Source organism: Coprococcus sp. BIOML-A2, assembly GCF_009875795.1.
Taxonomy (GTDB): domain Bacteria; phylum Bacillota; class Clostridia; order Lachnospirales; family Lachnospiraceae; genus Coprococcus; species Coprococcus aceti.
In genome coordinates this window covers 1-40,387 of sequence record NZ_WWSI01000010.1, presented here as the reverse complement: position 1 = coordinate 40,387, position 40,387 = coordinate 1, and the positions used below count along the sequence as shown (strand labels likewise).

Below are 40,387 nucleotides of genomic sequence, written 5' to 3'. Positions count from 1 at the left end.
CCCTCAAGATAAGATATCCCATCTTCGGAGTAAGACCCCTTGAAGACTACAAGGTTGATAGGCTTCAGGTGTAAGTGCGGTAACGCACTCAGCTGAGAAGTACTAATAGGTCGAGGACTTATCCTTAGAGGTTTCTAAGAGATAAGCTTTAGAAGATACCTCTTTCTGTGTGAAATTCTGAAGGTACATACCTTTGAATATGGCCTGGTGGCTCAGCTGGTTAGAGCGCCGCCCTGTCACGGCGGAGGTCGTGGGTTCGAACCCCATCCGGGTCGCTGTATTCACAATAGAATACTTTTTATGAATGGGATCTTAGCTCAGCTGGGAGAGCATCTGCCTTACAAGCAGAGGGTCATAGGTTCGAGCCCTATAGGTCCCACTTAAATGAGGACGTTTAGCTCAGTTGGTTAGAGCAATCGGCTCATAACCGATCGGTCCTGGGTTCGAGTCCCCGAACGTCCACTCTTACTAATAATAAGAAACAATGAATATGGCCTGGTGGCTCAGCTGGTTAGAGCGCCGCCCTGTCACGGCGGAGGTCGTGGGTTCGAACCCCATCCGGGTCGCTGTATTCATAACAGAATACTTTTTAACAATGGGATCTTAGCTCAGCTGGGAGAGCATCTGCCTTACAAGCAGAGGGTCATAGGTTCGAGCCCTATAGGTCCCATTTTCTAAACCTTTTAATAAGGTGCAGAATGCCGGCGTGGCGGAACTGGCAGACGCACAGGACTTAAAATCCTGCGGGACTAATCTCCCGTACCGGTTCGATTCCGGTCGCCGGCATTAAATTAAAAGCCTGAAACCTAAGGAAAATCAAGGGGTTCAGGCTTTTTTCTTTACCTTAAAATATTAAGCAAAAATGGCATAAACATAAGATATTAAGGTAAAGTCCTTAAAAAAAATAAAAATATAACAAGAGAGGTTATGAGTATTGACCATTTGACGGGATAGTGCTAAGATACGAGCCATCAGGAACCAAAAGTTTTATCTGTTTTCCTTAACACCAAAACAGATAGCTGTATGGTTCTTTTTTTGTTTATACCGCGGAAAATGAAAATGTAATTCAGAAGATTTAGAACAGGACAAAGGAGTCTTTTCAAAAGTAGTTTGTGTGGAACATTTTAACACATACTGCCGGGGAAAGACTCCTTTTTTAGTGGATATTCAAAGTCAGGAGGAATGAGCTATGAAGAGTTATGATCTGATAATCAAAAATGCGCAGATACACACAATGGATGAGGACAGAAAAGTGTATGCGAAGGGAATCATAGGAATAGAGGGAGAGAAGATAACTCTGATAAAGGAAATGAATGAGCTGACACCGGAGGAGCTTCAGGAATGTGAGGGCGCCGGACGTGTGATAGATGCCGAGGGCAAGGTGGTATTTCCGGGATTTATAGATACACATATACATATATTCCAGTCTTTCCTGAAAGGTCTTGGAGCTGATCACAGATTGATAGATTGGTTGAATCTTTCAGCACTCCCATATGGACAGTACATGACACCACATCAGCATGAGCTGGCAGCACAGCTTGCATGTATGGAGGCAATAAAGAGTGGATGTACGACCATGAGTGAGTTCTTCTACACCAATCAGGATCCTGAACTGGCTCATTCCTGTATAGAGGGAATGGTATCAACGGGTATCCGTAGTGTATTTATCAGAACATTTCAGGATACCGGAGAGGAATACGGAATGCCGAAGTGCTTTCTTGAGCCTGCTGGCAAGGCCATGAAGGAAGTGGATGCTCTGAAGAAAGCATATAAAGAAAATGACATGCTTTCGATCTGGACCGGCCCGGATGTTACATGGTCGACCACGAAGGAAGGCTATCAGGAGATGCTTGAGTATTGTCTCAGCGAGAACGTGAGATATTCAATGCATATTAAGGAGACTGAGGTCGACAATGAGATGTGTGGAAGATATTACGGCAAGGATATAGTAGACTTGCTTGAGGAGATAGGTTTCCTAACAGACAAATTCCTGGCAGTCCACTGCGTAAACCTCACACCTCATGACATAGAGAGATTTGCAAAATATGGAGTGTCGATAAGCCACAATCCTGCACCTAACCTTTATCTTGGTTCAGGAATACCACCTATTCCTGAAAGCCTTGCTACAGGGGTAAATGTATCTATAGGAACGGATGGTGCGGCATCCAACAATAGTACGGACATGCTGGAGAGTATGAAGCTGGCAGCTCTCATACAGAAGGGAATACACAGAGATGCAGCGGTCATCAGTGCAGACGATATCATACACATGGCAACGGCAGGCGGTGCAAAGGCTATAGGAATGGCTGACAAGCTGGGAACATTGGAGTCTGGCAAGAATGCTGATGTTATAATATTTGACCCTAATCATCTGAAGTCGGCACCTATGCATGATGCAAAGGCGACGGTCGTATATGCGTCATCCGAGGAGAATATTGACACAACGATAGTAAATGGAAAGGTTGTATATCAGGGCGGAAAGTTCACATGTGGAATAGATGAGAGAAGCCTGATCGATGAGATAAACAGCGAGCTTGTGGTTCTGAAAAAGCAGATTGCAGATAAATAAGATGGATGAGGATAAACAAAGAGGACCATCAGACCATAATAAATATATTTGAAAAATCTGTATTGAAACAAATATAAGATAGGGAGGCGCATTCATATGGAAGATAAGAAGATAATAGAAAATGACAGCCAGTTAATAGTTGGCGTAAATGAAAAGATAAGCTGTGGCAAAGCGGCATTTCTCGGAATGCAGCACGTGTTGTCAATGGATCTGTATATCATGCCGCTGATACTTGGAGCGGCGATAGGACTTGTCGGAGGAGAGTTATCATTTTTCCTTCAGATGAGTTTCTTTGCATGTGGAATTGCAACTATATTGCAGGCGGGATTCTTCATGAAGTACCCTATCATACAGGGACCATCGTATGTACCGCTTGGAGCTATGTGTACGATAGGCGCGACCATGGGAGTCAGTGCAATGATAGGAAGTCTGATACCCGGAGCAATCATGATCGTATTGCTGGGTATATTTAAGGGCTTCTCGAAATTCGTTAGAAAGGCAATACCTCCATTTATCGGTGGTATCATCATACTTATAGTTGGAATATCGCTGACACCTACAGCGGCCAAGGGAATAGCAAGCTCAGATGGAAACTTAAGTGCAAATGTAGCATCAGGGCTTACTGCTGCAGGAGTGCTCATCGTATGTATGATACTCCAGTACAAGCTTAAGCATAACAGGATACTTCACATGGTATCCGTAATACTTGCACTGGTTGCTGGAACAGTGGTTGCAGCAGCGATGGGAGCTGCGGACTTTAGTTCAGTACACGATGCAGCATGGTTCAAGCTGCCTGAGTTTTTCCACTTTGGACTTCCAAAGTTTGAGATTAAGTCCTGTATACTCATGATGTTCATTTACCTTATCGTGCTCCTCGATACAACAGGAACATGGGTGACGATCAGCGCCATCACAGGTGAGGATCTCAGCGATAAGAGAATAGATCGTGCTACCATAGGTGAAGGTGTTGGATGTCTTGTTGGTTCACTGTTCGGCGGAACTCCAATGACAGGTTATTCTTCAAATGCCGGCGTGCTTGCCATCACAAAGGTTGGAAGCCGCATGGCTATCATTGCAGGTGGTATGATCCTCATGGTACTCGGTGTATGTCCAAAGCTTATGACCGTCATATCATGTATACCGACACCTGTCGTAAATGGTGTATTTGCGGTTGTATGTATCCTGCTCATATCAAATGGAATTAAGATCATACAGAGTGAGCCACTTGATGAGAGATCGTCACTTATCGTGGGAATCTCAGTCGTGGCAGCTGTGGCAACTATAGTCATTCCTACAGATGTGGTGAATGCAATGCCTCAGTTCCTGAACTACTTCATGTCATCAGGAACTGCAGTTGGTGCAACCATAGCGGTGGTGCTTCAGCTCTGTCTTCCCAGAAAGAAAAAGGCTGTAAAGGTCGCGCTTGAGGGATGAATTTGTAATTCTATATATAATTAGACATTTACGAGACGACTTTGGTCGTCTCGTTTTTATTTTATGCAGCGGGAAGATGAAGCCTGTATTGAACAGGATTTGATAATGATTGTGATAACTCGAAAACTAGCAAAGAATGTGACCGCAGTGTTCATTTTACACCACAGGGAGAATGTAAATGACAGAGGTAAATATCATAATATGGGTATGGTATATAGTAGAGTGACTGACGAGTGGTAATATTAGTGTCAATCATCGTGTATAAAAGGCATTATATGGGAGATAAAAGGAGCAATATGAAAGAAGATATAATAAGACAAATAACAGGCAAATATTCAGTGGCACATTTGTTCCTGACAGATGGTGATGCGGCGATAGAGGACTACGCGGTGGCGCAGATTCAGGCACTTTGCGATAATCCGGTGACGGAAGGCTGCAGGATCGCCGTTATGCCGGATGTGCATCCGGGCGTTGTCGGAACCATCGGTTACACCCAGACTGTTGGCAGGGCTATTATGCCAAGTGTGGTGGGACAGGATCTGGGATGCGGGATGCTGCTGGCAAATGTAAAGGGCAGGATAAAGGACTGGCAGAGACTTGACACCGTTATAAGAGACAAAGTCCCATCAGGGTATGATATAAGGACTGGAGTCCATCACATGGCGGAGACCATGGATCTTGAGGCACTTCATTGTTGCAGGCATATACAGGAGGATAAAGCTCTTAGAAGTATAGGCACCCTTGGTGGTGGCAACCACTTCATAGAGGTGGATGTGGATGATGAGGGACAGGCGTATCTGATAATTCATTCGGGAAGCAGACATCTTGGCAAGGAGGTGACTGATCACTATCTGGCTGAAGGACGTAGAAGACTTGCAGACAGAGGGATCGATGTACCATATGAACTTACATATCTGGATGGTGGGCTGATGCAGGAGTATCTTGATGATATTCAGATAGTTCAGGCATTTGCAGAGCTGAACAGGCGGGTCATATGTCAGGAGATCGTGCGGAATATGAAGTGGAAGATACTGGATGAATACAGCTGCATACACAATTACGTGGAGTCTGCGGAGACATCATACTGTGGTCTGCCGATCATCAGAAAGGGTGCAATATCTGCGGCTTCTGGAGAAAGAGTGATCATACCGGTCAACATGAGGGATGGTGTGATACTTGGAACCGGGCTTGGAAATGATGAGTGGAATCAGTCAGCACCACACGGCGCAGGCAGGATCATGAGCCGGGAAAATGTAAAGGAGTCATTTACCGTATCGCAGTTCAGGAAGGCGATGAAAGGGATCTACACCTCATGCGTGGGTGCGGACACTCTGGACGAGGCGCCATTTGCATACAGGGGATTAGATGACATACAGCAGGCCATCGGCGAGACGGTGAGGATAGATAAGGTGATACGTCCGGTATATAACTTCAAGGCGGGCAGGTAGTTTTGTGAACTACAGGTTCATTGATTTGACGATTATGGTTTGATATATTGGGTTCATAAGTTATTGAGGCCCTGAATACAGGATCATAAGAGGCTATGGTGGTGGTTCCTTCTTAATTGGGATGATAAATGTAAAAGCATACCGCCACCGGTTTCCTCATTAATAAGGAGAAAAGTTATGAATGAGATATTGCTCAGGCGTAAAAACAAAGTGATACTTGGCACTGGTACTGCAAGGGTGGCAAATGATCGCTACATAACGGCCATTATGAAGAACATCGAAGAACTTGGATATACATTTTCCAGGGAGGTATTTGACGTTCTCAGAACATACAGTGTCAACGAACTGTCAGATTTTTACTTTGAACTCAAAGCTACGCTTATGAAGCTGAAAGGTGCAAATGTTGTGTATATGCCTATGTATGCCGATTTCCCTAAGGGCGTTATGGATGCACATTTTTCTGAGTTGTATATAAATGCGATGGTGCATTACTGGTCGGATGGTATCCTGTATCCAAAGAATCACAGAAAGCGTGTAAATGACAGACTGCCACTTTTTGACGAGACGAAGGTCAAAGTTCTGCAGCTTGGAAGTGAGGCTGATGTGAGACAGATATTTGACAATATCTGTACGTCGAGAACATCCATATCAAGAACTGACAGGGAGGATATAGCATATTTATTCGAGACTGATAATATGAAGCTGCCTGATAACATACCACACAAGGAGAATGCTGCATACATCGCCGCGCTCTATCTGCAGAAGAAGCCTCTGGCAAATGTCAGTGAGCTCAGGAAGTATGTAAAGACTGCAACGGATGTGCTGAGACTTGTGACTGCCATGAGTGATGGTGATGTGAGTCTTGCGGAGAATACTAGATACAGAAGCTTTTCACGCAGACAGAGAAGGATGATCATGGAGCTTCTGTCTGGCTGTCCGAATATAGAGGAGGATATGCTCAGATATAAGGAGAGATGGATCAGAATTGGGGAGAGGATCCATCCTTCTGAGTTTGACTGCAGCAGATACACTCTGGAGTATGACAGGGCGATAAATGCATTTGACAAGCTGAGAAATAACAGAAAAATAGAGACATTTGCAGGAAAGATTGAGTTTGACCTTGCCTATGGTGAGTATGAAAGTGCGCTTGCCGAGCTGGTGAAGAGACCGGGTGAACTGGCAAGGAGACTGGATCAGCTGCTCAGAGAGACATATAAAGAGCCTGTTATAAGAAGCTTTGCGTCTGTGGCGGAGAAGGTGTCAACACCAGTACTGCTTCAGGTGAGAGAGCACTTTCTGCACAGATCTGAGCATGCAGATGTGAGAGTGTTCTTCCCAAAGGGGAGCCTTGCAAAGTGCCACAGCGAGCGAAACGATCTGCCAGATATAGATGAGAGGTACTGTCAGGAAGTTGTTCGGATCTGCGAAAATGCCCTTGTGAAGATCTATGGACAGAGGGAGCCTATGGGCAAGGTGTATCTGTCTGATGATTACAGGAATTATGTGGTTCCATTCAGCCAGAGAAGTGCCAGCAAGGCGTTTAAGACTATAGTCAGAGGCTCGAGACTCCCTATGGCTTCGCAGACAAATGCTGTGAGGGCATTTATATGGTGGACGAATATGGACAAATGTGATTTGGAGTCGTATGACGATGGAAGAGTCGACATAGACCTGTCGGCGGCTATATTTGACGAGAACTGGAACTACATGGAGCATGTGTCATATACCAATCTGAAATCTGAGAAGTATAAGGCATGTCATTCGGGGGACATTGTAAATGGCGGTCCTGTGGATGGTGATGGTGTCAGTGAGTTTCTTGATGTGGACGTAGATTCCGTTGTGAGATATGGTGCAAGATATGTGGTGTACCAGGTGTACAGTTATACAGGCCAGACTTATGCGGACATGCCTCACGCAATGTTTGGATGGATGGAGAGAGCTGATGTGAATTCGGGCGAGATATATGAGCCAAAGATGGTGGAGCAGAAGCTGGATCTAACGGCGGGCAGCATGGTGTGCATCCCTGTAATATTTGACTGTGTTAAGCGGGAGTTTATCTGGTGTGATATGAATATGTCGCTCAGTGGAGTACACATGAATACCGGTGGTAATAATCTGGAGAGCAATCTTTCAGGAGTCACAGCGGTATGCTATTCCATGGTTAATGTGAAGAAGCCGCATCTCTATGATCTTATCGCACTCAATGTCATGGGCAGAGGAGTGCTGGTGGACAACAGGGAGGACGCTGACATTGTGTTTGACACTGCGTTGTATCTGAATAATGACACAGTGGAGAATGAGCGTGATAAAATGGTGATAACCCCATACGACACGGAGCTGTTCATGAGTGAGTATCTGTAATTACATTTTTAGAGAACAGAATGAGCTGCGGCAAAATGGTTATTTTATCATGAGCTGCAGCTCAATTATGTACTCACTGTCATCGTTGGTCTCATAATCATCTATATGACACATTTCAACAGGGTCACTGGCAATCTCAAGCTGATGATCCTGTGCGTATGTATAGAGTTGTGGCAGCAGTTCCTTTGTCTTGGTCAGGGCGCCCTTGTATGTCATGGAGAGATATCTTCCTGCTTGAAGTACATAATTGCAATCGGCGTTCTCAAGGTATGGTGCGAAGAAGAATACGTTCTTTGTACGGTAATACTTGGACTTCGGATTGCTCCCGGGGATGTCAAGGGTATAGCAGTCGCAGGCACCTATTGTGTCAATCCTGGTGTTGTGGCTCTGCATGTATTTGACCACATAATAGGAGACATAATCATCAGGAAGATTGTCGTCAGTGACCATGACGCACTTCCGGTCTGGAAGCTCTTTTATCACAATAGTCTCAAATTCATCCTGTATATCCGGGCTGCAAAGGGATGTGATGGTGTCAAGGCGGTTTTGGATGCTGTCCCTTGTGGCTCTGTGCTTGGCAATCTCAGAGTCGACCACATCAAGCTCGGCTCTGAGCAGGGATGTCGTACTATCGACATTTCTGTCCTCGTCATATTCACGTATCTGGTCAGTAGAGAAACTGAGTCCCAGAAGTTCACGGATAAGTGCAAGACGGCGCACGTCATCTATGGTGTACATTCTGTAATTGTTCTCATCATTTCTCACAGGGTGCAGTATCCCAACCTTCTCATAATATCTGATAGAATCCACGCCGATATCAAACAGCTTAGACAATTCCCCAATCTTGAAAGTATCCTTTTTCTTCATAATATAATCTCCAATTCCTGATCTCATATAACTGTATCGTAACACACCACCTAATCAAATTCTATTTTCTATAAAAATACTTAATAAAATTAAGCTGACATATGGAGAAATCTTCACATCTTCCGAAATTTGCAAAAACAAATCAAGTGCATTGACTCTGGCATGATACAAGGGTTTACCATTTCACCAAGTTAATTGAACACACAAAAAGGAGGAATGGTTATGGATAGGATATTAACTCACCCGATACTGGGGGACACCCCGGAGGGCAGACTGGTGAATTTTACATATGATGGACAGACACTTCAGGGAATAGAGGGCGAGCCGATCGCGGCGGCGCTCAGAGTGGCGGGCGTCATGACACACAGATACACCAAGAAGAGACATGAGCCGCGGGGGGTGTTCTGTGCCATAGGGAGGTGTACGGACTGTGTCATGGTCGTAAATGGCAAGCCAAATATAAGAACGTGCATCACTCCTCTGGAAGAGGGAATGGACGTGAGAACGCAGTATGGTGCGTCGGCAGAGAAGGATTTTTAGGAGGTGACCGCTATGATAGAGAGATATGATCTGATAGTGATAGGTGCAGGTCCGGCAGGACTTTCAGCTGCGATAGAGGCTGCGAAGAACGGAATGAAGCCGATAGTATTTGATGAGAATGCAAAGCCGGGCGGTCAGCTCTTCAAGCAGATACACAAGTTCTTCGGTTCAAAGGAACACAAGGCGAAGATAAGAGGATTCAACATAGGTTACGAACTTCTTGAGGAGGCAAATAAACTGGGTGTGGATGTAAGGCTTAATGCAACAGTTGTGGGTCTCTATGACGAGAAAGAAGTGACAGTCAGGATTGGTGATGAGATAAAGCATTTCAAGGGCGACAGTGTGCTTGTGGCGACAGGAGCCAGTGAGAACATGGTTACCTTCAAAGGCTGGACACTTCCGGGAGTCATCGGCGCAGGTGCCGCCCAGACTATGATGAATCTTCATCACATAAAGCCGGGTAACAGGATATTGATGCTCGGTTCAGGAAATGTAGGACTTGTCGTCAGCTATCAGCTCATGCAGGCAGGGTGTGAGGTCGTGGCTTTAGTTGATGCAGCACCGAGGATTGGAGGATACGGAGTACACGCTGCGAAGATATCGAGATGTGGAGTTCCATTTTACCTGTCACATACGATCGTTGAAGCGAGTGGAACGGACAGGGTAACAGGAGTGACGATCGCACAGGTAGACAGCCATTTTAATTTCATAGAGGGAACCGAAAAGACATTTGACGTTGATACGATATGCGTTGCCGTTGGACTTTCACCTATGTCACAGCTTTTAAAGCAGGCGGGCGTAAAGATGAAGGATACTCCGGGGGGATACGTTCCTGAGTGTGACGAATGGGGCAGAACCTCAGTGCCGGGAATATTTGCAGCCGGCGATGTGTCCGGAATCGAGGAGGCAAGCTCAGCCATGATCGAGGGCAGGATAGCGGGATCTGTCATATCGCAGGATCTCGGGTTTATAGATAAATCAGAGATGGAAGCACGTGCATCGGAGCTTGAGGATGCACTTGGAAGCCTCCGTGAGGGAATGTTTGCACCGAAGAACAGGGGCAAGCTGATCGAGAAAACAGAGGAAGGCATAGATGTATCGATGAATCTGCTGGAGCACGGCTTTGTGGCAGATGACGAGATAGAGAGATATCCGGGAGTGACTCACAGGAAGGGAATACATCCGGTTATAGAGTGCACCCAGAACATCCCGTGCAACCCGTGCCAGGATGCGTGTCCAAAGGGGTGCATAAGCATAGGGGCAAATATAACCTCTCTTCCGACAGTGACGGAAAATCCATGTATAGGATGTGGCATGTGCGTTGCAAGCTGTTCAGGACAGGCCATATTCCTGGTGGACGAGGACACCGGGGATGGCTATGGAACGGTGACATTACCATATGAGTTCCTGCCTATTCCAGAGAAAGGAACAAAGGGCGTGGCACTTGGCCGTGATGGCCATGAGGTGTGCGAGGCGGAGGTCGTAAGTGTCAGAAGCGCAAAAGCATTTGACCATACCAATCTGCTGACCATGAAAGTGCCGAAGAACATGGTGATGAAGGCAAGATTTTTCAAGGAGGTGCGGTTATGATAGATATCAGAGAAAAACTTGACGCCATAGGACCTTATGTTCCGGCACCGGATGACGACATGCTGGTGTGCAGGTGTGAGGAGGTCACAAAGGGCGAGATAAGGCAGGCAGTCCATGCGGGAATGCTGACGATAGAAGAGATAAGAAGATTCCTCCGGTGTGGGATGGGATTGTGTCAGGGACAGACTTGTGGCAAGCTGGTGAAGGGCATTGTGGCAAGGGAACTTCATGTGTCACCTCTTGACATAGAGCCTGCCACGTCAAGGGCACCTATGAGACCTACAGAGATGCGGATACTTGCGAGAGATGGAGGTGAGGCTCATGAGTAAACATACAGCAGAGGTTATAATCATCGGCGGCGGTGTAAATGGATGTGCTGCGGCATACTATCTGGCAAAAGCAGGAATGAAGGATGTAATAGTGCTAGAGGGTAGTCCGAGCATAGGACACGGAGGCTCCTCGCGAAACGGAGGCGGAGTCAGACAGTCGGGAAGAGATGTCAGGGAGCTGCCATACGCTATGTATGCAGTGCAGAATATGTGGCCGACACTTTCCGAGGAGCTTGGAGTTGACGTGGAATACTATCAGAAGGGCAACCTTAGACTTGGCAAGACTGATGCCCATATGGAAAAGCTCAGGGATCTTGCGGCAAATGCTAACTCTCTCGGACTTGATATGAAGATCATAGATGGCAAAGAGGTGAAGGAGATATGCCCATACCTCTCTGACGAGATAATCGGCGCCAGCTGGTGTCCTACAGATGGACATGCAAATCCTATGCTGACGACTCTGGCGTACTACAAGAGGGCAACGGAGCTTGGGGTAAATTTCTTTACTGACGCAAAGGTTGTTGCACTTGAGAAAGTAAAGGGAAAACTCAGAAAGGTCATATTGGAATCAGGTGAGGTGTTCGAGGCGGACAAGGTTATCCTGGCTGCCGGATATGAGAGCAGATTCATCGCAAGGACAGTTGGAATAGATGTGCCGATGACAAAGTATTTTGAGGAGGCATTGGTTACGGAGGTGCAGCCGCACATGTTCGACATCATGCTTGGTGTTGCATCCGCTGACTTTTACGGACATCAGTCACAGCACGGATCATTTGTATTTGGCTCAGATTCGGGACTTGAGGAGACAACGGATATGGGACTTGATGAGCTCAGGACTTCACCGCTTACCGTATCTGCCGGATGCAGGGCGATCATGGGATACATACCGATGCTGGCTGATGCCAAGATCGTAAGGACCTGGGGCGGATGGCTTGATCTCTGCTATGATGGTGTTCCAGTCATAAGCGAGGTCGACGAGGTGCCGGGACTTATACTGGCATGTGGATTTACAGGGCATGGATTTGGAACGGCACCGGCTGTTGGACTGATGCTCTCACAGATGGTGCTCGGCGAGAAGACTGTGGTGGATATATCATCTCTACGGTATGACAGATTCAAGGCTGTCAGGTAGACAGCATATGGATCAAAGGCGTATATTATTGATGAAGCAATTCTGTTGAGCAATATAATAGGTACTCCACAGAGCAAAAGTATCAATAATAACAATAAGCTAAAGGAGAGATATAACATGGAGAATTTTTTTTATAATATTCCGACAAAGGTATCATTTGGCAAGGGCGCCATTGATGATCTGCCAGGGTACATCAGCGAATACGGAGACAGTGTTCTGCTGGTGTACGGAGGCGGAAGTATAAAGAGGACAGGGCTGTACGACAGGATAATCGAGTTACTTGACTGTAGTCACATTTCCCACATTGAGCTTTCTGGTGTGGAACCCAACCCGAGACTCACAACGGTGAAGAAAGGTGTGCAGATGTGTCTGGATCATGATGTGAAGGTGATACTTCCTGTGGGAGGCGGCAGTACAATAGACTGTTCCAAAGCTATAGCAGCCGGAGCGTGCTATGACGGTGATCCATGGGATCTGGTCGGACACCCGGAGAAGATAGAGAATGCTATGCCGATCATAGCTGTCGCGACTATGGCTGCGACGGGTTCTGAGATGGATCCATTTGCAGTTATCACAAATGAGGAGACAAAGCAGAAGAAGGATATCGCATCCGATCTGCTCTATCCTGCTTATGCGATACTTGACCCTGAGTATACATTTTCCGTTCCTGCATACCAGACGGCAGCAGGTGTGGCGGATATCATGAACCATATATTTGAGGTTTATTTTGCAGATAACGGAGACACATACATGCAGGACCGCATGATGGAGGCTCTTCTTAAAACCCTTATAAAGTACGGTCCGGTGGCAGTCTCAGAGCCGGACAACTATGACGCCAGAGCAAATATCCTCTGGGCATCTGAGTGGGCGATAAACGGATTCATAGCGTGTGGCAAGGATGGCCCATGGCCGGCGCACTCCATAGAGCATCAGCTGAGTGCTTACTATGATATAACACATGGACACGGACTTGCGATCATCACGCCGGTTCTGATGGATTACATTCTTAACGAGAAGAGCCTTCCGGTTCTGGTAAATTACGGAGTGAATGTGTGGGATATAGACAGGACAAAGGATCCTTATGATATAGCCCGAGAAGCAATATCAAAGACACAGAAGTTATATGAGGATATGGGTCTGACCTCGGATCTCGGCGAGCTGGGCGTGCCTTATGAGAAGGACTTTGACGAGATGGCTGAGAAGGCGGCATCAGAGGACCTTGAGCATTGCAGGGTGCCTCTGACGAAGTCTGATGTAGTGGAGATTTATAGAAGATGCTTTAAAAACGTAAAGTAACAACATCGCAAAATGCATGATTTGATATATATACAGTTGGACTGTGGTAATGGCTAACAAAGATCAGATATTTTGTGGATGACAGGAATTACAGCAGGAGGTGGCAGTATGGACAGCAAGGTTGAATTCTTATTTCTGAATGAAGAGGACATGATAAAGGCGGGCGTACTAGATGCGGACAGAGCTGTAGATACCATAGGAGAGGTCATAACACTCCTCAGCGAGGGAGACTATCTCATGGGCGGCAGAGCGCATAACGACCACGGTGTACAGCTCATATTCCCGGAGAAGTCGGACATTCCGAATTTTCCTCTGGCGGACTCGGCGGACAGGAGATTCATGGCGATGCCGGCATATCTTGGAGGAAGATTTCATATGTGCGGTGAGAAGTGGTATGGCTCAAATGGCAGAAATTCGCACAAGGGACTGCCGAGATCCATACTCATGGCGACACTGAATGACGTGGAGACAGGACAGCCGCTTGCGTACATGTCAGCCAATCTCCTGAGTGCCATGAGAACCGGAGCGATGCCCGGGCTTACTGCCATGTATCTTGCAAGAAAGGATAGCAGGGTACTGACTACCCTTGGCGCAGGAGTCATAGGAAGGACAAGCCTCATGGCTATCATGGCAAAGTTCCCGGACCTGGAGGAGCTGAAGATCAAGGGCAGCTCAAAGACTTCGCACACCGCCCATGAACTGGCGGATTACGCCAGGGAGAACTATAAGAGTCTCAAGGAGATAATCATCTGCGATACTCTGGAGGAGGCCGTGAGGGATGCAGATATCATAGCGGAGGCGGTATCTGTTGAACCGAGAAAATGGCCTGTCATAGATCCGGCATGGGTGAAGCCTGGATGCACGATCATATCATCTGGAACCATGGATATGGATCTGGAGTTTGTCAGGGACCACGTGACGAAGGTTGTAGACAACATACAGATGTATGAGGAATATGTAAATGTGTATCAGGAGTGGGACGAGGATGGCAACAGGATATCACTTGGAACACCAGGAATACACTTTGTAAATATGGTGACGGATGGCTGGATAGAGAAGAGTGAGATCAGACATCTGGGAAACATAATGCGTGGCCTCGAGCCGGGACGAACGAGTGATGACGAGATCTTTCTCGTGAGCCTTGGCGGCATGCCGATCCTTGATGTAGGCTGGGGCTATGAGTGCTACCAGAGAGCTCTGAGGGAAGGCATCGGAACAAAGCTTAAGCTGTGGGATGCGCCATATATGAGATAAAGAAGAAAACAGCAGCCGGATATGTAAATATCCTGGCTGCTGTCATGTTATCTGGTCTGAAGCTTAGCTAATTCTGCCTTGAGACGTTCAATCTCAGCATCCTTGTCGGCGATTTCAGCGTTCTTGTCGGCAATCTCAGCAAGCTTATCAGCCATTTTTACATCCATGTCCTTGATGGTATTTTCCATAGCTTCCATCTTAAGAATCAGTGCATCGGATTCGAGTTCTAAAGACTGATCAATCATATTCCAGACCTCCTCTGTCTCAGTATAAGCATCATACAGATAGGTATATAACTTTTTCGTCAGCGATATCAACTGATGTGCATCAGAAGGCGTGATATTACCTAACTGCTGATTGATTTCTATACTTTGAAGTATATCAGTCTCAACTAGATTTTTCAACGAATTGATAGTGGTTTTATCTGGACCGTTTTTTCTGTTCATAAGTTTTCTCAACTTGAGGAGATGAAAAGGAATAAGGATTATCATCTTGCGGTCGTTGAGTTCCTGGGCACTCAACTGAGCCAGCTTTACGGTTGGTACAGAGTAAATATATGGGGAGTTGTTCTGAAAATCAAGTTTAAGCTGTAGTTCATCAGGAACAGACGATGATACATCACCAAGATAAATGATTCGTGGTTCGGGAAAGTGTAAGGTGTAAACAGGTTTGTTGTCAAATTCTGTCGTATGTATTTCCTTGTTTACATCAGCATAGCCGTAGCCATAGGAGAATACCCTGAAAACTATTTCGTTATCTTCTGTGATCTGTGCTTCCATGTGGTAGGCATATTTGTCATTGAGAATGAGTATTGAATCCGCAAGTGTGGTTTTTAGAGTTCCATCAGCCTGGTGTTCAGTCCAGTGATAGGTTATGGTGGTAGTGGACGGATTGTGATCCGTGCCAAAAAGACCGTTTATCATGTTGGTTACAGCTTTGGATGATAAAGTCAGCATTTTCTTAAATGCATGGTCGAATATCTGGTCAGCAGATTTCTTAGTGGTGTAGGTATCACCACGGTAATTTCCCTGTTTTGTATTTTTCAAATAGAGTCCTCCAATAAAATTTGTATTCCAGCTGGTAGGCATACATTAAATCAATCTTCAGATAAAGTCAATAAAATGGCAAACATTCCTCAATAAAGCGAATTTTGGGGCTTTTTTAGGGGTCATTCTCCAAATTGTATAGTAATTTACAGATTTAAACATCGATTTTTGATGGCATCGAAACGAAAAGCTTTCGACTGTAATATGACCAGCCGAAAGCTTTTTAATGAAAAATGTTAGTGTAAGTTAATCAGATTGTTTTATTCTGAAAGTTACTCTCTGTACCTTGCCGTTCTTGGACCAGATGATGAGCTTGTGTGTTCCCTTCTTAAGAACAGCCTTGCCCGGTTTTACAGCCTTACCGTCCAGCTTCATTTTCGCAAGACTCTTAGGATTAGATACTGTAAGTTTCTTGCCAGGTTTGTAAGTCTTGCCATTTACGACGGACTTGCTTCTGGCGGTTTTGTTCACCTTGGTTGTGGAAGCGCAGAGCCTTGTTGCCTTGTCTGCATCTTTGATGATCCATGATACGGTTTTACCGTCTTTGGATACTGTGCCGTTTGTGAAGTTGACCTTGGACTTGAAGGTTATCTTCATATTTAAGTAGAAGGATGATAAATCCATAGCTTCGTCAGATAATCAGGATGTTGATACAGTTAAGGCAGAAGGGTTAAAAGTGGCAAAGAAATAATTTTTGCTTATGCATACGTTTGAAAATCCAGAGGTACTATTAAGATTGTCTTCGATATCTTTAAAACTTGAGTTTTTTATAGTTGAGATAAACATATGATAAATAGTACCATTTATTCTCTTTTTGGAGTATTTAAGTCCAGATTTTTTTGCATCTTTTATTATAGCTTGTTTTGTTGTGTTAGATAAGCGTGCCATAGATTCAATCATTTCATCATCAAACCCAATAGAAACAGTACAGCTCGCCTTTGTAGCAGATGAGATCTTCACGCTTGTGGTTGTGGCTACTCCACATCCCGTCAGGGCAAATCCGAATACGAAGATGCACATGGTGAGCAGCAGATGTTTTAAATGCTTGTTCATAATAATTGTAACCTCCCTTTTCAAAAACGTTATATAACTCCATACATTTCAAATATATTGTGGCAGACAGAAAAATGTCAATAGCAGAAAAGGAAAAATCAACCAATATTCCATACTTTTGTAACAGAAAAATCACAAAGCTAAATTTATGATTACAGTAGAACATCTTACGAAATGCTATGGAGATTTCATAGCGGTGAGAGACCTGTCATGGCAAAGAGGACAGAGATGCATCAGCAGCGAAGCCCAAGATGAGACATTTGCACTTAATAAAATAAAGTGATGGACCGGTACGGTTGCCAAAATAAACCGTATACTCTGAATAAAATAAACAATTAAAGAATTGGCAAAAAACATTGACCTTGGTATTATACCAGACTCTACAATGAGTGAAAATTAAAAGCAAGAACACATGGAAGAGAGCAAAGGAGCTCATAGGAATATGACTCCGCTGCTCTCTTTTTTATTTGTAAGGAGGAATGGATATGAAGAAGATAGAACTTATCATCAGACCGGAGAAGCTTGAACCACTCAAGAAGATACTCAGCAAGAATGAATACAGCGGACTCACCGTCATGTCGGCCATGGGCTGCGGACACCAGAAGGGCTACAGCGAAGAATTCAAGAAGCTTGGGATGGAGATCAATCTCCTGCCAAAGCTCTACGTCATGACCGTGATACTTGACGAGGATCTGGATGACATACTCACAGAGATATGTGAGAAACTCTCCACCGGTCAGGTTGGAGATGGAAAGATATTTATAACAAATGTTGACGATGTCATGAGGATAAGGACAGGAGAACACGGAGAATCAATACTTTGATTACTACTTTAGAAAAGAGTGAGGTGAGTTGCTGATGGAAGAGAGAAAAGCAATAGTACAGCTTAAAAACATAACAAAGTCATTTGGCGACAATCAGGTGCTGAAGCCCATCAGCCTTGACATATACGAGGGAGAGTTCCTGACATTGCTTGGTTCATCAGGCTGTGGCAAGACGACCACACTTCGTATCATTGCAGGTTTTGAAACACCCACGGAGGGAAATGTATACATAGAAGATAAGGATGTCACAGAGCTGGCGCCGTACAACAGGGATGTTAACACGGTGTTTCAGAGTTACGCTCTTTTCCCTCACATGACAGTCTTTGACAACATAGCATTTGGCCTTGTTGAGAAGAAGATGGACAAGAAGGAGATAAAGAAAAAGGTTCTGGAAATGCTGGATCTGGTACAGCTCCATGGATTTGAGAAGAGAAAGCCATCGCAGATGTCAGGTGGACAGAAACAGAGAGTTGCAATTGCCAGGGCACTGGTAAACTCACCGAAGGTACTGCTTCTTGATGAGCCACTCGGAGCACTTGATCTGAAACTCAGAAAGCAGATGCAGGTGGAGCTCAAGAGGCTGCAGAAGAAGCTGGGAATCACATTTGTGTATGTAACCCATGATCAGGAGGAGGCGCTTACCATGAGCGACAGGATAGCTGTCATGCATCAGGGACACTTCGAGCAGATCGGTACGGCAAAAGAGATATACGAGAATCCACAGACCAAATTTGTTGCAAGCTTCATAGGAGAGTCCAATATATTTGAGGCAAATGTGGACACCATAGAAGGCACTGATCTTGGGCTTACGATGGAGAATGGAAAGGTCAGAGCGAAGGGCGAGGGATTTGTTAAGGAAGAGATCGTGTACATATCGGTACGTCCCGAAAATACGCATCTGTCAGACAAGCCGGTGGATGGATTTACACTGAAAGGAATCGTCAAGGATCAGATCTATGTTGGTTCGGTCCTTAAGACTATAGTGGAACTGCCAAATGGCAAGGAAGTCAAGGTCAACAATCATCCTGATGCCACGGTATATCCTGATGGCACGGCAGTGTCAGTGTACTGGGAGCCGGACAAGGCGGTTGTCATACACACCAAGGAGAATAAGATGTACGACGCCATAGAGGATGCAGTTCTTAAATAAGAAATATCTGCGTGTAATGATAACCGGATTTAGTTTCGGCTATGCAAGGAGGCTTTGCTATGAAAGAAAAAAAGAAAAAGGAGAAAAAGAACACTCTGCCGATATTATGTATGGTTGGTCCAACATCCCTGTGGCTGTTGTTTTTCCTTCTCATCCCACTTATATATGTTGTGGTCATAAGTTTTATGACGAAGGGTGCATATGGCGGAGTTGTCGGCAAGTTCTCAATTGACAGTTATAAGAAGATATTTGATCCGCTGTATCTGACGGTCATGTGGAAGTCGGTTGTCATGGCATTTGAGACAAGCGTGATATGCCTCATCATATCTTATCCATTTGCTTATATGCTGTGCAAGGTGCCGGACAAGATACGCGGAATGCTCACACTTCTCATCATGCTGCCATTCTGGGTAAATGGTCTCATCAGACTGAATGGATGGTCAAATATACTGAGAGACAGCGGCTTTGTAAATACATTGTTGATGAAGATAGGAATCATAGACCAGCCGATACAGATGATGTACTCGGAGGGGGCAGTCCTCTTCGGAATGGTGTATACCTTCTTCCCATTTATGGTACTGCCGCTTACAAGCAGCATATCAAAGCTCGATCATTCGCTGGTTGAGGCGTCATACGATCTGGGGGCAAGAAAGATAAAAACATTTATCAGAGTCATACTCCCGATGACGCTCCCGGGAATATTTGCAGGAACGATACAGGTATTCATACCGAGCCTTGGAGCATTCTTCATATCGGATGTCATGGGCGGCGGCAGCGCGGCATATCTTGGCAATCTGATACAGAACCAGTTCCTTGTGGCACGTAACTGGCCACTGGGCGCAGCGTTCTCGGTACTTCTGATCATCTTCACTCTGGTTGTGCTGAAGGCGTACAGCAGGGTTGGAGATCTGGATGATCTGGCATAAGGAGGGATGGATATGAAGCGAAAAGAAAAGAAGAAGATGGGCGCGGGATCGATCATATTCATGGCACTTGTATATCTGTTCCTGTACATGCCGGTATTTGTCATCATCCTGTTCTCGTTCAACAAGAACAATACAAATATGGTGTTTGACGGATTCACACTCAAGTGGTATCTGGAGGTGTTCCAGGGGGACTCACTTCTGAAGAACTTCTGGCTGTCCATAGAGCTGGCGTTAGTGTCCATGGTCATATCGGTGGTTCTAGGAACTCTGGCAACCATAGGACTTTACAGGTACGAGTTCAAGCTCAAGAAGTTTATCAACGGACTTCTGTACGTGCCGATAGTCATCCCGGAGCTGGTTATAGGTCTTGCCTCACTGGCATCGTTTTCCAAGATGGGCATGACCATGGGATTTGCGACCATGGTGTTCGCACACGTTACATTCTGTCTGCCATTTGTCATCATCACACTGAGATCACGAATTGCGAATTTTGACAGCTCTATAGAGGAGGCTGCCATGGATCTCGGGGCAAATCAGTGGCATACGTTAGAGCGTGTCACCATCCCGATGCTGACACCTGGAATCATATCCGGAGCGCTGCTATCCATAACTCTCTCGATAGATGATGTAATAATCAGCTACTTCGTATCCGGAGCCGGGGATATCACGTTCCCTATCAAGGTATACGGAATGGTCAGAGGCAAGATCACTACAAATGTATATGTCATATCAACTTTGATGATAGTCGGAATAGTTGTGATCTACCTCCTTGCGGGGGCACTTGGAAGGTTTATATCAAAGCGCAGAGAGATAAGAGACATCCGCAAGATAGATGCACAGTAATTCCGTAAGATAGATGCACAGTAATTCCGTAAGATAGATGCGCAGTAATTCGGGAATACAGAATATGTTCCGAAGACATATATGGCAAGGAGGCGTAACAAATGGATGAAACGACAAAGATGACAGCAGACCTTATAGTGTATGGAAAAATCTATACGGCGGACAGCAAACGCAGTCTGGCGCAGGCTATGGCGGTCGCCGATGGAAAGATCATATACGTGGGTGACAGAGCCGGTGCAGAACGCTATGCAGGCGAAAATACTCAGGTTATAGAACATGACAAAGGACTTGTGATACCGGGAATGACAGAGGGACATGCACACATATCAAGCACCACTGAGATAGTGTATGGTGTCAGCCTTGCAAATAAGGAGAGCATAGACGATTATGTGACGGCGATAAAAGATTATATGGCGAGCCACCCTGACGAGAAGGTTGTGAGCGGTTCCGGTTTTGAAAATGGAGTATTTGGATCCTTGGGACCGACCGCTGACATACTGGATGACATATCGACGGATGTGCCGATGGTCATGATAAGTGAGGATCACCACTCATATTGGGTGAACAGCAAAGCTATGGAACTTGTCGGGATTGATGAAACTACCGCTGAGGTTCCCAATGGTGTGATAGTGAGGTATCCGGGAACAAGCAGACCAACGGGATGGTTCAAGGAGATGGCGGGCAATCTGTTCAGTGCGGTGCTGCCTGAGATGACTGCTGACAACTTTGCACATGCCATAGAATGTTATCAGGATATAGCCTTGTCAAATGGCGTCACAATAGCATTTGAGCCAATGTTTGACAAGAAACAGAACTATGACAGAAGATTTGCCGGATATGCAAAGCTTAACAGCGAGGGAAAACTAAAGGTGACATTCAGGGTAGGTTACACGCTAGAGCCTGTTGATGATGAGGACTATGTGTTTGCTGAACTTGCAAAGTATCATGAGAAGTTCCGGTATGTTCCTAAGATACAGGTGAACACGTTAAAGATATTTGCAGATGGAGTAGTGGAAGGTCATACAGCTTTTCTCAGAGATGATTACGCGGATGCCCCAGGAGATAAGGGTGAGCCGATGCTCAGCCAGGAGAGGACAAATGCGGCGGTGAAACGTGCTCTTGATGCGGGATACGATGTACATGCACACGCGATCGGCGATGCTGCGATAGACGAGGTGCTGAATGCATATGAGTACGGACAGACAGAAACAGACAGGGATTACAGAAATGCCATAACACATCTTCAGGTCATGGTGCCGGAGCATGTGGACAGGATGAAGAGCCTTGGTGTGGTAGCGGTCACCAATCCATACTGGCACTTCAGGAACAGCGTGTATTATGACACTTTGGAGAAGCCATTTCTCGGAGAAGAAAGAGCCTCCAAGGAATACTATATGAGATCCATCACAGATGCTGGAATCGTCACAAGCTGTGCCAGCGACTTCCCTGTAACGGTTCCACCGAGAACTATGGATGCACTTCATCTCATGGTGAACAGAAAACAGCCCGGACATCCGGAGATGGAAGAGATGGGTGCCGGCGAGACGATAAGTGTTGAGGATGGTCTTCAGGTCCTCACATATGGCGGAGCATACCAGAACAGGCTTGAGAAGACAAAGGGATCCCTTGAAGCAGGCAAGGATGCCGACTTCGTATTGCTGGATTCGGATGTCCTTACTATCCCGAAGGAAGACATCTACAAGACACAGGTTACAGCCACTTATATATGTGGTGAGAAAGTCTGGGCGTAAGAATAAACAACCAGACTGGTGTTCAATAAAAGGAGGAAATGACTATGATAAGAGGAAAAATCAAAAAAATGATGGCTGCAGCACTTGCAGCGACAATGGTATTTACGATGACAGCATGTGGCAGCGATTCAGAAGAGAAAACTGCAGACGGATACGCAAAGGAGATATATCTGTACAACTGGTCAGAGTATATGAGTGAAGATGTTCTCAATAAATTTGAGGAGGAATATGGCATAAAGGTAGTGGAGACTACATTTGAGTCGAATGACGAGATGCTGGCAAAGCTCATGGCGGGAGGCGGATCAGAATATGACATTGCAGTACCTTCAAACTTCTACATAGAATCTATGAAGGCAAATGATCTGCTTGAGCCTCTGGACAAGGATGTGATCACCAATTATGACAATATCGATGAGACTTACAGGACAATGCAGTGTGATCCGGATGGAGAGTACTGTGTTCCATATATGGGAACATCCTGTGTATGGATAGCAAATAAAAAGATGCTGGACGACTATGGTATAGAGATCCATAAGATGGACGACTTGAAGAATGATAATCTGAAGAATAATATTTTGCTTGTGGATGATTCCCAGGCTATTATGAGTGTAGGTCTGCTGGGATGCGACCTTGATCCTACATCGGGCAACCTCGATGATATTGCAAAGGCAAAGGATTATATAAGTGGGCTGAATCCATATATCAAGGCATTTGCAGCGTCAACAGACACGAGAGACAGTATGGCAAAGGGAGAGGTAGCAGTTGCTCTCATGTACAGCGGCGAGGCACTTCAGGCGATGAAGGAGAATCCGGATCTTGAGGTAGTCATGGATGGTGAGCAGTGTTCACTCTCAATGGATACAATGGTCCTGCTCAAAGGCTCAAAGCACAAAGAGGAGGCAGAGCTGTTCCTTAACTTTATATTGAGACCTGACATATCCGCAGAACTCACAAATGAATTTCAGTTCATCTGTGCCAATAAGGCAGCAGTAGAATATCTGGATGATGACCTGAAAAACAGTCCACTGTGTGTGCTCACAGATGATATGAAGAAGAGAATATTTATGATAAATACATTTGATGCAGATGCGATATCAGCTGAGACAGATGCGGTCATGGAGATCAAATCATCCAGATAGGAACAGCCTATGGGATTGCAGAAGAAGATACGCGTAGACACATCTATAAAAAAGAAAAACGCGAAGCTCAATATAAAATATGCAATATTACAGATGATGTTCTGGACCTGTGCGGCATCTGCGTACGCATACCTCACGCAGATGCTGCAGTACAAAGGTTTTACGGACGGACAGATAGGAGTAATAAATGCGGTAAAATTATTTTCAACTGTAGTGTTTCAGATAATCATAGGTGTATTTTCCGACCGGCATGCAGAACGTATCCAGTTAAAATATATCATCTCAGTGCTGACTGTTGTGGCGCTGCTGTTGACATCTGTTTTTTATGAGTATAAATTATCGTTTGTACAGACAGTGATGCTGTTCATCGGATTTGGTGCAACATTTACATGCATATCACCGCTTATAGATTCCCTGTCCATAAAGTATATGAACGGCGGTAGAAATATCAACTACCCTATATGCAGGGCAGCAGGTTCCTGCGCGTGGGCTGTGGCATGTGTGCTGTTTGGGGTGTTCTGTGACAGGTATGATGCGAACAGGCTTCTGATACTACAGATGCTGTTCACCGCCATGATGCTGGCGGTGCTGCTAGTCATGGATGATACATCATCCTGCAGCGATTGCAGGGCTTTGGGCGCAAGAGAGAGAATAGCTGCAGCAAACATTACGGAGACCCGGAAAACAGAGGTACACACCGCAGGATATCTGCTCACAACATACCCGAAGTACAGGTGGTTTCTCATAGGTTCAGCGGTTATGTTCATGGGATATAATGTTGGAACGACATTCCTGATAAATGTGTTTGAACGCCTGGGTGGCAATAATTTTCATTATGGACTGGCTGAGTTCGTGATGGCGGTCAGTGAAGTCCCGTCGGCATTCCTGCTCATAAAATTCAGGAAGCGGATATCTCTTGACAAGATAATGCTGTGCTGTGCGGTGTTCATGACATTCAAGAACATGTTCGCGGCATTCTCGGACAATGTGTGGGTGATCGTCATATCCCAGGGATGCGAGATGCTGGGCTTTGGGTTATTCTATTCCGGAAGTGTGTATCTTATAGAAGAGATGCTGTCACCCGCTGATGTGGTGAAGGGAATGTCATTGATAAACGCGTTTACGGTGGGAGCCGGAGAGGGGATAGGAGCTCTGCTGTGTGGATGGATAAATTCCAGATACGGACTTACAGTGCTCATGGATTCCAGCGTAGTGATAAGTGCAGTGTCCATTGTATGTATAGTGATCATGTGTCGTGCGTCAAAAGAGATTCACGGCAAAATAATAAAAAACAGCTGATATATGACGAGAGAAAGGTTTGGTAAGGATTATGAAGAACCGAGATGTAGAATCAGAAGCGGCAGGAAGAAAGAGCAATATAGAAACAGACAAGCAGAATATAAGCTTCCTCTACCTCAGCGAGGAGGATATGATAGATGCGGGTGTTCTCAACCCGGGAAGATGTGTGGATGTTATGGAGGAGACCATGGGACTCATGGAGGACGGAGATTTCCTCATGGGTGGTCCGTACAATGACGCACATGGCCTTATGTTGTACTTCCCAAAGAAGTCACCGATAGAGAATTTCCCGGTCAACAATGCCAGAGACAGGAGATTCATCGCCATGCCGGCATATCTTGGCGGCAGATTCCATGTGGCAGGAGAGAAGTGGTACGGTTCAAATGGCAACAACAGAGCCATAGGGCTCCCTCGTTCCATACTGATGATGATGCTCAACGATGTGGAGACAGGAAAACCTCTGGCATATATGTCCGGAAATCTTCTGAGTTCCATGAGAACAGGTGCCATGCCGGGACTTGCGGCAAAGCTTCTGGCAAGGAATGACTCAAAGGTGCTCACACTGGTCGGCCCTGGAGTCATATGCAGATCAAGTCTCAGAGCCATCATGTCACAGAGATTTGACATAGACACCATCAAGATAAAGGGCAGCTCACCGACATCGGCAAATGCGATTAAGATGAAAGAGTACATAGAGGAAAATTATCCTCAGGTAAAAAATATAGTTCTGTGCAAGGATATGGAGGAGGCACTTAAGGATGCCGACATCATAACTGAGGCAGTCTCATGCAAGGAGGGCGAGTGGCCAGAGTACAAGCGAGAGTGGCTCAAGCCCGGAGCGCTGGTCATCTCTACAAGTACCTTCAATATGGAGCATAAGAGCATTGTTGACCTGAAAAAAGTCATAGACAACTACGGAATGTACGAGAACTACGCAGAGGAAGATAATGTTGGATATGATGAAAATGGCAACAGACTCCACACAGGCTGCATGGGAGAGGACTTCGTCTATATGGTGCAGGATGGATTGATCGAGAGGAATTCTCTTACTACATTTGGAGAGATAATCCGCGGCAAGAAGCCCGGCCGTGAATCTGACGACGAGATCATCCTCGTATCCATAGAGGGCATGCCGACAGAGGACGTCGCCTGGGCATATGAATGTTACACCTATGCCCTTGTCCATGATATCGGCACGAAACTCAAAGTCTGGGATCGCCCATATGCATTTTGACGGACGGTTACAGTCATATTTACCCAAATAAAGTCCATGTAGGTACATGTTCAATCACGTTCTACATCTGTCACTTCAACAGTTTCTATATGCATGCGGCTCTGCACGCGATAAGAGCGTTTGCGTGCGACGCCTTAGCACAGAAACTGCCGAAGTTCGGATGTATTCACTACCGATTGCCCATGTACCTACATGGACTTATATTTTTAGGTAAATATGCCTGTAACCTGTTATGCATTTTGAGTGATTGTGGCATAGATATATATTTTCACGCTTCAAACAATTGGTGACAAAGTTTAATGGTTTCAGGGTTTGTACTGCTGCTGTAGAACTCCACAGTGCCCTTCTCTATGGAAGGCGTGAGAAGCTCAGCGATGCGCAGTCTCCTCTGAAGCTCCAGGGCGGTGCCGTGGGCTCCATTGAAGATCTTCACGTCAGGTCCGGCAATACGCTGTATAACCTTCTCCACAAATGGATAATGAGTGCAACCGAGAACGATGGCATCCACATGCTTCTCCAGAGATGGGGCGAGCAGTCCTTTCAGAAATTCAGTGATCTCCTCACCATCGAAAATTCCCTTTTCCACATAATCCGCAAGGCCCGGACATGGAACCGGGTAAATATCGGACTCCTTTGAATAATGTTTCATGAGTTCATGAAATTTAGGTAGAGCCAGTGTGGCAGGGGTGGCCATGACAGCTACCTTGTCGTGCTCCTTCCACAGAACCGCAGGCTTCAGAGCCGGTTCAATACCGATGATCGGTATGGAAGGATACTGCTGTCTCAGTGTCGAGGCTGCAACACTTGTGGCGGTGTTGCAGGCGATGACGATCGCCTTCACATCCTTTGCGAGAAGAAAATTGGTACACTGCTCCGATCTCTCAAGAATAGCCTCTCTGGTCTTTGTTCCGTAAGGTGCGTGTGCCGAATCGCCAAAATATATATAATTTTCACAGGGCATGAGCTCCACGATGTCGCGGAGAACGCTTATTCCGCCGAGCCCTGAGTCGAATACTCCAATTGAACGTGTGTCCATAATAAAATCTCCAATGTTTTGTATCACTTGTGTTGATAGTTTATCTCCAACCTAAAATTATACTATTATAGTCAATAAAAAACAACTTACGGAAGTATATATTATAGAAGTAACAGAAAATCCGGGCGTAAGGAAGATTAAATGTTTATAAACTGTATAGACTATTCACAAATAGTGGTGTTAGAATGATACGAGTCATAAAGAAAGGCGGATGATGACATGGCACGAAATTTGGTTTCTATAGTAAAAGAGAAAATGATTGAATACTATGCCGGGGATTCCAGACGGGTACATCACTTCCTGAAGGTTCATTCATTTGCGAAGCTGATAGCTGAGATGGAGGGCATGGAGCCCGACGAGATGCAGGTCCTGGAGATCGCAGCACTTGCCCACGATATAGGCATAAAGAACGCAGAACTGAAATATGGATATAATAATGGCAAGCTGCAGGAACAGGAGGGACCTCCTGAGGCAAGACGGCTGCTCAGAGAGGCAGGTGCAGAAGATGCCGCAGTGGAGAGGGCATGTTATCTGGTGGCACATCACCACACCTACAGGAATATAGACGGTTTGGATTATCTGATACTGGTGGAGGCCGATTTCCTCGTCAACATGTATGAGGATAAGGCGGACGCAGATACTATAAGGACGGCATACGATAATATATTTGCCACGGAATCCGGCAAAATGCTGTGCAGACAGCTCTTTTCGCTGGAATATTGAAAAAAAGATGAATTATGTTATACTTAACAGGTCAGAGATGGCGGCAGGGATAGACGCCGCTGTTAGATTTGGAGGAGAAAGATGAAGCTTTATATATCAAAGTTACTGTCTACAGCTTTGCCAATAGTAGGAGTGCTGTGTATATTTGGATTTGCATTTGCAGGAAATATAAGCATGGGCTGGATTCTGTTCGTAGTGCTTGCGCTTATATCAGGCATTATAAACACCATATTCTTCAGATGTCCGCACTGCGGCAAATCAATACCGGCAAACTGTACGGTCAACCAGAAGTATTGTCCTCTGTGTGGAGAGGATCTCGGTATGAAGCCTTCAAGAATAAGCTACTACGGAAAATGCCGCAAGAATAAGAACGGAGTTATGAGAGGTTATTCCACAGTTGGACCTATGGTATTCATAGTAAGCCTGCTCATACTGTTTCTCATTGTGATGGCTGTATTTGGAGTGGACAGTCTCAATAAAGGTATGGGAAGGATTGCAGTCATACTTGCATTCTGTGTGAGCGTTATACTTGCGATATTCTGTAGGATAGCGGTATCATCGGCGGTGAAGATGGATGACAAGGCGATATATTTCAGTAAGATACCATTTATGTGGAGAAAATACGAGATAGATGATATAGTAGAGAATGAGCGCGTTGTAGAGCCGTTCTATCACGTGAACAGAGGATACATATTTGCAACCTCAAAGGGAATGGTGGCTATACCGATGGCATCATATGCAGGTGGCCAGGAGTTCTTTACGGAATTTACCTCAAGGATAGGCCAGAGCATGCCGGATGTGAGACCGGATCTTGTGTTGTCCAAGAGATCAGATCAGGCAAAGGCTGATGAAGAGCACTATGAGGAAGCGGTGAAGCTTTACAACGAGCATTACGGTGAGAAGAGATAATACACAATTAATTAATGAAAGGATAACGAGATGGACGTAAAAGACATTGGAAAAAAGATTGAGAACGTGGAGCTTGTTGAGGCTATGCACGCAGTTAGAGAAAATGAGAACAAGGATACACTTAAGCAGCTCTTTGAGTCAGTGGTCCATGCAGTATTTATAGTTCCTGCAAAGTTCGACCAGGAGCCAAAGCCTGATGAGAATGGAAAGGTTACATTCCAGGACGGAGTGAAGATCAACTTCTCACTTCTGACAAATGAGCAGGGAGACAAGGTACTTCCGTGCTTCACAGATTATGAGTCGATGGCTTCATCGCAGTTTAACGATGGCTTCCAGAGAATAATACTTCCATATAAGCAGCTTGAGGATCTTGTGTTCAATTCAAATGGAAACATAAGCGGAATAGCTATGAATCCTTTCACTGAGAACTGCTTTATATCAGGAGAGTTTATCCGTCAGTACAGAGAGCGCTCACGTACAGGACTTGTACAGAGCAAGATCAAGCCAGGCGCAACAGTCAAGCTCAGAACACCAAAGTATCAGCCGATACAGATGCTTGATGCTGCAAGAGAGTATCTGGCAGACAAAGAGAATGTTGACAGAGCGTATATACAGATGATGGAGGAGCAGGGACAGGAGGATAAGTATCTTGTTGCTCTTGAGGTAAACGGAGACGAGAAGCCTGTATTTGCCGGACTCATACCTCTTATGAAGCCTCATTCATTTGGCATCGAGGTGGCACTGGTCAGAGCAGACAACATGCTTGGTAAGAAAGTGACAGAGGTGACAGAGCCGTTCTATGTTAGAGCCGGACTTGAAAATTAAATGAGAGGATCGTTATGTTAAAAAAATATCTGACTATATTTCTTATATCCATGGTACCAATACTTGAGCTTCGAGGCGCCATACCGTATTCGGTGGGCTTTGGACTTCCGAGTATACCGTCATTTATAGTGTGCGTCATAGGCAATATGATACCGGTTCCATTTATATACTGGTTTGCAAGACGTGTGCTTGAGTGGGGAAAAGACAAGAGATTCATAGGCAAATTCTTCACATGGTGTCTTGTGAAGGGAGAGCACGGCGGACAGAAGCTCATGGCAAAGTCCGGCACTGGAGTGTATATCGCACTTCTGCTGTTCGTGGGAATACCACTTCCGGGAACCGGGGCGTGGACAGGAACACTGGCAGCCAGCTTCCTTGAGCTTGACTGGAAGAAAAGCGTTATCATGGTCATGCTGGGAGTGATCATGGCAGGAGTGATCATGTACCTTGGAAGTATAGGATTGTTCGGAGCGATAGGTCTTTTGAAATAATACTGATATAAGTAAGATTTACAGAGAGGTTGATAAATATGGCATTTAATCCGGGAATGATGTTTAAGATCAAAGGAGCCTGGGAGCGGTTCGTCCAGAATCATCCAAAGTTCCCTATGTTCCTCAGGGCAGCCGCTGCCACAGGAATAAAGGAAGGCTATATAATAGAAGTGAAGATCACAGATACAGAGGGCAAGACCATTTGTACCAATGTGAAGCTCACAGATTCCGACATGGATCTCATAGATGTCATAAAAGACATGAGTACAAACGGAAGATAGACGGACAGGATCAAATATACTAGAAATTATATAAAAGACTTCTTGACTTGCATAGGTCGATTGTGTTATTGTAGACTTTGCGATGAAAGAGGTCTTTTTTTTGTGCCTTAAAATAACAATGGAGGTAAGTGGAAATGCGCGTTAAAATAACATTGGCATGTCAGGATTGTAAACAGCGTAATTACAATATGACAAAGGATAAGAAAACGCATCCAGACAGAATGGAAACAAAGAAGTACTGTAGATTCTGCAAGGCTCATACAGTACACAAGGAGACAAAATAGTCTGAACCAGTAAGGAGGAATAGAGTTATGTCTAAATCTAGTAAAGAAGAAAAGTCAAATACTCTCAAGAGAAGCTGGTTTCAGGAATTAAAGGGAGAGTTCAGGAAGATTACATGGCTTGACAAGAGCTCCCTTGCAAGACAGTCATTTGCGGTAGTTGTTTCCTCAGTCGTACTCGGCTGTATCATAGCTATCGTAGATTGGTTGATCCAGATTGGTTTGAATTTCATAGTTGGGTAAAGGATGGTGGAGAATATGTCAGAGGCAGAGAATGCAAGATGGTATGTTGTTCATACCTACTCAGGATATGAAAACAAAGTAAAGGCTGATATTGAGAAAACAAAAGAAAACAGAAATTTACAAGACCAGATTTTAGAGGTAGTCGTTCCGGTTGAAGATGCCACAGAGATTAAGAATGGTAAGCCAAAGTCGATCGAGAGAAAGATACTTCCTGGTTACGTTCTCATCAACATGATCATGAACGATGTTACATGGTATGTTGTACGTAATACCAGAGGAGTTACAGGATTTGTCGGATCAGATCCAAGAAAGCCTGTACCACTCACTGATGAGGAGCTGAGCAATCTGTATCAGACCTCAGAGGAGGTTGTCATCGATGTTGAAGTGGGAGACTCAATAACGGTTACTTCAGGTGCCTGGGAAGGCACAGTAGCAACAATTAAGGCAATTAATACTGCAAAACAGACCGTAGCCATCGAAGTAGAAATGTTTGGTCGTGTGAATACTGTTGATATTGCGTTTGCTGATATCAAGAAGTTGTAATTATCAAGTGGATTGTACCACAGTATTTTGGAGGAATGCTAAAATGGCAAAGAAAGTAGAAGGATACATCAAATTACAGATACCTGCAGGAAAGGCAACTCCTGCACCACCTGTTGGACCAGCTCTTGGTCAGCACGGTGTAAATATCGTTGCTTTCACAAAGGAATTCAATGCAAGAACAGCTAATGAGGGTGACATGATCATTCCTGTTGTTATCACAGTATACCAGGATAAGAGCTTCAGCTTCATTACAAAGACTCCACCTGCATCACTTCTTATCAAGAAGGCATGTAACATCAAGTCAGGTTCTGCAAACTCAAAGAAGACTAAGGTTGCAACAATTTCTAAGGCTAAGGTTCAGGAGATCGCTGAACTTAAGATGAAGGATCTGAACGCTGCAAGCCTTGAGTCAGCTATGAGCATGATCGCTGGAACAGCTCGTTCAATGGGCGTTACAGTTGAAGAGTAATACAGATATTTAGTGGGAGGGTCGCTCCCGATATGACCACAGGAGGTTTATAATAATGATAAAGAGTAAGAAATATGTAGATGCAAGCAAGCTCTATGATAAGACCGCTGCTTACGAGGCAACTGAGGCAGTTGCTTTAGTTAAGAAGATGGCTTCAGCTAAGTTTGATGAGACAGTAGAGGCACACCTCAGACTCGGTGTTGATGGACGTCACGCTGATCAGCAGGTTCGTGGTGCCGTAGTTCTTCCACACGGAACAGGTAAGACTGTTAAGGTTCTCGTATTTGCTAAGGGTGCAAAGGTTGACGAGGCTCTTGCAGCAGGCGCTGATTACGCTGGTGGAGACGAGCTCGTGCCAAAGATCCAGAACGAGGGATGGTTAGATTTCGACGTTGTTGTTGCAACACCTGACATGATGGGCGTTGTAGGACGTCTTGGTCGTGTACTTGGACCAAAGGGTCTCATGCCAAACCCTAAGGCTGGAACAGTTACTATGGATGTAGCTAAGGCTATCTCAGATATCAAAGCTGGTAAGATAGAGTACAGACTTGACAAAGCCAACATTATCCATGTGCCAGTGGGAAAAGTTTCTTTCACAGAGGAACAGTTAAACGAGAATTTCCAGACTTTAATAAATGCTATTGTTAAGGCAAAGCCAGCCGCTGCTAAGGGTCAGTACCTTAAGAGCGTTGTAATTGCTTCAACAATGGGCCCTGGTGTAAAGATCAACACAACAAGCTACGTATAAAAGCCGGTTGACCTGAGCATCAGTCACACAAAAGCCCCACACCACTATGAGATATCTTCAGGATATTGCGTAGGGTGTGGGGCTTTTTATATGCAAAAAACGATAATAAATACTGATCAACATAAAATAGATTATCTAAATACATATTGACAACTATATCCAAAAGTAAGATACTGTATATAACATAAATGGAGAGGATGAGTATGGCAACAAAAATAAATATTAATACAAAACAGTTACATGCGGATATAAAGGCGTTGAAGGACGATATTGACGCGAGTATGCGTGAAAGACTTGTTATCCAGTGCGGATATGAAGAGCTTGCGTCACAGTGGAGCGGGCCGGCCGCAAAAACTTATGATGAAGGATTTCGAAATGCTATGACCAATATGAAGGCTTTATATAGTGATATTAAGGATAAGATAGATGGCGTTTATGACATGTGTAAATTGTTTGAGAAGTGTGAAGCTTCAGTATTGGATAGGATTCAGGAACTCTGATCGGGAAAAGTTCAGGAAGGAATGGTTATGTGGAAAGCGATACAGAAATAATAGTGGTGCCATTAAGGCAAATGTTGCTATTTGAAAAACTATTTGCGCAGAACTATGCGGATATGCTTGTACGATTTGGAAGTATTATAGAAACGTGCAACAAAATAAATGGTTATTGGGAAAGTGATGGATGGACAGAGATTTATGAAGATATGGCAGACAAATCAGATCGTATGAATGAGATCGTAGACGATATGACTAATTACTATAAGGATATTGTAAATATTACAGAAAGCTATGATGCTGTGGAAGCAATTAATGTGGATATTGGAGAATCTTTGTCGGGAGACGTAATTAACTAAAAGGAATATTGGGTTAAAAAGTAATATTAAGGGGTAAATGATGGACGGCACTGGTATAGAACTATATGTACATCTTGAGAAGCTGGAGGACGAAGTAGAACAATTTAATAACGTCAGTAAAAACTTTGGGGATTACATAGATATGTATAAAAGGCAGATGGATGTTATACGATACAGCAAAATGGCAGATGGGTTATATGACATGCCGGCACTTATAAGAACTTATGATGAGTTTGTGGAAGAAGCTGATCGGTTGAACAAGTTTTCAAAAGCTTTGCAAGATATATACAAAGAGTATAAGATGTGTAATGATACATATACTCAGATGGGTATAGATCTTGGAAATCAATATGCAATTACCCCGTGGACAAAGACAAATGAAGGAAAGATAGTCATTGGAACGAGCATAATAGTGGGATTGCTGGTGATTGCTATTGTAGCACCAGAGGTTACTGCTGCAGCGATGTCTACTGGCGCAATGACAAGTACAACAGCAGCAACTATGATAGAGACAGTAACGGCAGACATGGCGTGGGGTTCTCTAACAACATCTATGATGAATGCAGAGTATTCATGTTATATGGCATGCAAAAATGGAGAAAATCCTGCGGATGCCTTTGCTGATGCATATATGTGGGGTGCTTTGGAAGGTGGAGCCACTGGATTACTGGAAGGTTTTGGGGAGACGTTGGCTATAGTGAAAAGTGCAAAGACGATGACTAATACTGCAGCTTTTTTACAGCAATATAAAATAACCGGTTATGTAAATGGCGTTAACTTCGCAGTAATGGCGGGGAATTCGGCTTTGTCGACATCCATATATTGCGCCCAAGAGAAATCACATTGTAGAAACGTTTCGTTGGAGGATGCCGCAATTCAATATAAAGAGAATTTTACATATAATTTAGCGATAGATACTGCTGTTGGAATTGGCGAGAAATTTGTTGACGTAAAAAGAACAAAAAGTATAGAAAAAAATAAGGCAATGGAAGGAGAAAAGCGCAAGGTTGGAAAGCTTTCGACAAAAGAGAAAACTGTCCGGAAAATTACAAGTAAAAATGAAGGTTACAGTCAAAATCAGGCTTTTTTAAATGGAGAAAAATCAACGCGTAATGCTCAAGGAAGTATAAGTCCGACATTGTATAAGGATGGAAGTTGTATTGATGTCAGAAGTTATAATATTCAAAATGAAAGTGGAAGGGCAATGCTTATCAAAGATGTCACGACAAGAAGCCAGAAAATGAAAGCAAATTTGCCCACAGGAACAAAGCAGACAATAGTTATTGATGCAAGAGGACGGAGTATATTAAATAGAGATTTAAAAGATCTATACATGAAAGCAAAGTGTGCATTAGATAGCGATGTTGAAATTAAATTTATTAGGTAAGAAATGATTAGAGAAGATACAAATAAAAATATTATTGAAAGATTTCCAAGCATGGAGAGTGATCTCAAATTGCATGCGATTCCCCAACTTAATAAAAATAAAGAAGATATATGGACAGCTATAAAAATATTAGCATTTTATGCGGTTTTGGGCGTGTATGCGTATTATAAATATATGGAGATGACAGGTGAACCGCATACAAGCCCTTCCGTTACAAGATATACGCTTATGCTTCTGGGGGCTGTACCAGTAGGAATAGTGATTGCTCTTGTGGCCTTATATGATAGTATTCGTGATTATTTACGAAATAGACCCTCAAGAAAGAAAATAAAAAAAATAAGAGAGAACTATTTGGAGGATGTTAGCAAGCAGATAATTTCTTACAGAGAAGCCGCTTTAGAATGGATGAACAAACGGTTTGTGCCGGCAGAGAATCTGATAAGAAGAATTATGAGGGGAGAGAAAAAGATTCGTAATCAGGGAGATGTAATGCTTACATATAGACTAGGAACAGGTGATCTGGATATATCAGAGCATATCATACTTCCCAATATGGTAAATACACCACAGAATATTAAATTAAAGAGAACCTATAAAAAACTCAAAGAGGAATACGGAATAATACATGAAATCCCTAAAGCGATAAGTCTGGACGAGGTGGGATTACTTGGCGTAGTAGGACACGGTGACAAGAGGAAGGCATACGATATAGTTAGGGCATTGTCTACGCAGATTTTGGTAAGTGAAGTGCCAGAGGATCTTAAGGTTGCATTTGTGTATGATAGTGTTCATAGTAAGGGGTGGAATAAATATGAGTCGTTTACGAGAACTCAGATGGAGACGGGCATTAGTCTTGTAGCAGGCACTCCTGAAAAAAGAGGAAAAGTATTAGACATGCTGGCACAGGCAATCGAGGAAAGAAAGGCTTTGAATGGAGTCGGCGTAGAAAATATGAAACCGCGGTACATAGTGTTTGTAGATGATATGGCTTTATTGGAAAATCATAGAATTGTGGAAGCACTGCGTGATGATCTGTGTGTCTGTGCATTTACATTTATTTTGGTGGAGGATTGTATAGAGAAGCTTCCGGGGAATGTTGAATATGCACTTGTTGATTCATCGGAATTTTCAGGAGTCTATTCTATGTCAGATGGTTCATGTATGCCGGTGGTATTTGATAAATTATCAGAGCAAAAATTTGATAAATATATAAAGTACATGAAGAGTGAAAATAAAAACGTTGCGGGGAGGTGATTTGTGTTGGAAAAAATAACAGATTATGAGTATGCTCAAATAGAATCCGCTATAAATGGTATATTGGGAATCCGAAATAATATAAGTCAATATATTCTAGATAGTTTATTTCAATCGGCAGAAAGCTTTAACAAGAATTGGAAGGGCGAAGCGGAGACCTTATTCGTAGGTAAACTTGAGCTGCTATACAATGCAATTAGTGACACAAATACCGCAGCATATAATATGGCAATGAGTATGAGTGAGCAGGCATCCGAAATTTATAAAAAACAAAATTAGAAATAATTTAACGGAAAAGGGAGAGTTAATGCAATGGCAGATACAAAGAAATATGGCTGGAATGTACAGATAGATGGTGTTCAATATCTGGTGGAGTACATGAAAGGAAGTATATTTATTAATGGTGGGGAGGCTTTCAAGCTCAGATCACTGGAGAGAACAGGCACCTTAAGAAAAGATAAACAGTTGAGCTATACAGTCCCGTTAGCAGGAAAAGAACTGAATCTGGTTATAAGCGCAGTGAGTGGTATCAGTCTCATTATGGATGGAATGGATCTGGGAACATATCCAGATGGTGCAGGAGCTAATCAAAAAGCTCCTGCCTGGATAGTAGTATTTTATGTATTATATTTTATAGAATATTGGGGAATAATGGGTGGTGCCATAGGAGGCTTGCTGCTCGGAACTGCGGCAGTCGTGACGTTTATGGTTGCTAAAAGTGAGAAGCTTTCTACGGGCGTAAAGTTGGTAATATGCATAGCATTGTACGTTGTTGCTACTGCGTTGGAGCTGGTTATAAGATCTGCATTAGCAGGGGTGTCTGGCCGGTACAGATAAAATAAAGCCACATACCATATGAAAAATCTAAAAGATATTTCATGCGGCATGTGGCCTTGTTCTTTATCTTGTATAACTAACTAGTAAATTAGGAAATAGTTCCGTTAGCTGAACATGATATAGTAACTGATTTATTTACTGTCTGAAGCAGTACGCCCTTTGAGGAATACTTTTTTCCAACTGCAGTTGCTGTGGCTTTGTTGCCGGATCTCGTGCAACTGGACACAGACACCTTCCAAGATGAACTATTAGAAGTCACTGCAGCTTTAGCGGATGTGCATTTGCTAGAAGAACCTGTATAACTGAATGTTGCTGCAATCTGAAGACTCCAGAGAGTTTTTCCATTAGAATCGTTGCATAATACGGTTTTTACAGCACTTTTTGTTTTTGTGGCTCTACTCATGGATGGTTGAGTAGGAATTTCTTCGATAATTTCTACGAATGTAAGAGAATCATCACTTGTATCTTCTTCTGCGGCCTTAACAGTTGGAACGTTTATTGTAGACAAACAGATGAAAATCATACAACATATAGCTAATAATCTGCGTAATTTTTTATTCATATTTATTCCTCCATATCTGTATTATTGTTATTATCATTATTCTGAGTTTCCGAGCTATTATTTAATGGTGCGTCTTCAGCAGAATCTATCCATGATTTATCAGATAAATCATTTGGCACTACACCCTCTTGAAGGATAATAGTAGTTGATGCAATATCAGTACGTCTGGATATCTGCCATTCCTTATACAACATAACTGATATACATATTGCAAAACCCAGTATAACAGAAAGCGCGGTAATGAAAATATATTTTCCATATTTCTTTCCGTTCATGTTGTGGTATATAGTATCTGTGCCTAAATATTCAATATATGTATTGGCACAATCCTTGGGACTTCCAAACTTTTCAGACAGATGTGATACTGTGATCAACTCGCCTTCAAAACTTACTGCGTAATCATACATAGAACTACGCAGCATCTTTAAATATCTCTTTTCCCCCTTTCTGTATATTGGAAACTCTTTTTTAATAGCTTTAATATACTTATCTACAGTTTTTTCGTTTTTTTCATATGCTGAGTTGGTGTCCACTTTCATTCTCCTTTTAATACAATTTCAATATGAACTAATATTATTTTATATTAAAATATCAGAAAATCAATAATGCTTTTGACATTAATAAACAAATTTTGTCAAAATGTGGCTGTTAGTTACAAAAATATAAACAAATAAATTTAGAAAAACAAAACCATTGTTGACAAAACAATTTAAAAGATGTAATACTAAAAATGCAAAATAATTGAATGGAGAAAGATTATGTCGGATAAGATAAATGTCGATACAAGGAAGCTGCACACAGATCTTGTGATTATACAGGACTGTCTGGATCAAAGCACAATTGACAGACGAAACATCCAGAATGATTATCAAGATCTTATTAAAGAATGGAAAGGCCCTGCAGCAGACTCATTTAATACAAAATTTGAGAACAGCGATAGTAAAGTAAAATCCATGTATGAGGATCTTCAAAAGAAAGTGGACTCATTGCTTGATGTATGCAATACGTTTGAGACTTGTGAAAAAAATGTAATTGCTCTGATTGGCTAGGGTGCTTAATAACGGAGGGAAAGTATGTATGTTGAGACGGTGAAAGTACCGATAAATAAACTTGAAACATTTCATGATACCTTGATCAATGGGGCAACAGATCTGGGAAATCAGTATGATACGATCATATCAACCTGTGGCAAGATACAGGAATATTGGGAGAGTGAAGGCTGGGCAGATATTTATTCTGATCTTGTATCGAAGATGGATACTATGCAGGCATTTATGGAGGATATGTATTCGTATGGTGATACATTGGGTGAAGTTATAGGAAACTACATCACTGCTGAAGTTGTGAATGGGGATATGACCTCATCGTTACCAGATAACATAATTCGCTGAAGGGATGTAAGCACATGGAAAAAAAGATTAGTGATTTGGACTATTCAGAAATAGCAGCGGCTATAAATGGCTACTTGAATTCAGAAGCAAGTATAAAGCAGTATGTTTTATCTGATTTGGGAAGTGAAGTCGAGACTATAAGAAAAAACTGGAAAGGGGATGCAAGTGACAAATATATTGGAAAACTCGAAAGTGTATACAATGACATATCCAATACATGTACAGCACTTGAAAATTTAGGCGTGGGTATGAGCCGGGAGGCTTCAAATATATACCAAAATCAATAATAGAAGGAAGGATCAAGTATGGGAGCATTTTCAGTAACATCGTCAGAGATGACGAAAAGAACAACAGAGCTTCGCTCGAAAAATCAGTCTCTTAAGAAGCAGATATCAAAGCTCAGAGACAGTAAGGAGGCTCTGAACAGTACATGGGATGGTAGCGCGAAAAAAGCTTTCAGCTCTGCAGTTGAGAGTGATGTTTCACAGATGACAAATTTTAGTAATCTGATAGAACAGTATTGTTCAGCGCTGGACAATATAATAGCTAATTATGAAACTACAGAAGCCACAAATGCAAATACAGTGGCTCAGAGAAAGTATTAAAGGGAGGAAAATACAGATATGTCAGATATGAATTTGAAAGTCACCCCGGCGGAATTGGAGGCTAAGGCTGCTGATTTTAAATCAGTTATGACTCAGACGAAATCGTTGACAGATGATATGATGAATGATGTCACTGGACTTTCATCATCATGGACAGGAGATGCGTCTGCATCGTATATAAACAAATTTAGAAAACTGCAGACGGATATGGATACCATGGGTCGAATGATTAATGAACATGTAAATAATCTTACAGAACTTGCTAAAGAATATACGACAACAGAGAAAAAGAATGCAGCGGCAACGGAATCGCTTGCAGCAAATATTATTTCGTAGGAAAGAAGTGCCATCTCTGATAGCCATCAGAGATGGCATTTTGAGATTGAGGAGGTTATTATGATTGAATTTAAGAAATATCTGCCGATCGGTTCGGTTGTGTTATTAAAGAACGCAAATAAAAGGTTGATGATATATGGAAGATTGCAGAAGGCAGAGGATTCAGATAGCGTAAGGGATTATATAGGATGCCTGTATCCAGAGGGAAATATATCTACAAAACAGACATATATGTTTGACCATGACCAGATAGAACGGGTATATTTTGTTGGATTTCAGGACCCGGAAGAGTTTGAATTTGTTGACAAATACTTGAATGAGGGAAATAATGGAAAATAGAGGAGTTCTTTTGTATGTAGACCTTGGCAGGCTTGAAGATGAACCATACAGGCTGTCGAAGATATATGATACACTTGGACAGTATATTGATGATATTAGACGTCAGAGAGACATAATATACATAAGCAAGATGGCGGAATCCCTGGATATATCATCCCTGGACAGATATCGTGCTCAACTGGTAGACGA

Annotated in this window: 48 protein-coding genes, 6 tRNA genes and 1 rRNA gene; 48 read left to right on the top strand and 7 right to left on the bottom strand. The window is 43.6% G+C overall.

All coding sequences use genetic code 11. The features are described 5' to 3' along the window. The 11 genes from GT575_RS14430 to GT575_RS14380 all read left to right on the top strand — a co-directional run. Positions 1–126: ribosomal RNA gene (locus GT575_RS14430) — 23S ribosomal RNA — on the top strand; the annotation flags it as partial. A gap of 75 nt (positions 127–201) precedes the next feature. Beyond that, positions 202–275, top strand: a tRNA-Asp gene (locus GT575_RS14425). A 31-nt stretch (positions 276–306) separates the two neighbouring features. Then, positions 307–379 (top strand) — tRNA-Val (locus GT575_RS14420). A gap of 9 nt (positions 380–388) precedes the next feature. Beyond that, positions 389–462 (top strand) — tRNA-Ile (locus GT575_RS14415). Between the two features lie 30 nt (positions 463–492). Further along, a tRNA-Asp gene (locus GT575_RS14410) sits at positions 493–566 on the top strand. 31 nt (positions 567–597) lie between these two features. Beyond that, positions 598–670: transfer RNA gene (locus GT575_RS14405), tRNA-Val, on the top strand. A gap of 30 nt (positions 671–700) precedes the next feature. Then, positions 701–786 (top strand) — tRNA-Leu (locus GT575_RS14400). A gap of 403 nt (positions 787–1,189) precedes the next feature. After that, positions 1,190–2,569: an amidohydrolase family protein gene (locus GT575_RS14395; RefSeq protein ID WP_161172280.1), complete on the top strand. Its 1,380-nt coding sequence runs from the start codon at positions 1,190–1,192 to the stop codon at positions 2,567–2,569. Positions 2,570–2,665: 96 nt separating this feature from the next. Beyond that, positions 2,666–4,003 (top strand): uracil-xanthine permease family protein, encoded by a 1,338-nt coding sequence (locus GT575_RS14390; protein ID WP_055224621.1) that lies wholly within the window; start codon positions 2,666–2,668, stop codon positions 4,001–4,003. Positions 4,004–4,299: 296 nt separating this feature from the next. Continuing rightward, complete coding sequence (locus tag GT575_RS14385) at positions 4,300–5,451, top strand: RtcB family protein (protein WP_161172279.1); 1,152 nt, start codon at positions 4,300–4,302, stop codon at positions 5,449–5,451. A gap of 177 nt (positions 5,452–5,628) precedes the next feature. Beyond that, complete coding sequence (locus tag GT575_RS14380) at positions 5,629–7,812, top strand: TerD family protein (RefSeq protein ID WP_161172278.1); 2,184 nt, start codon at positions 5,629–5,631, stop codon at positions 7,810–7,812. Positions 7,813–7,851: 39 nt separating this feature from the next. On the opposite strand, the gene GT575_RS14375 is transcribed toward GT575_RS14380, so the two are convergent. Beyond that, on the bottom strand, positions 7,852–8,679 hold the full coding sequence (locus GT575_RS14375; RefSeq protein ID WP_161172277.1) for a MerR family transcriptional regulator: 828 nt from the start codon (positions 8,677–8,679) through the stop codon (positions 7,852–7,854). Between the two features lie 222 nt (positions 8,680–8,901). On the opposite strand from GT575_RS14375, the gene GT575_RS14370 reads away from it, so the two are divergent. The 6 genes from GT575_RS14370 (at position 8,902) to GT575_RS14345 (ending at position 14,820) form a co-directional block, all read left to right on the top strand. Further along, entirely contained in the window at positions 8,902–9,219 is a 318-nt protein-coding gene (locus tag GT575_RS14370; protein WP_044997770.1) for a (2Fe-2S)-binding protein, read from the top strand. 12 nt (positions 9,220–9,231) lie between these two features. Then, positions 9,232–10,809, top strand: a complete 1,578-nt coding sequence (locus tag GT575_RS14365; RefSeq protein WP_192935000.1) for an FAD-dependent oxidoreductase — start codon at positions 9,232–9,234, stop codon at positions 10,807–10,809. Continuing rightward, the gene (locus GT575_RS14360) at positions 10,806–11,138 is read left to right on the top strand and encodes a (2Fe-2S)-binding protein (protein ID WP_015533496.1); all 333 of its coding nucleotides are present in this window, start codon (positions 10,806–10,808) and stop codon (positions 11,136–11,138) included. The genes GT575_RS14365 and GT575_RS14360 overlap by 4 nt, the downstream gene beginning before the upstream one ends. Continuing rightward, positions 11,131–12,270: an NAD(P)/FAD-dependent oxidoreductase gene (locus GT575_RS14355; protein ID WP_161172276.1), complete on the top strand. Its 1,140-nt coding sequence runs from the start codon at positions 11,131–11,133 to the stop codon at positions 12,268–12,270. The genes GT575_RS14360 and GT575_RS14355 overlap by 8 nt, the downstream gene beginning before the upstream one ends. A gap of 117 nt (positions 12,271–12,387) precedes the next feature. Continuing rightward, complete coding sequence (locus tag GT575_RS14350) at positions 12,388–13,566, top strand: iron-containing alcohol dehydrogenase (protein WP_161172275.1); 1,179 nt, start codon at positions 12,388–12,390, stop codon at positions 13,564–13,566. Between the two features lie 108 nt (positions 13,567–13,674). Further along, complete coding sequence (locus GT575_RS14345; protein WP_161172274.1) at positions 13,675–14,820, top strand: tyramine oxidase subunit B; 1,146 nt, start codon at positions 13,675–13,677, stop codon at positions 14,818–14,820. Positions 14,821–14,867: 47 nt separating this feature from the next. Here the strand turns inward: GT575_RS14345 and GT575_RS14340 are convergent, their stop codons facing one another. The 3 genes from GT575_RS14340 to GT575_RS14330 all read right to left on the bottom strand — a co-directional run bounded on the left by GT575_RS14340 (position 14,868) and on the right by GT575_RS14330 (position 16,919). Next, positions 14,868–15,866, bottom strand: a complete 999-nt coding sequence (locus GT575_RS14340) for a coiled-coil domain-containing protein (protein ID WP_161172273.1) — start codon at positions 15,864–15,866, stop codon at positions 14,868–14,870. Positions 15,867–16,112: 246 nt separating this feature from the next. Beyond that, positions 16,113–16,490 (bottom strand): hypothetical protein, encoded by a 378-nt coding sequence (locus tag GT575_RS14335; RefSeq protein WP_161172272.1) that lies wholly within the window; start codon positions 16,488–16,490, stop codon positions 16,113–16,115. A 15-nt stretch (positions 16,491–16,505) separates the two neighbouring features. Continuing rightward, positions 16,506–16,919 (bottom strand): hypothetical protein, encoded by a 414-nt coding sequence (locus tag GT575_RS14330; protein WP_161172271.1) that lies wholly within the window; start codon positions 16,917–16,919, stop codon positions 16,506–16,508. Positions 16,920–17,404: 485 nt separating this feature from the next. Between GT575_RS14330 and GT575_RS14325 the strand changes: the two genes are divergently transcribed. The 8 genes from GT575_RS14325 (at position 17,405) to GT575_RS14290 (ending at position 26,085) form a co-directional block, all read left to right on the top strand. After that, a complete protein-coding gene (locus GT575_RS14325; RefSeq protein WP_015533492.1) occupies positions 17,405–17,743 on the top strand; it encodes a P-II family nitrogen regulator in 339 nt (112 codons plus the stop codon). 34 nt (positions 17,744–17,777) lie between these two features. Beyond that, complete coding sequence (locus tag GT575_RS14320) at positions 17,778–18,893, top strand: ABC transporter ATP-binding protein (protein WP_161172270.1); 1,116 nt, start codon at positions 17,778–17,780, stop codon at positions 18,891–18,893. Positions 18,894–18,952: 59 nt separating this feature from the next. Then, the gene (locus GT575_RS14315; protein WP_161172269.1) at positions 18,953–19,819 is read left to right on the top strand and encodes an ABC transporter permease; all 867 of its coding nucleotides are present in this window, start codon (positions 18,953–18,955) and stop codon (positions 19,817–19,819) included. A gap of 12 nt (positions 19,820–19,831) precedes the next feature. Then, positions 19,832–20,662, top strand: coding sequence for an ABC transporter permease (locus GT575_RS14310; RefSeq protein WP_161172268.1), 831 nt, complete (start codon positions 19,832–19,834; stop codon positions 20,660–20,662). A gap of 101 nt (positions 20,663–20,763) precedes the next feature. Beyond that, a complete protein-coding gene (locus GT575_RS14305; protein WP_161172267.1) occupies positions 20,764–22,413 on the top strand; it encodes an amidohydrolase in 1,650 nt (549 codons plus the stop codon). A gap of 44 nt (positions 22,414–22,457) precedes the next feature. Next, positions 22,458–23,552, top strand: coding sequence for a polyamine ABC transporter substrate-binding protein (locus GT575_RS14300; protein WP_015533487.1), 1,095 nt, complete (start codon positions 22,458–22,460; stop codon positions 23,550–23,552). Positions 23,553–23,561: 9 nt separating this feature from the next. Then, positions 23,562–24,851 (top strand): MFS transporter, encoded by a 1,290-nt coding sequence (locus tag GT575_RS14295; RefSeq protein ID WP_161172266.1) that lies wholly within the window; start codon positions 23,562–23,564, stop codon positions 24,849–24,851. A gap of 31 nt (positions 24,852–24,882) precedes the next feature. Beyond that, positions 24,883–26,085, top strand: coding sequence for a tyramine oxidase subunit B (locus GT575_RS14290; protein ID WP_161172265.1), 1,203 nt, complete (start codon positions 24,883–24,885; stop codon positions 26,083–26,085). A gap of 268 nt (positions 26,086–26,353) precedes the next feature. Here GT575_RS14290 and murI read toward each other — a convergent pair whose 3' ends face one another. After that, positions 26,354–27,121 carry a glutamate racemase gene (murI, locus tag GT575_RS14285; protein WP_015533484.1) on the bottom strand — a complete coding sequence of 256 codons (768 nt, stop codon included), beginning with the start codon at positions 27,119–27,121 and terminating at the stop codon, positions 26,354–26,356. A 219-nt stretch (positions 27,122–27,340) separates the two neighbouring features. Between murI and GT575_RS14280 the strand changes: the two genes are divergently transcribed. From GT575_RS14280 to GT575_RS14205, 16 genes are all read left to right on the top strand, one after another. After that, complete coding sequence (locus GT575_RS14280) at positions 27,341–27,844, top strand: HD domain-containing protein (RefSeq protein ID WP_055147888.1); 504 nt, start codon at positions 27,341–27,343, stop codon at positions 27,842–27,844. 81 nt (positions 27,845–27,925) lie between these two features. Next, positions 27,926–28,753, top strand: a complete 828-nt coding sequence (locus tag GT575_RS14275; protein WP_015533483.1) for a zinc ribbon domain-containing protein — start codon at positions 27,926–27,928, stop codon at positions 28,751–28,753. Positions 28,754–28,783: 30 nt separating this feature from the next. Next, positions 28,784–29,578, top strand: a complete 795-nt coding sequence (locus GT575_RS14270; RefSeq protein ID WP_015533482.1) for an enhanced serine sensitivity protein SseB — start codon at positions 28,784–28,786, stop codon at positions 29,576–29,578. 14 nt (positions 29,579–29,592) lie between these two features. Beyond that, positions 29,593–30,069, top strand: a complete 477-nt coding sequence (locus tag GT575_RS14265; RefSeq protein WP_022216200.1) for a COG2426 family protein — start codon at positions 29,593–29,595, stop codon at positions 30,067–30,069. A gap of 38 nt (positions 30,070–30,107) precedes the next feature. After that, entirely contained in the window at positions 30,108–30,350 is a 243-nt protein-coding gene (locus tag GT575_RS14260; protein WP_055280684.1) for a hypothetical protein, read from the top strand. A gap of 134 nt (positions 30,351–30,484) precedes the next feature. After that, positions 30,485–30,634 carry a 50S ribosomal protein L33 gene (gene rpmG, locus GT575_RS14255; protein WP_004849439.1) on the top strand — a complete coding sequence of 50 codons (150 nt, stop codon included), beginning with the start codon at positions 30,485–30,487 and terminating at the stop codon, positions 30,632–30,634. A 27-nt stretch (positions 30,635–30,661) separates the two neighbouring features. Continuing rightward, a complete protein-coding gene (gene secE, locus GT575_RS14250; protein WP_015533480.1) occupies positions 30,662–30,874 on the top strand; it encodes a preprotein translocase subunit SecE in 213 nt (70 codons plus the stop codon). 15 nt (positions 30,875–30,889) lie between these two features. Next, on the top strand, positions 30,890–31,417 hold the full coding sequence (gene nusG, locus GT575_RS14245; protein ID WP_015533479.1) for a transcription termination/antitermination protein NusG: 528 nt from the start codon (positions 30,890–30,892) through the stop codon (positions 31,415–31,417). A 43-nt stretch (positions 31,418–31,460) separates the two neighbouring features. Continuing rightward, positions 31,461–31,886 carry a 50S ribosomal protein L11 gene (gene rplK, locus GT575_RS14240; RefSeq protein WP_015533478.1) on the top strand — a complete coding sequence of 142 codons (426 nt, stop codon included), beginning with the start codon at positions 31,461–31,463 and terminating at the stop codon, positions 31,884–31,886. A 55-nt stretch (positions 31,887–31,941) separates the two neighbouring features. Further along, complete coding sequence (gene rplA / locus GT575_RS14235; protein WP_015533477.1) at positions 31,942–32,634, top strand: 50S ribosomal protein L1; 693 nt, start codon at positions 31,942–31,944, stop codon at positions 32,632–32,634. A 203-nt stretch (positions 32,635–32,837) separates the two neighbouring features. Beyond that, a complete protein-coding gene (locus GT575_RS14230) occupies positions 32,838–33,134 on the top strand; it encodes a WXG100 family type VII secretion target (protein WP_055147874.1) in 297 nt (98 codons plus the stop codon). Positions 33,135–33,163: 29 nt separating this feature from the next. Further along, on the top strand, positions 33,164–33,487 hold the full coding sequence (locus tag GT575_RS14225; RefSeq protein ID WP_161172264.1) for a hypothetical protein: 324 nt from the start codon (positions 33,164–33,166) through the stop codon (positions 33,485–33,487). 37 nt (positions 33,488–33,524) lie between these two features. Continuing rightward, a complete protein-coding gene (locus tag GT575_RS14220; RefSeq protein ID WP_161172263.1) occupies positions 33,525–34,874 on the top strand; it encodes a hypothetical protein in 1,350 nt (449 codons plus the stop codon). 3 nt (positions 34,875–34,877) lie between these two features. Next, on the top strand, positions 34,878–36,128 hold the full coding sequence (locus GT575_RS14215) for a hypothetical protein (RefSeq protein WP_161172262.1): 1,251 nt from the start codon (positions 34,878–34,880) through the stop codon (positions 36,126–36,128). Positions 36,129–36,134: 6 nt separating this feature from the next. Further along, on the top strand, positions 36,135–36,407 hold the full coding sequence (locus GT575_RS14210; protein WP_147360154.1) for a hypothetical protein: 273 nt from the start codon (positions 36,135–36,137) through the stop codon (positions 36,405–36,407). Between the two features lie 33 nt (positions 36,408–36,440). Next, a complete protein-coding gene (locus GT575_RS14205; RefSeq protein WP_022216206.1) occupies positions 36,441–36,965 on the top strand; it encodes a hypothetical protein in 525 nt (174 codons plus the stop codon). 88 nt (positions 36,966–37,053) lie between these two features. On the opposite strand, the gene GT575_RS14200 is transcribed toward GT575_RS14205, so the two are convergent. Next, positions 37,054–37,527 carry a hypothetical protein gene (locus tag GT575_RS14200; protein WP_161172261.1) on the bottom strand — a complete coding sequence of 158 codons (474 nt, stop codon included), beginning with the start codon at positions 37,525–37,527 and terminating at the stop codon, positions 37,054–37,056. A gap of 2 nt (positions 37,528–37,529) precedes the next feature. After that, the gene (locus GT575_RS14195; RefSeq protein ID WP_161172260.1) at positions 37,530–38,060 is read right to left on the bottom strand and encodes a DUF6120 family protein; all 531 of its coding nucleotides are present in this window, start codon (positions 38,058–38,060) and stop codon (positions 37,530–37,532) included. 225 nt (positions 38,061–38,285) lie between these two features. Here GT575_RS14195 and GT575_RS14190 point away from each other — a divergent pair, with 225 nt between their 5' ends. The 7 genes from GT575_RS14190 to GT575_RS14160 all read left to right on the top strand — a co-directional run. Next, the gene (locus GT575_RS14190; RefSeq protein WP_022216716.1) at positions 38,286–38,576 is read left to right on the top strand and encodes a WXG100 family type VII secretion target; all 291 of its coding nucleotides are present in this window, start codon (positions 38,286–38,288) and stop codon (positions 38,574–38,576) included. A 24-nt stretch (positions 38,577–38,600) separates the two neighbouring features. Next, entirely contained in the window at positions 38,601–38,918 is a 318-nt protein-coding gene (locus tag GT575_RS14185) for a hypothetical protein (protein ID WP_161172259.1), read from the top strand. A gap of 14 nt (positions 38,919–38,932) precedes the next feature. Next, complete coding sequence (locus tag GT575_RS14180) at positions 38,933–39,205, top strand: WXG100 family type VII secretion target (protein ID WP_022216714.1); 273 nt, start codon at positions 38,933–38,935, stop codon at positions 39,203–39,205. An 18-nt stretch (positions 39,206–39,223) separates the two neighbouring features. Continuing rightward, the gene (locus tag GT575_RS14175; RefSeq protein WP_022216713.1) at positions 39,224–39,523 is read left to right on the top strand and encodes a WXG100 family type VII secretion target; all 300 of its coding nucleotides are present in this window, start codon (positions 39,224–39,226) and stop codon (positions 39,521–39,523) included. Between the two features lie 18 nt (positions 39,524–39,541). Continuing rightward, a complete protein-coding gene (locus GT575_RS14170) occupies positions 39,542–39,859 on the top strand; it encodes a WXG100 family type VII secretion target (RefSeq protein WP_015533471.1) in 318 nt (105 codons plus the stop codon). Positions 39,860–39,919: 60 nt separating this feature from the next. Further along, entirely contained in the window at positions 39,920–40,198 is a 279-nt protein-coding gene (locus tag GT575_RS14165; protein ID WP_022216712.1) for a DUF4176 domain-containing protein, read from the top strand. After that, a partial coding sequence (locus tag GT575_RS14160) for a hypothetical protein (protein ID WP_161172258.1) occupies positions 40,188–40,387 on the top strand: 200 nt, incomplete at its 3' end. The genes GT575_RS14165 and GT575_RS14160, both read left to right, overlap by 11 nt.

Excerpts from the sequence above, each read along its gene's own strand:
- GT575_RS14395 (WP_161172280.1), top strand. The coding sequence starts at position 1,190 with ATGAAGAGTTATGATCTGATAATCAAAAATGCGCAGATACACACAATG.
- GT575_RS14390 (WP_055224621.1), top strand. The coding sequence starts at position 2,666 with ATGGAAGATAAGAAGATAATAGAAAATGACAGCCAGTTAATAGTTGGC.
- GT575_RS14385 (WP_161172279.1), top strand. The coding sequence starts at position 4,300 with ATGAAAGAAGATATAATAAGACAAATAACAGGCAAATATTCAGTGGCA.
- GT575_RS14380 (WP_161172278.1), top strand. The coding sequence starts at position 5,629 with ATGAATGAGATATTGCTCAGGCGTAAAAACAAAGTGATACTTGGCACT.
- GT575_RS14375 (WP_161172277.1), bottom strand. The coding sequence starts at position 8,679 with ATGAAGAAAAAGGATACTTTCAAGATTGGGGAATTGTCTAAGCTGTTT.
- GT575_RS14370 (WP_044997770.1), top strand. The coding sequence starts at position 8,902 with ATGGATAGGATATTAACTCACCCGATACTGGGGGACACCCCGGAGGGC.
- GT575_RS14365 (WP_192935000.1), top strand. The coding sequence starts at position 9,232 with ATGATAGAGAGATATGATCTGATAGTGATAGGTGCAGGTCCGGCAGGA.
- GT575_RS14360 (WP_015533496.1), top strand. The coding sequence starts at position 10,806 with ATGATAGATATCAGAGAAAAACTTGACGCCATAGGACCTTATGTTCCG.
- GT575_RS14355 (WP_161172276.1), top strand. The coding sequence starts at position 11,131 with ATGAGTAAACATACAGCAGAGGTTATAATCATCGGCGGCGGTGTAAAT.
- GT575_RS14350 (WP_161172275.1), top strand. The coding sequence starts at position 12,388 with ATGGAGAATTTTTTTTATAATATTCCGACAAAGGTATCATTTGGCAAG.
- GT575_RS14345 (WP_161172274.1), top strand. The coding sequence starts at position 13,675 with ATGGACAGCAAGGTTGAATTCTTATTTCTGAATGAAGAGGACATGATA.
- GT575_RS14335 (WP_161172272.1), bottom strand. The coding sequence starts at position 16,490 with ATGGATTTATCATCCTTCTACTTAAATATGAAGATAACCTTCAAGTCC.
- GT575_RS14330 (WP_161172271.1), bottom strand. The coding sequence starts at position 16,919 with ATGAACAAGCATTTAAAACATCTGCTGCTCACCATGTGCATCTTCGTA.
- GT575_RS14325 (WP_015533492.1), top strand. The coding sequence starts at position 17,405 with ATGAAGAAGATAGAACTTATCATCAGACCGGAGAAGCTTGAACCACTC.
- GT575_RS14320 (WP_161172270.1), top strand. The coding sequence starts at position 17,778 with ATGGAAGAGAGAAAAGCAATAGTACAGCTTAAAAACATAACAAAGTCA.
- GT575_RS14315 (WP_161172269.1), top strand. The coding sequence starts at position 18,953 with ATGAAAGAAAAAAAGAAAAAGGAGAAAAAGAACACTCTGCCGATATTA.
- GT575_RS14310 (WP_161172268.1), top strand. The coding sequence starts at position 19,832 with ATGAAGCGAAAAGAAAAGAAGAAGATGGGCGCGGGATCGATCATATTC.
- GT575_RS14305 (WP_161172267.1), top strand. The coding sequence starts at position 20,764 with ATGGATGAAACGACAAAGATGACAGCAGACCTTATAGTGTATGGAAAA.
- GT575_RS14300 (WP_015533487.1), top strand. The coding sequence starts at position 22,458 with ATGATAAGAGGAAAAATCAAAAAAATGATGGCTGCAGCACTTGCAGCG.
- GT575_RS14295 (WP_161172266.1), top strand. The coding sequence starts at position 23,562 with ATGGGATTGCAGAAGAAGATACGCGTAGACACATCTATAAAAAAGAAA.
- GT575_RS14290 (WP_161172265.1), top strand. The coding sequence starts at position 24,883 with ATGAAGAACCGAGATGTAGAATCAGAAGCGGCAGGAAGAAAGAGCAAT.
- murI (WP_015533484.1), bottom strand. The coding sequence starts at position 27,121 with ATGGACACACGTTCAATTGGAGTATTCGACTCAGGGCTCGGCGGAATA.
- GT575_RS14280 (WP_055147888.1), top strand. The coding sequence starts at position 27,341 with ATGGCACGAAATTTGGTTTCTATAGTAAAAGAGAAAATGATTGAATAC.
- GT575_RS14275 (WP_015533483.1), top strand. The coding sequence starts at position 27,926 with ATGAAGCTTTATATATCAAAGTTACTGTCTACAGCTTTGCCAATAGTA.
- GT575_RS14270 (WP_015533482.1), top strand. The coding sequence starts at position 28,784 with ATGGACGTAAAAGACATTGGAAAAAAGATTGAGAACGTGGAGCTTGTT.
- GT575_RS14265 (WP_022216200.1), top strand. The coding sequence starts at position 29,593 with ATGTTAAAAAAATATCTGACTATATTTCTTATATCCATGGTACCAATA.
- GT575_RS14260 (WP_055280684.1), top strand. The coding sequence starts at position 30,108 with ATGGCATTTAATCCGGGAATGATGTTTAAGATCAAAGGAGCCTGGGAG.
- rpmG (WP_004849439.1), top strand. The coding sequence starts at position 30,485 with ATGCGCGTTAAAATAACATTGGCATGTCAGGATTGTAAACAGCGTAAT.
- secE (WP_015533480.1), top strand. The coding sequence starts at position 30,662 with ATGTCTAAATCTAGTAAAGAAGAAAAGTCAAATACTCTCAAGAGAAGC.
- nusG (WP_015533479.1), top strand. The coding sequence starts at position 30,890 with ATGTCAGAGGCAGAGAATGCAAGATGGTATGTTGTTCATACCTACTCA.
- rplK (WP_015533478.1), top strand. The coding sequence starts at position 31,461 with ATGGCAAAGAAAGTAGAAGGATACATCAAATTACAGATACCTGCAGGA.
- rplA (WP_015533477.1), top strand. The coding sequence starts at position 31,942 with ATGATAAAGAGTAAGAAATATGTAGATGCAAGCAAGCTCTATGATAAG.
- GT575_RS14230 (WP_055147874.1), top strand. The coding sequence starts at position 32,838 with ATGGCAACAAAAATAAATATTAATACAAAACAGTTACATGCGGATATA.
- GT575_RS14220 (WP_161172263.1), top strand. The coding sequence starts at position 33,525 with ATGATGGACGGCACTGGTATAGAACTATATGTACATCTTGAGAAGCTG.
- GT575_RS14215 (WP_161172262.1), top strand. The coding sequence starts at position 34,878 with ATGATTAGAGAAGATACAAATAAAAATATTATTGAAAGATTTCCAAGC.
- GT575_RS14205 (WP_022216206.1), top strand. The coding sequence starts at position 36,441 with ATGGCAGATACAAAGAAATATGGCTGGAATGTACAGATAGATGGTGTT.
- GT575_RS14200 (WP_161172261.1), bottom strand. The coding sequence starts at position 37,527 with ATGAATAAAAAATTACGCAGATTATTAGCTATATGTTGTATGATTTTC.
- GT575_RS14190 (WP_022216716.1), top strand. The coding sequence starts at position 38,286 with ATGTCGGATAAGATAAATGTCGATACAAGGAAGCTGCACACAGATCTT.
- GT575_RS14185 (WP_161172259.1), top strand. The coding sequence starts at position 38,601 with ATGTATGTTGAGACGGTGAAAGTACCGATAAATAAACTTGAAACATTT.
- GT575_RS14180 (WP_022216714.1), top strand. The coding sequence starts at position 38,933 with ATGGAAAAAAAGATTAGTGATTTGGACTATTCAGAAATAGCAGCGGCT.
- GT575_RS14175 (WP_022216713.1), top strand. The coding sequence starts at position 39,224 with ATGGGAGCATTTTCAGTAACATCGTCAGAGATGACGAAAAGAACAACA.
- GT575_RS14170 (WP_015533471.1), top strand. The coding sequence starts at position 39,542 with ATGTCAGATATGAATTTGAAAGTCACCCCGGCGGAATTGGAGGCTAAG.
- GT575_RS14165 (WP_022216712.1), top strand. The coding sequence starts at position 39,920 with ATGATTGAATTTAAGAAATATCTGCCGATCGGTTCGGTTGTGTTATTA.